General features: G+C 45.1%; 49 protein-coding genes (1 of these 49 running past the window's edge). 32 read left to right on the top strand and 17 right to left on the bottom strand.

Features of this window, described 5'->3' with window-relative positions; all coding sequences use genetic code 11:
• The 13 genes from JNN12_16155 to JNN12_16095 form a co-directional block, all read left to right on the top strand.
• On the top strand, window positions 1-791 hold the 3' end of the coding sequence (locus tag JNN12_16155; GenBank protein MBL7979871.1) for a serine hydrolase. Its footprint begins 1,486 nt before the window's first position; the window shows 791 of its 2,277 coding nt (coding positions 1,487-2,277); its start codon lies beyond the left edge, outside the window; its stop codon occupies window positions 789-791.
• 160 nt (window positions 792-951) lie between these two features.
• Complete coding sequence (locus JNN12_16150) at window positions 952-1,593, top strand: hypothetical protein (protein ID MBL7979870.1); 642 nt, start codon at window positions 952-954, stop codon at window positions 1,591-1,593.
• A 113-nt stretch (window positions 1,594-1,706) separates the two neighbouring features.
• Complete coding sequence (locus JNN12_16145; protein ID MBL7979869.1) at window positions 1,707-2,747, top strand: toll/interleukin-1 receptor domain-containing protein; 1,041 nt, start codon at window positions 1,707-1,709, stop codon at window positions 2,745-2,747.
• Between the two features lie 90 nt (window positions 2,748-2,837).
• Complete coding sequence (locus JNN12_16140; protein MBL7979868.1) at window positions 2,838-3,824, top strand: hypothetical protein; 987 nt, start codon at window positions 2,838-2,840, stop codon at window positions 3,822-3,824.
• A 163-nt stretch (window positions 3,825-3,987) separates the two neighbouring features.
• On the top strand, window positions 3,988-4,506 hold the full coding sequence (locus tag JNN12_16135) for a hypothetical protein (protein MBL7979867.1): 519 nt from the start codon (window positions 3,988-3,990) through the stop codon (window positions 4,504-4,506).
• A complete protein-coding gene (locus JNN12_16130) occupies window positions 4,507-5,247 on the top strand; it encodes a hypothetical protein (protein ID MBL7979866.1) in 741 nt (246 codons plus the stop codon).
• Window positions 5,248-5,450: 203 nt separating this feature from the next.
• Window positions 5,451-7,019: a type I restriction-modification system subunit M gene (locus JNN12_16125; protein ID MBL7979865.1), complete on the top strand. Its 1,569-nt coding sequence runs from the start codon at window positions 5,451-5,453 to the stop codon at window positions 7,017-7,019.
• Window positions 7,001-8,248 carry a restriction endonuclease subunit S gene (locus JNN12_16120; GenBank protein MBL7979864.1) on the top strand — a complete coding sequence of 416 codons (1,248 nt, stop codon included), beginning with the start codon at window positions 7,001-7,003 and terminating at the stop codon, window positions 8,246-8,248. Before JNN12_16125 ends, JNN12_16120 begins: the two co-directional genes overlap by 19 nt.
• Before the next feature lie 2 nt (window positions 8,249-8,250).
• Window positions 8,251-8,613 carry a four helix bundle protein gene (locus tag JNN12_16115; protein MBL7979863.1) on the top strand — a complete coding sequence of 121 codons (363 nt, stop codon included), beginning with the start codon at window positions 8,251-8,253 and terminating at the stop codon, window positions 8,611-8,613.
• A 59-nt stretch (window positions 8,614-8,672) separates the two neighbouring features.
• On the top strand, window positions 8,673-11,774 hold the full coding sequence (locus JNN12_16110) for a type I restriction endonuclease subunit R (protein ID MBL7979862.1): 3,102 nt from the start codon (window positions 8,673-8,675) through the stop codon (window positions 11,772-11,774).
• A 136-nt stretch (window positions 11,775-11,910) separates the two neighbouring features.
• On the top strand, window positions 11,911-12,264 hold the full coding sequence (locus JNN12_16105) for a VOC family protein (GenBank protein ID MBL7979861.1): 354 nt from the start codon (window positions 11,911-11,913) through the stop codon (window positions 12,262-12,264).
• A gap of 181 nt (window positions 12,265-12,445) precedes the next feature.
• Window positions 12,446-13,216, top strand: coding sequence for a hypothetical protein (locus JNN12_16100; protein MBL7979860.1), 771 nt, complete (start codon window positions 12,446-12,448; stop codon window positions 13,214-13,216).
• Window positions 13,217-13,378: 162 nt separating this feature from the next.
• Window positions 13,379-14,359, top strand: a complete 981-nt coding sequence (locus JNN12_16095) for an alpha/beta fold hydrolase (protein ID MBL7979859.1) — start codon at window positions 13,379-13,381, stop codon at window positions 14,357-14,359.
• On the opposite strand, the gene JNN12_16090 is transcribed toward JNN12_16095, so the two are convergent.
• From JNN12_16090 to JNN12_16075, 4 genes are all read right to left on the bottom strand, one after another.
• Entirely contained in the window at window positions 14,349-14,600 is a 252-nt protein-coding gene (locus JNN12_16090) for a hypothetical protein (protein MBL7979858.1), read from the bottom strand. The two genes, JNN12_16095 and JNN12_16090, sit on opposite strands and share 11 nt — an antisense overlap.
• Before the next feature lie 1,363 nt (window positions 14,601-15,963).
• The gene (locus JNN12_16085; GenBank protein MBL7979857.1) at window positions 15,964-19,053 is read right to left on the bottom strand and encodes a T9SS type A sorting domain-containing protein; all 3,090 of its coding nucleotides are present in this window, start codon (window positions 19,051-19,053) and stop codon (window positions 15,964-15,966) included.
• Window positions 19,054-19,475: 422 nt separating this feature from the next.
• Complete coding sequence (locus JNN12_16080; protein MBL7979856.1) at window positions 19,476-20,144, bottom strand: PspC domain-containing protein; 669 nt, start codon at window positions 20,142-20,144, stop codon at window positions 19,476-19,478.
• A gap of 58 nt (window positions 20,145-20,202) precedes the next feature.
• A complete protein-coding gene (locus tag JNN12_16075) occupies window positions 20,203-20,781 on the bottom strand; it encodes a 5-formyltetrahydrofolate cyclo-ligase (GenBank protein ID MBL7979855.1) in 579 nt (192 codons plus the stop codon).
• Window positions 20,782-20,887: 106 nt separating this feature from the next.
• Here JNN12_16075 and JNN12_16070 point away from each other — a divergent pair, with 106 nt between their 5' ends.
• The 5 genes from JNN12_16070 (at window position 20,888) to glgP (ending at window position 26,940) form a co-directional block, all read left to right on the top strand.
• Window positions 20,888-21,580: an HAD family hydrolase gene (locus tag JNN12_16070; GenBank protein ID MBL7979854.1), complete on the top strand. Its 693-nt coding sequence runs from the start codon at window positions 20,888-20,890 to the stop codon at window positions 21,578-21,580.
• Window positions 21,577-22,209 carry a hypothetical protein gene (locus JNN12_16065; GenBank protein ID MBL7979853.1) on the top strand — a complete coding sequence of 211 codons (633 nt, stop codon included), beginning with the start codon at window positions 21,577-21,579 and terminating at the stop codon, window positions 22,207-22,209. The genes JNN12_16070 and JNN12_16065 overlap by 4 nt, the downstream gene beginning before the upstream one ends.
• Window positions 22,210-22,300: 91 nt before the next feature.
• A complete protein-coding gene (locus JNN12_16060) occupies window positions 22,301-23,155 on the top strand; it encodes a hypothetical protein (protein ID MBL7979852.1) in 855 nt (284 codons plus the stop codon).
• 85 nt (window positions 23,156-23,240) lie between these two features.
• The gene (locus JNN12_16055) at window positions 23,241-24,659 is read left to right on the top strand and encodes a hypothetical protein (GenBank protein ID MBL7979851.1); all 1,419 of its coding nucleotides are present in this window, start codon (window positions 23,241-23,243) and stop codon (window positions 24,657-24,659) included.
• Window positions 24,660-24,906: 247 nt separating this feature from the next.
• Window positions 24,907-26,940 carry an alpha-glucan family phosphorylase gene (gene glgP, locus JNN12_16050; GenBank protein ID MBL7979850.1) on the top strand — a complete coding sequence of 678 codons (2,034 nt, stop codon included), beginning with the start codon at window positions 24,907-24,909 and terminating at the stop codon, window positions 26,938-26,940.
• 426 nt (window positions 26,941-27,366) lie between these two features.
• Here the strand turns inward: glgP and JNN12_16045 are convergent, their stop codons facing one another.
• From JNN12_16045 to JNN12_16020, 6 genes are all read right to left on the bottom strand, one after another.
• On the bottom strand, window positions 27,367-27,888 hold the full coding sequence (locus JNN12_16045; protein MBL7979849.1) for a dihydrofolate reductase: 522 nt from the start codon (window positions 27,886-27,888) through the stop codon (window positions 27,367-27,369).
• Window positions 27,885-28,760, bottom strand: coding sequence for a thymidylate synthase (thyA, locus tag JNN12_16040; GenBank protein ID MBL7979848.1), 876 nt, complete (start codon window positions 28,758-28,760; stop codon window positions 27,885-27,887). The genes JNN12_16045 and thyA overlap by 4 nt, the downstream gene beginning before the upstream one ends.
• Window positions 28,761-28,958: 198 nt before the next feature.
• On the bottom strand, window positions 28,959-29,354 hold the full coding sequence (locus JNN12_16035; GenBank protein ID MBL7979847.1) for a rhodanese-like domain-containing protein: 396 nt from the start codon (window positions 29,352-29,354) through the stop codon (window positions 28,959-28,961).
• Window positions 29,355-29,451: 97 nt separating this feature from the next.
• Complete coding sequence (locus JNN12_16030) at window positions 29,452-30,885, bottom strand: MBL fold metallo-hydrolase (protein MBL7979846.1); 1,434 nt, start codon at window positions 30,883-30,885, stop codon at window positions 29,452-29,454.
• A gap of 158 nt (window positions 30,886-31,043) precedes the next feature.
• Window positions 31,044-31,811: a GntR family transcriptional regulator gene (locus JNN12_16025; protein MBL7979845.1), complete on the bottom strand. Its 768-nt coding sequence runs from the start codon at window positions 31,809-31,811 to the stop codon at window positions 31,044-31,046.
• An 85-nt stretch (window positions 31,812-31,896) separates the two neighbouring features.
• Window positions 31,897-32,958: a hypothetical protein gene (locus JNN12_16020; protein MBL7979844.1), complete on the bottom strand. Its 1,062-nt coding sequence runs from the start codon at window positions 32,956-32,958 to the stop codon at window positions 31,897-31,899.
• A 116-nt stretch (window positions 32,959-33,074) separates the two neighbouring features.
• Between JNN12_16020 and JNN12_16015 the strand changes: the two genes are divergently transcribed.
• From JNN12_16015 to JNN12_15980, 8 genes are all read left to right on the top strand, one after another.
• Entirely contained in the window at window positions 33,075-33,290 is a 216-nt protein-coding gene (locus tag JNN12_16015; GenBank protein MBL7979843.1) for a hypothetical protein, read from the top strand.
• Between the two features lie 35 nt (window positions 33,291-33,325).
• Complete coding sequence (locus JNN12_16010; protein ID MBL7979842.1) at window positions 33,326-34,795, top strand: S8 family serine peptidase; 1,470 nt, start codon at window positions 33,326-33,328, stop codon at window positions 34,793-34,795.
• Between the two features lie 358 nt (window positions 34,796-35,153).
• Window positions 35,154-35,969, top strand: coding sequence for a CPBP family intramembrane metalloprotease (locus tag JNN12_16005; GenBank protein MBL7979841.1), 816 nt, complete (start codon window positions 35,154-35,156; stop codon window positions 35,967-35,969).
• Between the two features lie 428 nt (window positions 35,970-36,397).
• Complete coding sequence (locus JNN12_16000) at window positions 36,398-38,269, top strand: hypothetical protein (protein MBL7979840.1); 1,872 nt, start codon at window positions 36,398-36,400, stop codon at window positions 38,267-38,269.
• Between the two features lie 93 nt (window positions 38,270-38,362).
• The gene (locus JNN12_15995; protein ID MBL7979839.1) at window positions 38,363-39,154 is read left to right on the top strand and encodes a hypothetical protein; all 792 of its coding nucleotides are present in this window, start codon (window positions 38,363-38,365) and stop codon (window positions 39,152-39,154) included.
• A gap of 10 nt (window positions 39,155-39,164) precedes the next feature.
• Window positions 39,165-40,322 carry an acyltransferase gene (locus JNN12_15990; protein MBL7979838.1) on the top strand — a complete coding sequence of 386 codons (1,158 nt, stop codon included), beginning with the start codon at window positions 39,165-39,167 and terminating at the stop codon, window positions 40,320-40,322.
• A 10-nt stretch (window positions 40,323-40,332) separates the two neighbouring features.
• On the top strand, window positions 40,333-40,764 hold the full coding sequence (locus JNN12_15985) for a hypothetical protein (GenBank protein ID MBL7979837.1): 432 nt from the start codon (window positions 40,333-40,335) through the stop codon (window positions 40,762-40,764).
• A gap of 13 nt (window positions 40,765-40,777) precedes the next feature.
• A complete protein-coding gene (locus JNN12_15980) occupies window positions 40,778-42,574 on the top strand; it encodes a family 10 glycosylhydrolase (protein ID MBL7979836.1) in 1,797 nt (598 codons plus the stop codon).
• 70 nt (window positions 42,575-42,644) lie between these two features.
• Here JNN12_15980 and JNN12_15975 read toward each other — a convergent pair whose 3' ends face one another.
• Both JNN12_15975 and JNN12_15970 read right to left on the bottom strand, forming a co-directional pair.
• Window positions 42,645-43,211 carry a DinB family protein gene (locus JNN12_15975; protein MBL7979835.1) on the bottom strand — a complete coding sequence of 189 codons (567 nt, stop codon included), beginning with the start codon at window positions 43,209-43,211 and terminating at the stop codon, window positions 42,645-42,647.
• Window positions 43,212-43,223: 12 nt separating this feature from the next.
• Window positions 43,224-43,739 carry a TM2 domain-containing protein gene (locus tag JNN12_15970; GenBank protein ID MBL7979834.1) on the bottom strand — a complete coding sequence of 172 codons (516 nt, stop codon included), beginning with the start codon at window positions 43,737-43,739 and terminating at the stop codon, window positions 43,224-43,226.
• 340 nt (window positions 43,740-44,079) lie between these two features.
• On the opposite strand from JNN12_15970, the gene JNN12_15965 reads away from it, so the two are divergent.
• Window positions 44,080-44,523, top strand: coding sequence for a hypothetical protein (locus JNN12_15965; protein ID MBL7979833.1), 444 nt, complete (start codon window positions 44,080-44,082; stop codon window positions 44,521-44,523).
• A 383-nt stretch (window positions 44,524-44,906) separates the two neighbouring features.
• On the opposite strand, the gene JNN12_15960 is transcribed toward JNN12_15965, so the two are convergent.
• The 4 genes from JNN12_15960 to JNN12_15945 all read right to left on the bottom strand — a co-directional run bounded on the left by JNN12_15960 (window position 44,907) and on the right by JNN12_15945 (window position 49,376).
• Window positions 44,907-45,368, bottom strand: a complete 462-nt coding sequence (locus JNN12_15960; GenBank protein ID MBL7979832.1) for a methyltransferase domain-containing protein — start codon at window positions 45,366-45,368, stop codon at window positions 44,907-44,909.
• A 70-nt stretch (window positions 45,369-45,438) separates the two neighbouring features.
• Window positions 45,439-47,328: a VCBS repeat-containing protein gene (locus JNN12_15955; protein MBL7979831.1), complete on the bottom strand. Its 1,890-nt coding sequence runs from the start codon at window positions 47,326-47,328 to the stop codon at window positions 45,439-45,441.
• Between the two features lie 88 nt (window positions 47,329-47,416).
• Entirely contained in the window at window positions 47,417-48,163 is a 747-nt protein-coding gene (locus JNN12_15950) for a queuosine precursor transporter (protein MBL7979830.1), read from the bottom strand.
• Window positions 48,164-48,422: 259 nt separating this feature from the next.
• Window positions 48,423-49,376 (bottom strand): LytTR family transcriptional regulator, encoded by a 954-nt coding sequence (locus tag JNN12_15945; protein MBL7979829.1) that lies wholly within the window; start codon window positions 49,374-49,376, stop codon window positions 48,423-48,425.
• A gap of 172 nt (window positions 49,377-49,548) precedes the next feature.
• On the opposite strand from JNN12_15945, the gene JNN12_15940 reads away from it, so the two are divergent.
• The 4 genes from JNN12_15940 (at window position 49,549) to JNN12_15925 (ending at window position 53,971) form a co-directional block, all read left to right on the top strand.
• A complete protein-coding gene (locus JNN12_15940; GenBank protein MBL7979828.1) occupies window positions 49,549-50,466 on the top strand; it encodes an EamA family transporter in 918 nt (305 codons plus the stop codon).
• Between the two features lie 62 nt (window positions 50,467-50,528).
• Window positions 50,529-51,050, top strand: a complete 522-nt coding sequence (locus JNN12_15935; protein ID MBL7979827.1) for a histidine phosphatase family protein — start codon at window positions 50,529-50,531, stop codon at window positions 51,048-51,050.
• 2 nt (window positions 51,051-51,052) lie between these two features.
• Window positions 51,053-52,843 carry an Ig-like domain-containing protein gene (locus JNN12_15930; GenBank protein ID MBL7979826.1) on the top strand — a complete coding sequence of 597 codons (1,791 nt, stop codon included), beginning with the start codon at window positions 51,053-51,055 and terminating at the stop codon, window positions 52,841-52,843.
• A 6-nt stretch (window positions 52,844-52,849) separates the two neighbouring features.
• Window positions 52,850-53,971 carry a hypothetical protein gene (locus tag JNN12_15925; protein ID MBL7979825.1) on the top strand — a complete coding sequence of 374 codons (1,122 nt, stop codon included), beginning with the start codon at window positions 52,850-52,852 and terminating at the stop codon, window positions 53,969-53,971.
• A gap of 86 nt (window positions 53,972-54,057) precedes the next feature.
• Here JNN12_15925 and JNN12_15920 read toward each other — a convergent pair whose 3' ends face one another.
• Complete coding sequence (locus JNN12_15920; protein ID MBL7979824.1) at window positions 54,058-54,417, bottom strand: DUF2200 domain-containing protein; 360 nt, start codon at window positions 54,415-54,417, stop codon at window positions 54,058-54,060.
• A 549-nt stretch (window positions 54,418-54,966) separates the two neighbouring features.
• On the opposite strand from JNN12_15920, the gene thrA reads away from it, so the two are divergent.
• Window positions 54,967-57,462, top strand: coding sequence for a bifunctional aspartate kinase/homoserine dehydrogenase I (thrA, locus tag JNN12_15915; protein MBL7979823.1), 2,496 nt, complete (start codon window positions 54,967-54,969; stop codon window positions 57,460-57,462).
• The last annotated feature ends 209 nt before the right edge of the window (window positions 57,463-57,671 follow it).

Below are 57,671 nucleotides of genomic sequence, written 5' to 3'. Positions count from 1 at the left end.
ACAAGTATTTGGCTGAACATATTTTGCAACCCCTCCAAATGACCAACAGTTTTTATACACAACCTATTCCTGAAATAAAAAAACCTTTTGCTGCTGTCGGTTATGATAGCTTGGGAATTGCTCTACCATACAAATACCCAATAATGGTAGAGCAAGCAGCCGCAGGGCTTTGGACAACGCCATCTGATATTTGTAAGTTTATGATTGAGTTACAACAATCTTTAAAAGGCAAATCCAATAAAATTTTAACAAAAGAAAATACTGAATTAATGCTTACTCCATACATTGATGAAAGAACAGCTTTTGGCTTTTTTGTTGATGATTTTAAAGGTCATAAATACTTTAGCCATGAAGCTGGCAATTGGGGTTTTAGTGGTGCATTTTATGGCAGTATGGAAGAAGGCAATGGTGTAGCTATTTTTATTAATTCTGAAAATGACGAAATACTTAGAGAAATTGGCAACTCAGTTATTAATGTTTACAACTGGAAAGGCTTTGATAAGAAGGAAAAAATTAAAGTTATGTCAGTGGAAGATAGTGTTATGAGAAAATATATAGGAATTTATGAAGCTAAAGCGGAAAACAGAAAAGTTGAAATATTATTTGATAATGGTGCTTTGTATTATAAGACTAACAAACAAAAAATAAAAATGTATTTTACCAGCAAAACAGCATTTATAAATATGGAAAGCCCAACTTTAAAATCGTTTGAGTTTGATAAAAATAAATTGGTAAAAGGGCTAAAAATTAAATACAAAGACAAGGAATTTATTTTAGGCAAGAGAGGCTAAAAAGCACTACACACAACAAGGGTTTTGCGTCAGGCGGGCTGAAGTGCAAAATTCAACAGCAGTTTTTCAATCAAACTTTAGTAATAATATCAGCTTTTGTGCTTCGATTTCCCGCCCGAACGCAAAGCCCCAAAACGTTAGCCTCCACCATAAATAAAAAATGAAAGAAGAAAAATTAAATTCTATAGAAGGGATAAAAGACTTAATAGCCTCTGGTGATACTGATCAGGCATTATCGGATTTGCTACGCTTTTTTTATAATGAGGCAATTTTTCCTGAAAGACTTAGCGAGGAAGCATATCTACTATCACATCAATACCATTACTTTTTAAGAAGAACAAGACTTGGACTTGTTGAGGATACTTCTGAAATGAATAAAGTTAACAGTAAGCTTTTATATCTTATTGATGAAATAAAATACTTCTATGAAAATGATAATTCCGATAGGTTATCTAATAGAATATCGGAATTAAGAAGGCGGCAATTTTTAGCGGAATCATTACATGAACTAAAAGTTATAGTGTATGAGGCAAGGAGGTTACTTATCGTATACCCAGATAGGTATGAATTAATTAGACTAATTGAAGAAATTGAAAGAGCAATTAATTATGAAAAGATAAGAGATAAAACCTCTTATCCAACCATGCCATTACCGAAGGCGACTGAAATTAATTCACCGTTACCGGAGGCGACTAAAATTAATTCACCAATTAATTCACCGTTTTCAAAAAGGAGAGTTTTGTGGTTGTTTTTAGTAATCATCATAATAATAGCGCTTCTTCTCTATTTAATGTTAAAATAAACAAAGAAGAAGGCGCGAAGAAAAAAACTGCTATTCAACTATGCGCTGCAACAGCAAGCCTAACTCATTAGCGCACAGGTGGATAATCAACTGGTTAGACTTAATATAATAAAATGAATAAAGAAGAAAACATAATTGAAGAACTTCGAGAGTTGTTAAAATATGGAGAATATCCTGATCTATCTGATTTGCTTGAAAAATCAAGAAGCAGGTTAGATATCTCTTCCACTTATGGTAATATTCTTTTTGCTCCACTTTCGACATTGGAGATATATTCTCCTCCAAAAGAGACTGCAATTTTAAACAACCTCCCTGATGCTAAAAAACTGATTATTTTAAACTCTGTCCTCCAAATTTATCCAAAAAAGGATAATGAACCAGAAGTTGTAGAGATAATTTATCGTGTTGACAAAGCCCTAAAAAATGAAAATCCCATGAATTGGAATAAGGTAATATTCTTAGCTCACGCATCTGAGGACAAGCCATACGTAAGAAAACTATATAAAATTTTGAAAGACAATGGGTTAGAGCCTTGGCTTGATGAAGAAAACCTCATGCCTGGAGTTCGTTGGGATGATAAAATTAAAGAAGCTATTAAAAACTCTCGATTTTTTATGGCTTGCCTTTCAAATCACAGTGTAAGCAAAAATGGTTACATTCAGAAGGAGCTTAGAATGGCTTTGAATGAACTTGAACAAAAAGCATCGGATGTTATCTATTTTATTCCGGCATTGATAGAAGATGTTAGTTTGCCAGACGTAAACGTTGGAACAATCAATTTAAAAGACTACCAAGCTGTTAAGATATTTAATGAAGATGGGATGGATAGATTAATAAATCATTTAAAGCAACAAGCAAACATTATAGAAGAAGTTAAAAGAAAGGAAAATCCGATTTTTGATAACCTGAGAACAACAATTTCAGAAGGACAAGTCGAAACCGCGTTAAGGTTGCTTAGAGAATATGTTGAAGGGCGAGATGATTACATGATGAATGATGTAATAATGATCTTGTCGAGATATAATAACTTCAAAAAGCAGAATATGATGGGGACAATTTCGCACGAACAGTATTCAATGGAAAATAGTAAAATTGTATATTCAATTCTTGAAATGATAAAGGTATTGGAAGTCAAAGAAAAAAATAAAAAATGAGGCTAACTATCCACTGCCTATCATGCCTCCTAAACGTCAGCACATCGGCAGTGGTAACGTTATAGCCAATAAAAAAAGCAATCCAGGACTATGAAAGAGCAAGAGACAGTAGAAATATCATTTTTGAAAGATGCTGATAATACTATTAAAACAGAGATTCTTACGTTTAGGAAATATTTATCCGAATCATCTAATTTTTTTGATAATGAAACTGAGGCTGGAAGTGAATCTAAAAGAAATGAAGAATCATATAAGAAGTTTTTATATAATTCACAGCTACTTACATATTATGCGTTTTTCGAAGCTTGGTTAAAGGAATTATGTGATTGTCATCACAGACTTGGATTTAACAGGATGACAGTTAAAGATTTAGCGGGTAGAAATTATATTGAAAAAAGTAAATTGTATTTTGAGAAAGTTGCAGACTTTCATCTAGGTGATTTAAGAGAAGAATGGCATAGAATACAAACTCTTCAGCAGATAAGAAATCTTATTGCTCATAATAATTCAAGCATTATTAAAAATTCAGATAACCCGATTAACAAGCAACCCCAATATCAATTAATTTGCAATGAGAAGTCTATTAAACTTGATATGTCAACAGGTGATTTTTTCATAAACGAAAACAGATTCTTGCTAGATGTTTTAGATTTAATTCAATTATATCTATCAAAAATTATTCGTATGATTGACAAACCAAGAGTAGTAGTTAAATCAAGTGAATTACCCTATGATATGGGTAACTGGGGAATAGAAAAAGTTCTAACACTTATAAAATCAACAATAAACGGTGTTGAGCAATTTGAGAATTGTAAAACAAGAACTGATGAATATAGATTTAGTGATACAATTGAAAATGGAATTGGTAATTACAAGTCTATGAATTGGAATTTAACAAAGCTTTTATCTTTATTTTCTGGGGCGAAATGGGATGTTGGCGATTGTGAAATTATTAATAAAAATGGGAAAAAAGGGTTAGCTAAATTAAAAGAGAAATACAATGTTAGAGATATTTTTGAAGATAATTTAGATGAAATTAATATCGATACTTCTTTTGAGGAAGAACCACCTTTTTAAACAATACTGGCTATAACAAAGTGTAGCAGTAATAAGGGTTTTAGAAGGTATTTCAAGCATTCTACCTCGCATTAAGTTTCGTGTAGGTTGATAGTGGAAGCCCGTAATCCCTTACTACTGCTACACTCGACCGTTACCTGTAACCTTAAAAGACGACAGACAAATGAAAGAGATTTTAAAAGAAGTATATCAACACTGCCAGGACATGCAAAAAATGGCTGAGACAAAAAATGCCGGGCTTATTGCGTTTAATGGAGCAATTACTTTGGCGACAATTAAATTGCTAACAGATGGCATTCAGAATTGCTATTTTCAATATTACCTATTCTTTGTGTTGTTCTGCTCATTGATTTCAATATTTCTTAATCTATCTGCTATTAGTGCTCAATTAAAGCATAAAGAACAAGAAATTTCAAATCATAAAAGCCAAAACCTATTGTTCTTTGGAACTGCTGCAAATTATACTCCTGAAGACTACTTAAAACAGTTAAAATCAGAATACAATTTAACAGATGAAATCACAAAATATAATATTGACCAAGCCAGACAAGTTGTAATCAATGCACAAATAGCTCTGCGAAAATTTAAATTGTTTAACTCTGCTTTTAAATGGACGATTGCAGGTATTGCGACACCTTTAAGTGTATTAATCTATCTTATATTCTTTGACAACAACAAATAAATGGGACTAAAAGACGATATAAAAAAAGAGGTTAAAAATATTCTCGACACGAAATTTGATGTAGAGGATGTTAGTTACGTACCGGACATCGAAAATTCAAAACTCATTTATGGTAATAAGGGCTTACAGTTTAAAGGTACGGTTTTATATGTGGACATGAGAGGTTCAACTACAATTCTATCAAAGCATAATCGACCAGTAGTTGCAAAAATCCATATGTCTTATTTTCACGCAATCCTGAAAATTGCAGAAATATACGATGGTGAAGTTAGAAGCTTTAATGGTGACAGTGTTCTTGTATTTTTTGAAGGTAATAGCAAATTGACTCTGAATTTTGCGGTCATGGCTGCAATGACAATGACTTACATTATTTCAAGCAATGAGGGTATTAACAATGAACTGCAGAAATATTCAACTGTTGACTTTGGTATCGGTATTGACTTTGGACACATTCTCTGTACTAAAATTGGTCTCGTTAAAAAGCCTAACAATAAAGACCTCATTTGGATAGGACATGCAGTAAACAAATCAACAGTAATCAGTGACAGCAGAAAAAGCCCGTTTCATGTTGGAATTTCAAGTGTAGTATACTCCAACCTTAATGACAATGTGAAGTATCACACACAGAAAAATTATTGGGGACAAGAAGAAAAAATCAACATGTGGACAAAGGGTTATATAACATATGACGGGAAACAAGAAGAATATTATTATACAAACTACTATTTTACAGTTGACTAAAAAGGCTATAGCTAACACGGGTTTTGCGTCAGGCTGGCTGAGGTGCAAAATTGAAACTGAGTACTCCTATCAAACTTTTGTGCAGGTTGACAGTACAGTACTCCGAAATCGCCAACTGCGGCAACACGCAAACCGTTATGTTTAAATCACAAAAAGAATAAAAACAGTAATATTACCAATCAAATAGAGGCATAAATCACACAATGACAAGTACCACTCAAAGAGCAGCACTACAAAACCAAATCTGGAAAATAGCCAACGATGTACGGGGGGCGGTGGACGGATGGGATTTCAAGCAGTTTGTGCTCGGCACCCTTTTCTATCGCTTTATCAGCGAAAATTTTACCAACTACATTGAGGGCGATGATGAGGATGTCAATTATCCAAGCCTGCCAGACAGCGTCATCACACCGGAAATCAAAGATGATGCGGTCAAGACCAAAGGTTATTTCATCTATCCCAGCCAGTTGTTTGTGAATGTGGCCAAAAATGCGAACACCAACCCCAACCTCAACACGGACTTAAAGGCCATTTTCACCGCCATCGAAAGCTCCGCCAACGGCTACCCCTCGGAAGAAGCCATCAAGGGCCTGTTTGCGGATTTTGATACCACCAGCACCCGCCTCGGCAATACCGTGGAAAACAAAAATACCCGACTGGCAGCGGTACTGAAAGGCGTAGAGGGGCTAAAGTTTGAGAATTTTGAAGACAACGAAATTGACCTCTTCGGGGATGCCTACGAGTTTTTGATTTCCAACTATGCCAAGAATGCAGGGAAATCCGGTGGAGAATTTTTCACGCCGCAGCATGTATCCAAGCTCATTGCACAGTTGGCGATGCACGGTCAAAAAACAATCAACAAAATATACGACCCGGCGGCGGGTTCGGGTTCCTTGTTGCTGCAGGCCAAAAAACACTTTGACAACCATATTATTGAAGAAGGCTTCTTTGGGCAGGAAATCAACCATACGACCTACAACCTGGCCCGCATGAACATGTTTCTGCACAATATCAACTACGACAAGTTCCATATTGCCTTGGGGAATACCCTCCTCCATCCGCAATTGCGGGATGAAAAACCCTTTGACGCCATCGTGTCCAATCCGCCCTACTCCGTCAATTGGATTGGCGACGACGACCCGACCCTCATCAACGACGACCGCTTCGCACCTGCGGGGGTGCTGGCGCCCAAGTCCAAGGCCGATTTTGCGTTTGTGCTGCACGCCCTGAGCTACCTCTCCGGCAAGGGCAGGGCGGCCCTCGTGTGCTTCCCCGGCATCTTCTACCGGGGCGGAGCCGAGCAGAAAATCAGGAAGTACCTCGTGGACAGCAACTACGTGGAGACCGTGATTTCCCTCGCCCCGAACCTGTTCTATGGCACCACCATCGCTGTGAACATCCTCGTGCTGTCCAAGCACAAGACCGATTCCCTCACCCAGTTCATTGATGCCAGCGGTGAAGGTTTCTTCAAGAAAGAGACCAACAATAACGTGCTGACCGAGGCGCATATCCAGCAGATTATGGACATCTTCGACAGCAAAGCGGAGGTCGCCCATATCGCCACCAGCATTGACAACCCCAAAATCGCCGAAAACGACTACAACCTCTCCGTAAGCAGCTATGTGGCAGCCAAGGACAACCGGGAGGTGATTGACATCGCCGTGCTGAACCAGGAAATTGCGGCGACGGTGCGTAAAATTGATGCGCTGCGGGCGGATATTGATAACATCATTCATCAAATGGAAAATGGAAAATGGAGAATGGAAAATTGAAAATGGAGAATGGAGAATTGAAAATGGAGAATGGAGAATTGAAAATGAACAGCGGTGTGCTGCCTTTTATGGATAAATTGTTGGACGGGGCGGCGGTGGAGTGGAAGACGCTGGGGGAGGTAACAAAAATTCAGAGAGGAAGAAGGCTTATAAAAAATCAGTTAGAAGAGACTGGTAAATATGCAGTTTTCCAAAATAGTATGACCCCTCTTGGGTACTACCATGAAAGTAATGTTAAAGCAGATACCGCTTTCGTTATTTGTGGAGGTGCAGCTGGTGAGATTGGTTACAGTAGCATTGATTTTTGGGCTGCGGATGATGTTCATTATCTTTTAACACCAGATAATATTGCAAGCAAGTTTGTTTATTATTTTTTGCTAACACAGCAGCATAAAATAATTAGCCAAGTTCGGAGGGCAAGTGTTCCAAGACTTTCTCAAAAGGTAATTGAAAAACTCCTCATCCCCATCCCGCCCCTCCCTGTCCAAAAAGAAATCGTCCGCATATTAGACCGTTTTACGGAGCTTACAGCAGAGCTTACAGCAGAGCTTACAGCAGAGCTTACAGCCCGTAAAAAGCAGTACGAGTATTATCGAGAGGCGTTGTTACGTTTTGAGGAGGGGGAAGTGGCGTGGAAGACGTTGGGGGAGGTCGGGGAAGTTCGTATGTGTAAGCGGATTTTTAAAGAACAGACAACTGATGAAGGTGAAATACCTTTTTACAAAATAGGTACTTTTGGCAAAGAGCCTAATGCTTATATTTCAAGAGAACTTTTTGAAGAATATAAGTTAAAATACAATTACCCAAAAATAGGCGAGGTACTAATTTCTGCGAGTGGAACAATTGGAAGAGCAGTTATTTTTGACGGGAAAGAAGCTTATTTTCAAGATAGTAACATCGTCTGGATTGAAAACGATGAAAGTGAAGTTTTAAACAAATACCTGTTTTATTTTTACCAAATTGCTAAATGGAATATTGCTGAAGGCGGTACAATACAACGTCTTTACAACGATAATTTGAAGAAAACAAAAATTCCAATTCCATTCCCAAATGACACAGAAAAATCCCTCAAAGAACAAACCCGCATTGTCTCCATTCTCGACAAATTCGACACGCTGACCACGTCCATCAGCGAAGGTTTGCCGAAGGAGATAGCGTTGCGGCAGCAGCAGTATGCGTATTATCGGGAAATGTTGCTCAATTTTGATAAATGGAAAGTGGAAAGTTGAAAATGATGGAAAAGAAAAAAAATATAGTGATGGACAAATCGTATACTTTTGCTTTACGAGCTATAAAACTGTATAGACATTTGACAAGCAACCAAAAAGAATATGTCTTGTCAAAACAAGTTCTAAGGAGCGGCACGAGCATAGGGGCTTTGATAAAGGAAGCGGAACACGCACAATCAAAAGCCGATTTTATCAATAAAATGAATATTGCCTTAAAAGAAGCGAACGAAACGGAATATTGGCTAATGCTTTTACATGATAGTGAATATCTGGATGAAAAAAGCTTCATTTCTATAAGCGCAGACATTTCTGAATTAATAAAACTTTTAGCCAGCATCGTAAAAACCTCAAAACAAAACAGATAACGCAAACAACAACTTTCAACTTTCAACTTTCAACTTTCAATTTTCAATTTTCAATTTTCATGTACAACACCATCGCAGAATCCAACAACTTCATCATACTGGAGCATTACACCAAGCATTCAGTACTGAACGAACCAGCGGTTGTTTTTCAATCAGAAGCATCCCTGGAGCGGGAGTTTGTGCAGGATTTGGTGAACCAGGGCTATGAGCACCTGCCCAACCTGACCACCCCGGCGGCCATGCTGGCCAATGCAAGGGTGCAGCTACAGCAGTTGAACGACATGGCGTTTTCGGATGGGGAATGGGCCCGTTTTGTGGAGGAGTACCTGGACAAGCCCAGCGATAACCTCGTGGACAAGTCCAGGAAAATACATGAAAACCATATCCATGATTTTGTCTTCGACGACGGGCATATCCAAAACATCTACCTGGTGGATAAGCAGCAGATAGCCCGGAACAAGGTGCAGTGCATCACGCAGTTTGAGCAAACGGGCACCCATGCCAATCGGTACGATGTCACCATCCTGGTCAATGGCTTGCCCTTGGTGCAAGTGGAACTAAAAAAGCGGGGCGTGGCCATCCGAGAAGCCTTTAATCAGGTGCACCGTTATTCCAAAGAGAGCTTTAACAGCGACAATTCCCTGTTCAAATACGTGCAGTTGTTCGTGATTTCCAATGGCACGGACAGCCGCTATTTCGCCAACACGACCGAGCGCAATAAGAACAGCTTTGACTTTACCATGAACTGGGCAAGGGCGGACAACAGGCTGATCAAAGATTTGAAGGATTTTACGGCTACTTTTTTTCAGAAAAACACGCTGTTGCAGGTCTTGCTGCATTATTCGGTGTTTGATGTGAGCAATACGCTGCTGGTGATGCGGCCGTACCAGATAGCCGCCACCGAGCGGATTTTATGGAAGATAAAAAGCGCCTACGAAGCGAAAAAATGGAACACCATAGAAGGGGGCGGCTATATCTGGCACACCACGGGTTCGGGCAAGACGCTGACCAGCTTCAAGGCGGCGAGGCTTGCCACACAGTTGGATTTTATTGACAAAGTGTTCTTCGTGGTGGACCGCAAGGATTTGGATTACCAGACCATTAGAGAATACCAACGCTTTTCGCCCGACAGCGTGAACGGGTCGGACAGTACGGCGGGGCTGGTAAGGAACCTAGCCAAGGATGACAATAAAATCATCGTCACGACCATCCAGAAGCTGAACAACCTGATGAAGAGCGAAAATGATTTGCCCATTTATCAGAAGCAGGTCGTTTTCATCTTTGACGAAGCCCACCGCTCGCAGTTTGGCGAAGCGCAGAAAAACCTGAAAAAGAAGTTTAAAAAATACTATCAATTTGGGTTTACGGGCACGCCGATTTTTCCTCAAAATGCCTTGGGCGCAGAGACCACCGCCAGTGTATTTGGCCGGGAGCTGCATTCTTATGTGATTACGGACGCCATTCGGGATGAGAAAGTATTGAAATTCAAGGTGGACTATAATGATGTGCGGCCCAAGTTTAAGAGCATTGAAAATGAACTGGATGAAAAGAAACTTACGGCAGCCGAAAACAAGCAAGCGTTCCTTCACCCCATGCGGATAAAGGAAATATCACAGTACATCCTACAGAATTTCAGGCACAAAACCCACCGGGCGCAAGGCGGCAGTAAGGGCTTCAATGCCATGTTTGCCGTGAGCAGTGTGGACGCTGCCAAATGCTATTACGAGGAGCTGAACAAGCTGCAAAAGGACAGCGAAAAGCCGCTAAGGATAGCCACTATCTTTTCTTTCGCTGCCAATGAAGAACAGGATGCCATTGGGGATATAGTGGATGAAACTTTTGAGCCATCGGCCATGGACCAAAGCGCCAAGGAGTTTTTGACGGCAGCCATACAGGATTACAATGCCACATTCGGGAGCAGCTATGGCGTGGATAGCAAGGAGTTTCAAAATTACTACCGAGACCTCGCCAAGCGGGTAAAGAACAAAGAGGTAGATTTATTGATAGTGGTCGGTATGTTTTTGACCGGGTTCGATGCACCTACCATGAATACCCTTTTTGTGGATAAAAACCTGCGGTATCACGGTTTGATGCAGGCCTTCTCCCGCACCAACCGCATCTATGATGCGACCAAGACCTTTGGCAATATTGTCACTTTCAGGAACCTGGAACAGGCTACCATTGATGCCATTACGCTATTTGGCGATAGCAATACCAAAAACGTGGTGCTGGAAAAGAGCTACCAGGAGTATTTGGAAGGCTTTACGGATATTGTCACGGGAAAAGCCCGCAGAGGGTATGTGGAAGTGGTCAATGAGTTGAATGAGAAATTCCCCGACCCGGATGAAATCATCAGGGAGAGCGATAAAAAGGCGTTTGTAAAGCTGTTTGGCGAATACTTGCAGGTAGAGAATATCTTGCAGAACTACGATGAGTTTGCCCATCTGAAAGCACTGCAAAGTATTGATATAAACGACCCCGCAGCGGTGGAAGCATTCAAGGAATCCCACTTCGTGACGGATGAGCAAATCGCCGTGATGCAAGCGATAAAAACCCTGCCTGAACGCACCATACAAGACTACCGCAGCACGTACAACGATATACGGGATTGGTTGCGCCGACAAAAAGATGGCGCAGCGGCAGCAGAATCAACAATTGATTGGGATGATGTGGTATTTGAGGTGGATTTGCTCAAATCGCAGGAAATCAACCTGGATTATATCCTGGAATTGATTTTTGAGCACAATAAGAAAACGAAAGACAAGGCAGGGTTGGTGGAAGAAATGCGCCGCATCATACGAGCAAGTATCGGCAACCGGGCAAAGGAAACGTTGATTGTGGATTATATCAACGAAACCGACCTTGATGCCATTCCCGACAAGGCAAGCGTGATGGAATCCTTCTTTGCTTATGCGCAAGAAAGGCAGAAAAAAGAAGCGACGGAGTTGATTGCGGAAGAAGGCCTGAAAGAAGAAGAGGCGAAGAGATATATTATGACTTCGCTGAAACGCAATTATGCCAGTGAGAACGGGACGGAACTGAATGCACTATTGCCCAAAATGAGTCCTTTGAATCCGCAGTATTTGACCCTAAAACAGCGGGTCTTCCAGCGGATCGCTGCTTTTGTGGAGCGTTATAAGGGGATTGGAGGGGAAGTGTGAATGAATGCCATCACTTACAGGTAGCTTCATATCGTGAAGAATAATAGGTATCTAAACATAACACTATGTATGACGTTAGTGGCAACCGTAAAACAAGACCGCACAATTAGATTGACTTCGTTAAAACATTATTGATATGTTGACAGACATAAATCCAAAATTACCAATGCGAGACAAAATCGCAACAAAAGAATTTTACTTAAACAAATTAAGGTTCAACGAAATTGCCGACTATGGGGACTATTTAATGATAAGAAAAGATAATATTGAAATTCATTTTTTTGAATTCAATGACCTTGATCCAAAAGAAAACTACGGACAAGTTTATATTAGAACGAACGACATTGATAAACTTTACCAAATGCTACTGGACGATAAAATACCAATTCACCCAAATGGAGATTTGGAAACAAAACCTTGGGGACAACGAGAGTTTGCATTACTTGACCCAGACAACAACTTATTAACTTTTGGACAGAGCTTAAAATGAAAACTAAAACTTGCTTGATAAAGAAAAGAACGGCAGCCACTAACACGGGTTTTGCGTCAGGTGGGGTGACTTGCAAACTTGTGGCTTTGTGCTTCTATTCAAGTTCAGTGCCGGTTGACAGTTTTATGCTCCGAAACCCGCCCGAACGCAAAGCACGAAAACGTTAGCACCAATATTAAGAATGACCGAACAGACAACACATATTGACGTAGGACAAAGTAAAATTTTAAACCTTGACGCTGACGACCAAGGAAATTACATTGCGTTTACCGACAACAAAACGGTTGTAACAAACGACCATAATTTAAAAATAGAAATCGACTTACGCTTTCCGATTATTCGCAGACTTGACAACGACACATTTTTCATTGCTAACAGTCGGACAGAGAAAGACAACAACGGTTATATTTTTAAATTCAGCGGACAATTGGTAAAGTCATTTCTAGCTGGTGACGGAATAGAAGATATTATCGTTCAGCAAGACAAAATTGTAATAACTTATTTTGACGAAGGTGTTTTAGGTGATGACGGACCAAACAATGATGGACTTGCTGTCTTTAATTTTTCTGGTGAACAAATTTTCGGATTTAATTCAAGTAAAATTTGGGGTAATATACTTGACTGCTATTGTATTTGTAAGCACGGAACAAATAGAATTTTGTTTTACGCATATACTGACCTAAAAGTATTTGAACTTAATCTTGACACTTTTAAAGTTGAAAGTTTTGAAACACCGAATGACTTTTCAGGAACATCAGCAATTACAAGCACGGCAGACAAAATTATTTTTCATTCAAGCTATGACGACAAAAGAAGTTTTTTCTCTTGGGACAGAAATAAAAAAGAAGTAAAAAGGTTTGGTGACTATTCACCAGGCTTGACAGGAATAAAAAATGGAAAGTTTTTAATTTATGGCGACAGTGGATACACAATTATTGACCCGACAGAATAAAAATACTGGTGCTAACAGGCGTTTGGCAAAAAAGCGGGTTCAGTGCTTAAATGAAGCATTGTGCTTCGTATCAAGTTCAGTGCCGGTTGACAGTTTTATGCTCCGAAACCCGCCCGAACGCAAAGCACGAAAACGTTAGCGTTAATTTTAAATAGACAACAAATGAAATTAAAAACATTCTTATTTCTTCTGCTATTAACGAATTCAACCTTTGGGCAAAAAGCAAAAGTTGAGTTCTTACCTGACTTGCCATATGATAAGTACGAACTAAAAACAGGTAAGGATACTATAAACTTCTACCTTTCTGTATCATCGAAAAAAGGGAATTTACCTTTACTAGTATTTATTCAAGGCTCTGGAATGAACTCTTTATTTACAAAATCTCAAAATGGACAAATTCGACCTGAATATGGACATATGGCATGGTTCGATGTTGCCAAGGAAGAGTACAGAGTATTAATAGTGGACAAGCCAGGCGTAAAATATCTGCAGACTGGAGAATCAAAATTATTTGACAGCAAATTCTCACTTGAAAATTGGAGCAATGCAATAGTCAATGCAATAAACTACATAAGCAAATTTGAAAAAATTGACACTAATAAAATTTTCGTTGTAGGGCATTCAGAAGGAGGTATAGTAGCATCAAGAGTTGCTAATATGATGAAAAACAGAATATCTAAAATAGCGATAATGGCTGGAGAGGGACCATCTCAACTTTATAGCTTATACAAATTCGCAGATGACGGAACATTTTTTAATACGAAAGAACATAACATGCCTACTTCTGAAGAGAGAATTAGGTATTTGACGAATACATGGAAAGATATTTTAGCCGAACCTAAAAGTATTACGAAAAAATTTTGGGGATTTACCTATTTGAGATGGTCAAGTATGCTAAAAACATCTGTAATAGAAGAGCTGACAAACTTTAATGGAAAAATTCTACTATTACAAGGGACATTAGATAAAAATGTTTATCAAGAAACTGCAACCATTGCCTATACAACATTGCTCACAAAAGGCAAGAATGTAAAATTAGAATTAATTGAAAACGCTGACCACTCTTTCAACATTTTGGACAAACCCGAAGTAAATGGCTGGAAAATGGTACTTGAAAAAACAATTCAGTGGTTTAACGAATAAAAACAACCGCTAACATTGTATTGGCGATGGTGGGGCTGATAGTTGTAAGCTCAATATTTGTTCTTCTATCGGGCGTTTGTGCAAATATTGAACTGACGTTTTTCAAATGCCCCACCATCGCCGAGCCGCAAAACGTTATCGCCGACTGGAAAACGAAAAATGAAGACGGAAAGCCCGCCGAGACGATGAAATCAAGCTGCCAAACGAGGCTTCCCTCATCACTTGGAAAGATAAAATCCACACGGGATAGCCCTAAAAACGAAGAAAAACCGGGCGTAAAGGCGCACGAATAAAGAAAAGTCGTAAATTGGCACTGCGGAAGCGGACGGAACCGGGCGGGGCGGAAGAAAGGCGATAAAAACGCACTCCTCAACGTTATAGGCAACCGTAAGACACAACAACGATGACATTGACACAAGAACATTTGGACTTTGAGAAATTCAGCCGACAATTAATCGCACTGACTGTTTTGAAAGTTGAGTATTCTGAAATGATTTACGAACAGACAAATCCAACACCATAGTGTCCGACACAATCCAAAAATCTTGACTCGGTTGACTTCGCTATGTTCTTGCATCCAGACAAAGACAAGTTAATTGAAATTTATTGGGACGGAAAATTTTTCCAATTTAGTATTGGTATTAAAATAAACGAGCCGTCCGACTTTCCTGGAAATATTAAGTGGCACGTTTCAGTTCATGACCACTCCCCCCTACAGTTTTGTAGAATGGCCTAAATTCAATTTGGGCACTACCCCCATCATAAGGCCATTCGTTTGAAACCCCATAAAGACCGGAACAACAAAATCATCAATACCTCCAAACGAAAAAGTTTTCTCCGGCATGGTTTCGATATGCTCCAGTCCGCTGTCCAAAGACCAAAAGCAAACAAACTCCCACAATAATGGACGACGGAAACCTTCTTCAAGAATGATCTAAAATGGCTTATACACTTGTTTTTTTACTAGCTTATAAAGGTGTAGGGGAGTACACAAAAACTAAGAGTATTAACCTGATGGGCGAGTAATTAAAAAATATTATTGCGAATCTGAGGGGCTAGAGAATGTCAGATAAATGCAAAAGCAAAGTACTATATATAGGACAGAACTTTCAGGTTATTGAAAAAAAAACAGATGCGCAGTCTTTTAGATGTAGTTCTGACACAACCCCTTCAATCATGGCATCTGTTTCTGAATACACCGTCTTTGACCGCAATATACAAAGCGGTACTTTGCATGGTAGGTAGTTCCTATGGGTGCTATTTAGCCTTTACCTTGTCGAGTTTGAAGACCTTATTGCGTGCCGATTATTAAGTCTAAGTTGGGGATTTATTTTATTTCCGTTGCCAATGTCTGGGCAATATCGCGGATAGGGCGAGTCGTCGAAAACATTATCCTGCTATCCCAAATGTGCCTGATCACGTTTTTAATCAGCAACATCTGAGGCTATTTGCCCAAAATAAAGCAGTGAACCTATAACTCTTGTCCTAACATATAGGAAAATAATACCCCTACAAAACAACCCCCTTAAGCTAAATGTATAGTGGTATGCCTACCAACTCTAAATAGAAAGCGCATACCATAAGACGTTGTACCATTTTTGATGTTATTTAACCAAACTTACCCGCCGTACCGCCGAGAAGTTTTGTCCCAAAACCTGTACTAAATACAGACCACTTGCCAAGCCATTGCCGTCGAGGGTGATGAATTGGGTTTCATTGGCCTGAACAGTTCCTTGGTATAGGGTGGCTACTTGTTTCCCTAATGCATTAAACACCTTTACGGTAACTCGTTGTGTAGTAGCGGTGGCAAAGTGGAACTTTGTTTGGGGATTAAAGGGATTGGGGTAAGCCTCACTGAGTAGGAACTTATTTGCCAAAGTTGCATCAAGGCTTGTTTCGTCTGTATAAAAGACCCGTCCATCGGCACTTAATTGCTTGATTCGGAAACGGTGGCGTCCGGGTAATAGATTGGGGATTATCTCTCTGTATGCGTTTTCCGGCGCGTCCTTGTTTTTGGGCGTAATGGTTTGTACCTCTTTAAACGGTGCATTTATCCCAAACGCATGTTCAATAACAAAGGCATCAATATTGGATTGGTTAAAGGCTTGCCATTCCAGTACGGCAACCCCTTGTTCCTGAAATGCCGTAAATCCTGCCACCTGAATGGGCAAGGCCGTTAATCCCATTCCCTGAAACATGCCATTTCCAAATGTAGCCACAAATAAGTTGGCATCTTTTACGCGAGGAACGACCATGCTTACGGGCATTATTCCGATACCCGCCTCCCGTGTCCATGTTGTGGTTCCACTCACTATTGTTGCCAGATACAACCCCGTACTGGTTCCGAGCGCATACAATGTAGCACCTTGATAAGGCATGATCGCGCCCCAGAGTACGGCTGGTCCATTCCCGCTTCCATCTGCATTTTGCTCGATGTTTCCACTCACATTCGTCCAAGAGGGTGTGGCAGAAAGGGCGTTTGTGGTATAATAAACGCTGATCACGCTATAATTTGCATAAGTCACCATGACTTTGTTGGCATCGGTAGGATCTACACTAATGGAGGAGGTGTATTTATTAGCACCTGCCATGCCAGCCCCAGAAATTTCAACGGGTACGCTTGCACCTGTTGCGGCATCTGCATTGTCTAAGCGGTAAATTCGCCCACCAATGGTTCCATAGAAAAGGTGGTTAGCGGGCAAAGTGGAGGCCTCTACAATAGAAATGGATTGCCCACTCACATCTGTACCTGATAGCTGTGTCCAATTGGTCGCTAAAGTACTATTACTTCCTTCGATGATTGCTGGGTCTTCCAAGTTGCTATTCCGCCAGACCGTTGTACCACCTGCCAAATACATGCGGGCAGTATTCGTGGGGTCTAAGATGAAGGGGTTAATAAATTGGTACCCTGAACCACCTGTTGGATCTACGCGCCGAACCCCTTGTAGCCCACCACTACTATTGACTCGGAAACGATAAATAGTTCCATTTTGCCATGAGAAGTAGTAGTACCCCTTATTATCAGAAATGGCTGTAAAAGAGCCGTCTCCGCTAAGTTGTTCCGTCCAATTGGCAGAGGAAGAACTATCGTTTACCCACCAAGACCCATTGTCTTGCATGCCTCCCACCAAGACATTGTCGTTGGCCATGTTTTGCACAACCGCCGCTGTGTAGAACTGAGTGGTATTGTACCCATTGTTTTGGTTATCCCAAGTAACGGTGCTTGCGGTTATGTCGTTCGTAAAACTGATTCCCCCGTCGTGTCCCGAAACTGCCACCGTACTGCTACCTGGGCGGAAAGTCAAGGCGTGTTGGTCGGCATGTTGGTCTATATGGCCTGTCGTACCATTCCAGTTGTCGCCAGAATTACTATACCCACCAATTTGGACAGAAGCCGTTGCAGTCGTCGAGGGTGGCGCAAAGGTTAATCGGTATAAACTGGTTCCGCCAATATAAATTTGATTCTCGTTTGTCGGATTAACTTTAATGAGTAAGTCGTAACTACCTTGGGAATTAAAAACCCCATTACTAAAACTTCCATAGTTTGGGATATTGCTTGTTAAGTCTGTCCAGGTATTGGTGGAGAGCTGATATTTAAAAAGCATATGCCCGTTCGTACCTGCACTAGGGGTTTCTGCTATAAAATAAACGATATCCTCGTTTGAAGGCGCAACAGCAATTTCAATTCTGCGGTAGCTACCCGTCAATGCGACCGGAGTAATATCCGTGAAAGAACCTGCGTCGCCACTGGTAGAGGTAAAGATACCTTTTGTTGTAGCACTACCCGAACTGTTCCCAAAGGTGGCATAGACCCGCCCCGTACTGGTAACCGCAACATCGGTATAACGAGAAGAGGAAGCAAATGACCCTAATACTATTGACCATGAAGTTCCGCCATTTGTGGAACGAACAATTAAATCGGAGGCACATGCGGCATAAATCTCATCTTGGGAGGTATTAGAGGGGTCTATGGCCAACTCCCAAACATAATCAAAGCGCGAGTTCCAAGATTGCGGACTGGGGGCTGAGCCACCAACATTGGCACTGAGTTGCGTCCATGAAACCCCACTATTGGTGGACTTCCAAATCCCTTCTCCAAGCAGACCAAAATACCCATTTGCTCCATGAGAGGTATTAAGTTCACCTGCCGCAAAATACCACGTTGCTTGTTTTCCGCTTCGGGTATCTTGTGCTAGTGCTGTGACATTATGAAGTTCATAGAAGCCCGCCAAAGGGTTGAGGGTGCTACGTGTCCAAGTATTGCCACCATTGGTTGTTCGCCACACGCCTCCTGTTGGACTACCTGCAATCAGGGTGTTGTAGGTATTGTCACTTACATCATATAGGATCGCACGGGTACGCCCGCCTATGTTATAGGGGCCACGCGAAGTCCACGAGAGTACATCGGTACTCGTTTTGTTCAGAAGGCCGCCTTCGCGCCGGAGTGGTAAGTTTTGGATAAATTGTAACTCTCTGGCGCGGATCCCCTCGGGAATTCTTCCGAGTTTGGGATCTTGAAAGCGAATCCGATCAAACTCTGCCCGGCCTGCACCATCTTCTCCTATTTCCAATTGTTCCGCATCGGGCAAGGTAGGAGGGTTGTGGGGGCGTAACACAAAAAATGAAATGACAATTACCCCCGTTAAGGCAAACAATAACCATCTCATCGCAATGGTAGGACTTTGCTTTTGCATAAGTATAATGGATATAGTAGGTTAAGAAAGAACAGGTGGCGGGTGTAATCCAATATTTCAAAATAGCTGCTCAGCCTTTGAAAATCAATTGAGAGGAGGTTATGGCCTCAGACTATTCCGGGGCTGTACATGATCAACCTTTTAGAAACCACATATCCATACATGCTTATACAGAAACGTATAGTGCCCTTGTAAGTGCTATGATTAAAGAGAATGGATTCAACAAACAAAGGATTTGGATAAAACCAGTGGTGAGGAAATATACAAATCATTAACAACAAATCATACAACAAAAAACACAATTTTGTTTGTTTAGGATTACATGAAGTGGAGGTTGTCGGGCAATGCGCAAAGTACGCCTACCATCAAAAAACGCCCCTTCGAGGTGAAGCGGCGTTTTAGAAAAGCAGTGGAAAAGCAGATTAATCGCGAGTGATACGGATCCGGTCGTTGTCGCGGGGTTTCTCGCTATCACGCATCTGATTTTGCCATTCGTTTACCTTATTGACAGGCACCACGGGTTCATTTTTCAAAACAGCGGCCATAATCCAATACAACACAAAAGGAGGGAAAAACTGGAAGATGAAAAGAGAGGCCACAAAACCAATCCGTACCAATGTGGGGTCTAAATTAAAATACTCGGCAATACCACCACACACACCCGCAATTTTTTTGTTGGTGAGCGATTTAAACAACGTCCTTTTACCATCACGTGTGGAGGCCGCTAAGGTTTGGCCTTTTTGCTTTCCAATGGATTTCGCGAGGTTCTTATTCTTTTTAGGACGCCAAGAAAGCACCCCAAAACCAAATAAAACAATCAAAAGCCCAGCAATGAGAGTCATGGAATTAACCAACGCCGTCAGGCTGAAACCCACAAGGTTGATCCCAAAGAATTGCAACATATAGGCAATTCCAACTGCAATGGTGGAAATACCTGCAATGGTGGGTAGGTTCAATACAGACTCCTTTTGTTCTTTGGTCTCAGAACCAGAGAGAACGGAAGCAATGTCGTGATCGGTGACCGATTCCAGGCTATTCAGTTCATCGTAGCGGGCGTCGTCCACGCGGGGGGTATTAAAACGGGTGCTCATATTTGGGTAGGGTTATGTAACCGATTGCGGTACGATCCGAAAGGGTGCAAGTTGCAAGTTACGAAATTCTGAACGCACCTTCTTCCGAAATTATCAAATTTACCGGGCAGTCATGTATTTCGCTGGGCAAAATGTCTTTGATGGTTGCATGATAGGTTGCTAAAACGATGGGAACAGATAAGGGTTTCAGAAATCGGTCATAAAATCCTTTGCCATACCCAAGACGAGTGCCTTTTTGATCGGCAGCGAGGCCCGGTACCAGCACAGCATCAATCTCTTGGTTAGAAACAGGCTGGGGGTGAAGGGGTTCCGGAATTCCCCATCTATTGGGCCTCAGTTCTTCTTTTGGATTAAACAAAACGGCCTGCATGTGGCCTTGCATCATATGGGTGATGTAGGGTAAAAGCAGTGTTTTGCCTTCCTGATGCCAGTGAGGAAACAAAGGCCGGAGGTCCACTTCGTGGCGTTGTACATCGGGGTAATAGACCATAATGGTTCCGGCTCTTTGGAATTCTGGCACGTCTTTCAGATATGCTACGATTTTGGAGGAAAAGACGGCATAAGTGGCCTCAGAGAGGGCTGCCCGATATGCAATCGCCTGTTTACGGAAAGCCGTTTTATCCTTAGATTCCATCATATGAAGCTCCACAATAGCCCAAAAGGTTTTTTGTTGTATGTTACCATTTTAGACGTTACACAGCAAGTGGGCCATACACTTTATCTTTTAATTCAGCCAAATGTTTATGCCACTACCAATTCAGGTTATCGCTTTTGATGCAGATGACACCCTTTGGGTGAACGAACCACATTATCAACACGTAGAACAACAATTCTGCGGCTTATTGGAAGACTTTTTGCCGCGACATACCGTGTCTCAGGAACTTTTCCGGACCGAGATGGACAATCTGAGTTTGTATGGATATGGTGCAAAAGCATTTATGCTCTCCATGATCGAAACCGCCATTCGGATCACCGAAGGCAGGGTGGGAGCCTATTCCATCCAGCGCATCATTGACTTGGGACGCGAGATGCTCCACGAACCGATCGAACTATTGCCCGATGTACAAACAGTTTTAGAGGCTCTACAAGTGCAATTTCGCTTGGTGGTGGCCACCAAGGGCGATTTATTGGACCAAGAACGAAAGTTGGAAAAATCTGGCTTGGCCTCGTATTTCCATCACATCGAGATTATGTCCGACAAAAAAGAACGCGATTATCGCAAATTATTACACCATTTAGAGGTTCCACCAGAGGCTTTCCTAATGATTGGAAATTCACTTCGGTCGGATGTCCTGCCCGCGTTGAATTTGGGTGGCTGGGGCTTCCATGTACCGTATCACACCACATGGGAGCACGAAAAAATAGATGTAAAGATTGAGAATGAACGATTCCGCACCCTCGAAACCCTTAAAGATATCCTTCCTATTCTGTTATGAGTAAAATCCAAGTTGACCTTGAAAACTGGAAACGGCGCGATCATTTCCGGTTTTTCAGTGGTTTTTCTGAACCTTTTTTTGGCGTAACGGTCCGGGTGAATGTCACCAAAGCATGGCAAGCAGCCAAAGAAAGTGGACATTCTTTTTTTCTTACGTATTTGCACCAAAGCCTAAAAGCGGCTAACCAAACCGAGGCATTCCGCTACCGGATAGAAAAGGAAGCCGTGTTCCTATACGACCTCATTCATGCCTCACCCACCATCAATCGGACGGACGGAACCTTTGGATTTGCATACATGGATTATCATCCTGATTTCACGACCTTCGCAACCAAGGCCACCGAGGAAATCCAACGGGTGCGTACCTCTTCTGGTTTGGAATTGGTGGCAGGCGATGCGAACATCCTGCACCTTTCTACCTTGCCCACGTTGAATTTTACAGGACTCTCTCATGCCCGCCATTTTGGGGTACAAGACTCGATTCCCAAAATCACGTTTGGGCAAATGACAGGGCCAACCCACCAAAAAGAAATGCCCATTTCCATTCACCTGCATCATGGCTTGGCAGATGCGTATGATACAGGGCTTTTTGTGGCTACCTTCCAAGACTTGCTTAATACAACGGATTAGCCGACATGTATTTGACCCAATAAGTTTTTATATTGCTGCTACATAATTAGGGACCAGCCCACCGCCAATACCATGCTGAACCCCTTGGATAATGCAAAAAACACTCATTTTAGCCCATCGTGGCCTTGTCACCGCATATCAAGAAAACAGCCTTCCCGCCATTAAGGCCGCCGCCGAAAGCCCATATTGCGACGGAACGGAATTTGATGTTTTCCTGACCAAAGACCAAAAAGTGGTGCTTTTCCACGACGAAAACCTGAAGCGCCTGACGGGGGTGGACAGTAATATCTATGACATGACTTGGCCTGAACTTCAGAATGTAGCGTTGATGGACGAAATAGAAGTGGATGGAGGGCTCCGAAAATACGCCCGAACCGAAAAGATTTGTCTCCTAACCGATGTTTTGGAAGAATTGCGCGGGAAAGATGTATTCCTGGACATTGAGCTAAAGGCATATAATGTCTCATGGGGAAAACGCAAAATAGGACGCGAGGTTGCCCGCATTGTTCGTCAGTTTGGTATGGAAGAACAATGCGTCCTGACATCTTTTAACTTCTTTATGACCCTTGATGCCGAGCGGGCACATCCCCGCATCCACACCGCTTTTGCCTACGACGACAATATCCCGCTCCCCGGAAAATGGCTAAATCGGATTTTGGAAAGTAACTTATTAGGGAAGTTGGTTCGTTCCAGCATGGTTATTGCAGAGCATACCCTATTAGACGATGATACCATTACCCAATTTGTCGCCCGTCATATGCGAACAGGAACTTTCACCCTGTTCCCGCTTGTACCGCAAGAATTACCCGCCTATTTGGTTGCAGAGCATGCCGATATTCTCAGGCGATTGGTCAAACAGGGAGTTGGTTGGGTAGAAACCGATCACCCCGAACTGGCGCATGGCGTACTACATGGGAAGCCATTGTCATCAATAAACGTTAAATAGCCTACCAAGGCCACTTCTTCTGAATTTTTGTATGTCAGTTTTCCGTTCATCCATACTCGGTCTAATAATTGGAATAGGGGCAAACATGTCCCTATTTCCCTATATCCAAGCCCAACCCGCTACTTTCTCGCAGGATGTATGGTATCATATTTTTGTCCGAAGTTTTCATGATAGCAACAACGACCGCCATGGAGACCTCAAAGGCATTACCCAAAAACTGGATTACCTACAAGAACTTGGTATTACAGGCATCATGCTCTCGCCCATCCAAGACGCAGATTGTTATCACAACTATTTTGCGAATGACTTTTACCGAATTGATCCGCGCTTGGGAACCATGGACGACTTCTTGGCGCTCCGTAAAGAAACCAGAAAACGAAATATACGCCTAATCTTAGACATGGAGATGCAGTATGTCACTGATAAACATCCTTGGTTTAAGGACTCATACCAAAATCCGGCTTCTCCCTACACCCCTCTGTTACGATACCACGATGCAGGGAACACACAACCCGAAGGCGGGGTTTGGGGGCTACGTTCGTATAAAGACTGGCAAGGAAAAGACATTGGGATGATTTCGGTGGATATGACCAACTCCGAAACCCTGCAAGAGATGATCCGGCTCTTCAGCTATTGGAGCGACCCAAACCAAGATGGTCATCCAAATGACGGGGTAGATGGTTTCCGGATAGACCATATGATGGACGATTTAGACAACAAAGGCCTCATAAAAAACTTATACCCTGTATTCTGGAAACCTCTTATTGAGCAGATCAAGCAGCGCTATCCTAAAGTGTTTTTTATTGGTGAACAGGCCAATTGGGGCTTCGATGCACCGATGTTTTCGGTGGCTGGTGTCGATGCACAATTTGGTTTTGTACAGTGGTATGCCTTCCAGACAGCTAAAGGCCACCGCATCCGGGGGGCCATAGATTCTACGCGATTAGCAACACCTGAAAAACATTTTCATCTTACCTTTGTGGAAAACCACGACACCAACCGAACGTCGCTCTCCTTCCAGACGGCTTCGGCCCTTACCTTGTTAACCGGTGGTGTCCCTGTTTTGTACTATGGCCAAGAGCTTGGGATGAAAGGTACAAAAGGCGACTGGGGACACGATGGCAACGACATCCCAATGAGACAAGCTTTCCGGTGGCAAAAAGACCGCGAAGCAGCCGGATCGGCCATCTGGTATAAAGCCGATGCACCATGGTGGACGCCCAGCCTTCCATCTGATGATGACTTGGCCTCGCAATATTCCAATCCGGACTCGGCATGGCGTTTCTATCAAAAATGGATTGCTTTTCGGAAACAACACCCCGTACTTTTTTCCGGAACGTTACATTGGCTGCCCGTATCCGATGACACCTTGCTCGCCTTCGAACGACGTGAAAAGGGGAAGCATATCCGCATATGGGTGAATCTTTCCGATCGGCATCGCACGGTTTTTCAGAACAAGCGCCGTATTTCATTGGCTCCATTCGAGATCAAGGTCATGCACTAATTTTCCGGTAGCGGTTTTTTGGTTCAATACGTTCCTGCTTTGAAGATTTACCGTGAAGACCTACAAACCTCATAGCATGTAAGCGCTTACCTTTGTACCTTTTCCGTATAAAGCACAAAAAAACGTAACCCTATATCTTGGTATCCGGTTGTACCCTCACCCACCAATTCCATCTGCCAGTACCCCAATATAGCGGTTTCGCAATGCCCTCTATACCCCCTAAACAGACTTCAAACCTTAGAACAAAATGAGCACAACCCGCACCAAACTCCACGACATGGTGCAAAACATTTGGTGGAGTTGGAATCCTGTTGCATTGGATTTATTCGAAGAATTGAATCCAGCTGTTTTCCACGCTTCTGGTAATAACCCTGTTATTGCTTTGCGCGAGGCCAAAGGCATTGTCTTGAATGACCCCGATTTCTCCAAACGGGTGGATGCTGCCTATGATGCTTTTCAGGCATACATGGCTACGCCACTCAATGCCGAGTATCCGAAAATGGCCTATTTTTGTATGGAATATGGCCTACACGAAAGCCTCTCGTTATATTCTGGTGGGCTGGGTATTTTGGCGGGCGATCATTGTAAGGCCGCTTCGGACCTACGCTTGCCTTTTACGGCTATTGGTCTTTTCCTTCGCGAAGGCTATTTCAAACAGTCTTTTACCAACGATGGTTGGCAAGAACACCAATACCCCGTTGTTAATCCGGCCGACATGCCCGTTTCGCTGGTCAAAGATGATGCGGGCGCTCCGGTGATTGTAACAGTACAAGTGGGCGATCGCCCGCTGAACCTTCAAGCATGGAAGATGCAAATCGGGCATACGGTGATGTATCTCTTAGATTCAGATATGGAGTCCAATCCCGAGTATTTACGCGCCCTTACCCACCGCCTCTACTCTGGTGGAAGCGATACCCGCATCATGCAGGAAATCGTACTGGGGATCGGTGGTATTCGCTTGTTGCGCACCTTAGGCGTTGAAGTAGAGACCTATCATATGAACGAAGGGCACTGCTCGTTCCTGACCTTAGAACTCTTGGACGAAGCCCTGAAAAACGGCCTTTCCATGAAAGAAGCCGAGGCTGCTGTTCGTTCGGAGACCGTTTTTACCACGCATACGCCCGTAGAAGCTGGCCACGACCGCTTTGATCCATCGCTGACACTGTATATGTTGCGCACCGTTCGCGAATCGCTGGGTCTTTCCGAACGAGACTTTTTGGGGCTTGGTCGGGTGGATGCTTCCGATCCTTACGCCTTGTTCAATATGACCATCTTAGGATTCCGATTCTCGCGCAAACAAAATGGGGTCTCGGCCCTGAATGGCGAGCTTTCCCGAAGAATGTTTAAAGACATGTGGCAAGTGGAAGATGCCGCTAAGGTGCCGATTACCCATATAACCAATGGTATTCACCTTGGCACTTGGGCAGCACGTCCGGCGCAAGAGTTTTTATCTAAGCATTTGGGCGATTGGCAAAACCGGGCTGCCGATCCTGGACTTTGGGCGGCCATAGACCAGATTCCGGACGAACTCCTTTGGAAATACCGTTCTTCGTTGCGCAAACGGTTGGTAGAATTTATTCAGCAACGCGCACCACAGCAAACCATTCCAATGGAGCCGAACTTCGATCCAGATGTACTGACCATTGGGTTCTCGCGTCGCTTTGCCACCTACAAACGCGCAACCTTGCTGTTTATGAACGAAGAACGCCTATTGGAGATTTTTCGTAAAACCGATCGGCCCATCCAAGTGGTGTATGCAGGGAAGGCGCACCCACAAGATGAGGGCGGCAAGCAACTTATCCAGCGCGTCTTTTGGTACACGCAACACACCGAACTTCGCGGAAAAGTGGTGTTGATGGAAAACTATAATATGGAAATCGGGCGCTATTTGGTCTCAGGCGCCGATATTTGGCTCAATAACCCACGTCGTCCGATGGAAGCCAGTGGAACATCGGGGCAAAAAGTGGCCATTCACGGCGGCCTTAATCTCTCGATCCTCGATGGATGGTGGCCAGAAGGCTACAAAGGCAACAATGGCTGGGCAATTGGAACCGATGCCTCTGCCGACATCAAAGACCCGAAGATTCAAGACCCGGAAGACGCAAATTTCCTCTACGACACCCTTGAAAATGAAGTCATTCCCGCCTTTTACAACCGTGACGAAAGCGGCATCCCTATCGCATGGGTTGCGCGAATGCGAGAAGCCATGAAAACACTCGTGTACCAATTCTCTGCCGAGCGTCAGGTAAGAGACTACATCGAACAGATTTACAAAGGGTGATATTCAATACGTATAACACACCGGATTTCCCCATCGGTTATCAATCAGTGGGGATTTTTTATCTCTTCTTGTTCATCATGACCACAGACACACATTCTCTAAGAACTCTACAAAATGCCCGAAAGCATGAAATCCACTTTGCCGAGTTCTTGCTATTGCACTGACGTTTTAATTTGTGTCATTGTATTTTTGGGCGCTGGCGTACCTTTTTTTGAGCTTGCTTCTGGCCGATTCTGTCGTGCCTGTTTTACTACTTTTACCAGCGCTCACGATCTTGCTATAACGATAAAAAATTGGCAAGATTGACTAACATATAGAAATTAAACCTGAATGCTGTAGGAGTTGCATAATAAATCATTGTACATCGCATCAGAAGTGAAGCCTTTGCTTAAAGAAGCCTTAGGGACGTTTTTTTGGGAGAAGGTCTTATCGGGTGCTATTTACTCCCCTCTTATACGTTGCAAAGGTAAATCCATCATGTTTTTCTTCATGCTCTAAAACATAAAGATTACCGATCAAGTGCCTAAATTCTGGAAAAAACACATTGGCTTCAGGCGATTGATGAACGTGGGTGATTTCCCAACGGTCGCACGTGGTCAGCAATTCCATATAAAGGCTTCTGCCTCCTGATACAAATATCCTTTTGTGGTCTTTGAAAGCATCCAAGGCGGCTTCTGTTGTCGGGAAAACATGTACCTCCTCAAAGTCATAGTGCAAATCCGGCAGGTGCGAAACCACAAGGTGAGGGCGGCCTTGTAGCGGGTGGCCAAATTGATGCACCAACGAATCAAACGTAATGCGTCCCATCAATAATGGATGCCCCAACGTCATGGCCTTGAATCGGCGCAGGTCAGCGGGGATGTGCCACGGCAAGTCTAAGTCTCGGCCAATCGCCAAGTTATCCGCAACCGCAGCAATTAAGATCAATTCAGGACGGGCTTTGTTCATACGGCCACCTCAAATTTTATCGCAGGGTGCGGGTTGTAGTTAATCAATTTAAAGTCGTCGAACCTTAGTGCCAACAACGGTTTTTTTGCAATTATTAATTCTGGCAAGGGGTGCGGGGCACGTTTAAATTGTTCCTTTAATCCATCAATATGATTCACATAAATGTGGGCATCAATCAACGTATGTACAAATTCACCTACCACTAAACCAACTTCCTGTGCGATAGCCTGTGTGAGTAGGGCATAACAGGCCAGATTAAATGGGACGCCCAACGCAATATCGGCACTGCGTTGGGTAAGGTGGCAATTAAGGGTACTGGGGCGTCCTGCCTCATCTGGCTGAACATTCAGTGTCCACGTATAATGGCACGGCGGCAACTTGGAAACACAGGCATTGGCCGGATGCCATGCCGAAACTACCAGTCGGCGGGAAAACGGATTCCGTCGCAGCTCATCAAGGATAAAACCTATTTGGTCAAATGACCATGATCCATCCGCTTCTTGTTGAACATTTTCGTGTCCAAATTGCGAAAAAACTTCGCCACCTAATGCCACAGATTTTTCCGGAATAGGATACCGACGCCAATAGCGCCCATAAGCCGTCTCTAACTGACCATCCCCATTTGCCCACGCATCCCATATTTTGGTGTGTTCGCGTAGTTCCCGAATATGATCCGCACCGGACAAATACCATAGCGTTTCCCGCAACATGGAGCTAAAGAAGATTTTCTTGGTTGTCAGTAGCGGGTACCCCTCAGAGAGATTCACGCGGTAACTTAGCCCAAAACAGGAAATAGTATCCATCCCGGTTCGGTTCGGTTTACGTTTGCCCTTTGAAAGGACTGTTTCTACAAGGTCTAAATAGGTTTGCACAGGTCAAAAGGATGGTTTAATTATTACGCCAGATTGGATGCACCAGTATATGGAAGGTCTGGAAAATACTGCTTGGGAAGGGAGAGATGGGCGAATTTTCGAGTGGGAAGGTGCTCTATAAGGAAAGGCCATCAATAAAAAAAGCCAAACCTGTTCTAAGTTTGGCTGATCCATCGGCGGAAAGAGTCAGGATTAAGGTTATTCGATGGGCATACCAGCACTTCCCCATGCTTGGATGCCGCCGCTGAGGTTGGTCACCGTCTTAAAGCCCAAGCCGCTCATAATTTCGGCGGCGCGTGCACTCCGGCTGCCCACTGCGCAATAGATGAGCACTGGCTTTTCTTTGTCCAAGAGTTGAACTCGGTTCTCAAAACCTGGCTCCATGATGTCTATATTGCGAGACTTTGCCAAGTGGCCCATTCCAAACTCTTGTGCTGTACGGACATCCACAATTTGTACACCTGGTTGTTTGGCGGCTTCTGCAAAAGCGGCCACATCGGCTTCTACCATACCAGTGGTTGCGCTCCCCGAAGTGGTTTCTGGCTTATTACAAGCGGCTACTAAAAACAGGAAGAGAAGAATAAAGTTGCGCATCCTATTGTTTTTTACAATCTTAGAAAATTAATGCCCGCTCCGTTGTATGAAACAAAGCCGAAGCGGGCATCCCTGTTACCATTAATATAATCAAAATTTATGCTGGCACGACGTCTTGTGCGAGGCGCAAGCCATTTTCTACGGCATCGTCAATGTAGATGACTTCGTAGCCGTGTCGTTTGAGGTAAGACACCGCCGAGGCTGCACGCGCACCGGACTTACAGTGAACCGCAATAGTCCGATCTTGTGGAACTTCCGAGAGCCGAGGGATAAGTCGCGTGTAGGCCAAGTTGTGGGCATCTGGCAAGTGACCTTCCACAAACTCGCTGGAATACCGAACATCCAATACAAAGGCATTTGTTTCATCCAATATTGCCGGAAGTTGGTCGAATTTAATGCGTTGGATACTCTCTGTAGGCTGGAGTTCATCCACATATTGTCCCCATACTTCGGGGGTGATATAGCCTACCACTTCATCCAAGCCCACCCGAACCAAGTCGCGAACCGCTTCATCTACATGATTTTCGGCGATGAGCAAGGCCATTTTTTGTCCTGCTTCTACTAATGACCCTGCAACAGTGTTGAATGTTTTATTAAACGGCGCATAAATTGCACCCGAAGCATGAGACGCTGCAAAGGCATCGCGATCGAAGCGTGTGTCTATCATCACATTTTCGGGATCGGCCAAAAATGCCTTGAGATCAGACACCGAGAACGCTTTAGGAGATGGCATTTGGCCTAAAATATTCCAGCCCTCTTTGTTCATTTTTTTCATCCGGGCAAAATACAAAGGCGGCTCAGGCTGGCCATCCAAGATAAAGTCCACAAACTCTTGTTCGCTTTTAGCAGCAAAAGATACCGAGGCGTTATAACGTTTTTCATAGCCAACCGTCGTATCTGGAATTGCGCCGAGCGCTTTTCCACATGCGGATCCGGCTCCGTGACCTGGCCAAATCTTCAGGTAATCCGGCATGTCGAAGAAGCCTTGCAAGGTATTATACAAGACCCGTGCCGAGCTATCCATTGCGCCAATGACACCCGCCGCGCTTTCCAACAGATCTGGACGCCCTACATCACCCACGAAAATATAATCTCCGGTCGCCATGCCCATAGGTTCCGTGGCACCTCCACCAATATCGGTCACCAAAAAGCAAACATGTTCCGGTGTATGGCCGGGTGTTTTAACCACTTTAATTTCAATATTGCCTACCCGAAAAACATCACCATCTTTTACAAATACCGCGTCGTAGGCACTTTCTTTGGCCCATTCATACTTCCAATTGGCATCTCCCTCGTCCGATACATACACTTTTACGCCCTGAGAAGCCAGTTCGCGCATACCAGAAGCAAAATCGGCGTGGATGTGGGTTTCCGCCGCTGCCACCAATTTAAGTCCTTCGGCTGCCGCTGCTTTGTGATAAGTATCCACATCGCGCTCGGGATCAATAATGAGGGCTTCGCCCGTGCGTTGACACCCAATTAGAAAGGCATTTTGTGCCAGTTTGGTGTCGGTGATCATCTTAAAGAACATGGTCGTTAAGGTTTTAATGAGTACATAATTCTTGGGATACGGGCTGTAGCAGATGATGGCTGATATACTTGACATCAATTGTAACAACTTGTAATAACAAGATACAATAACAGATTCGTAAAGTCAAACTTTTTTTGTGAAGGAATGACAAAGTAGTACTACTGCTTAAACAAGGGCTGAAACTCCTGCACGGCAAGGCCGCTTTGTACCCGCTCTAACAGCATACAGTAGGCCACCTCTTGGTTGTTGTAGAAGCGATCTTGTACATAAACAGGTTTTTCACCATGTGTGAAAACGGTTCGACGAATGTAAAGCACCGGATGGCTTTCTGGGATATTGAGGTGGCGGGCCACAGCAGGCGGGGTAAAAATCGCTTCGATCTGGTAACGGCCCGAAACCACTTCTATTCCATATTGCTCTTCTAATATCTGAAAAAGTGTTCGGGTTTCGAGGGTTTTTTGATCCAAAAATTGGCCATACATGAGGGGTAGCCAAGTGGTATCAAAAGCGATTGGACGGTTATCACCCAGCCGTATGCGATCCAGCCGAACAAGGTCATTGGCGATGTCTTGCTGAAGGGTCTGGCTGATTTCGGCAGGAGGCTTTTCGCGTCCAAAGTGAAGCACGCGGCTCGAAGCCCGCATACCAGCGGCTGCCATGTCCTCGGCAAAATCGGTGACACGCATCAGTGGTTGTCTAACTGGATGCGGCTTGACAAACGAACCAACCCCTTGGCGGCGGTAAATAAGGGATTCGTTTTCCAAGGTGCGTAGGGCATGACGAACCGTAACACGGCTTACATCAAACCTTTTGCATATTTCACTTTCCGAAGGTAATTGGGCATTGGCCGCAAATGATCCGAGGCTGATCTGGTTGCGGAGCCAATCCGCCACTTGTTCGTGCCGTGCCTGAGGGAGAACTTCCATCTGTTGTGTGGAGGGGGTAAGATTAAAAATGCTTGTTATTACAAGTACGAACGTTTGTATTAAAAAAGGGTTCCCAATGCTTTAATCATGTGAAAAGCCAGTCGGCCGGATTGGTCGGAGCATTTTGCCGGATCTGGTCTAATGAACACCTCAATAACTCGCCCATACGGGTACAACGCCGGAAAACATCGCTGCCGTAATGCTTGCCCAATTGCTCCCCCAGCAGCGCAACATTTTCTGGATGAGAAATCACATCTAAGGTCATTACATCTAATAAATATTCCAGCCTTGTTCGCGAAACGGTCATACGCTGGCTAATGAGTGCCCGCTCTTCGCGTTGATACTGAAGCGCCGATTTGGTATCCAATAAGTCTAATCCTAATTTAACTAAAGGTAGATTCTGGGTGTAGAACTGTGGTAGGTAAACATTTTTCTTCCAATGATACGATTGCTGGTCAAAGTCTATGGCCCGCATCCGATAGTGCCATTTTTCAAAGTCTTTGGTCATATCCACAACAAAATTACCGGAGTGCATATCCCCCAATAACCGCACAAAGCAGCGTTCATTAAACTTGACAAACTCTTTTGCCAGCCTCACTTGGTCGAAGCGGCTGGGTGGGATGTTCTCACGCATAAAGGCATCTGCCGGAATCCCAATAATATGCTCTTCAATCACCGTTGTGCCATGAATAAAATAATTTAGCCGATTCGGCGACAAGATATGTTCCAGTTCAAGTCCATAAATCCGGTTGGCATCTGTGCGTTTTACGTAATAATAGTCTATATTGTCATTCATCCGATTGATCACGCGAATTCGGAAAGGCATGGTGTTTCCGTATAGGCATAAGTCCACGCGGTCAATGTCTAAGTGCTCAATAATATTTCGGTCGCGGTGGCCATACAAGATAGCATATGTTATACGAAGGCTATCATATATTTCAGTCATTTCATTTGGCGCATAATACACCGTGGACCATAAGGTATCTTTGCCCGTTTCATCGCATTGGGCAATCGAGTTATCGAAACGTAAGAGGTCATCATACCGAATACCTTCGCGGAAAATGCGTCCGTATTTAACCAGATAGTCATGAAAATTCTTCTGGATCGGATAAACCGCTTTTTTCTTGCTAATCAGGTTTTTTTTCATGAAGCAGGATAGCGAGGTGAGACATACTGGCGTGCAATCCGAAACCAATTTAAACTTCAAACGTAAAGAAGTGACGTTACCCCAAAAAAAACCTCAACTTTTAACCAAATACCACCATGAACATCACCGGAACCATTTCGTATCAAGACTTTGAAGGCGGATTTTGGGGCATTATCGGCGATAACGACCAAAAATACTATCCAGTAGAGGGAATTCCAGCAAATTTGCAAACCAATGGCTTACGTGTTGAAGCAGAAATTGAACCTACCAATGTGGTCACGTTCGTCATGTGGGGACAGCCCATAATTCTACTCATGATCCGTCGTATCTAATTTTTTTAGTAGCCCTCAATCTTTCAGATAGCTATATGAACTTAACCGATCAAACCTCGTTGCTGGCCATTATTGCAGGCTTGGGCATTGCTTGGGAAGGCAGTAAAGCAACCGGAAAAAATCCACTCTTGATATTGTCTGCTGGGATATTGCTGATTTTTGTGACAGCGAAGCACTTATTTGGGGATGTTGCCCTTATGCTGGCCGTTCCTGCATTATTGAAAGACCTTGGTTTGGGTTTGTTGGCAGGTGGTGCAATGTTGGTTTGGCGCAAGGCGACCAGTCGTTCTTTTGTATTAGGTGGCTTGGCCCTTTTAGGTATGGCGGGGACGGGCTACGGAGTCTGGTATCTTTTTCAAAATACGGAGCAAATATTGGTGGAACTGGGGCCGGATGACCGTATTACCGAAATCATGCCGCTTTTGGTACGTTATGGTGTTTCTTATGAACGTGCATTTCCGGAGGTTTCTTTAGATGAAGATGAGAATTTGGCACAGTACTACCTCCTAACTGGAACGGCTTCCGTGATGGACAAGGTATTGTCCGGGTTGCGGTCCGATCCAGAAAATGTGGACAGCGCCGAGTGGAACAATGTGGTATCGTTGGAGCCTGAAACACCATTAGAAGCCATGCCCAATGGTGGTATTCAGTCTAATGACCCCAAAGCGGGGGAACAATGGGCACTTAAAGCGATCTATGCAAACGAAGCCTTCGTCCTGCTTAAATCTGCCCAACCCAAGCGTAAAGCCATTGTTGCTATTTTAGATACGGGCGTGGATAGTGGCCACGAAGACCTGAAAAGCGTCTTTACCAAATCTCCGGGGGATAAAGATTTGCATGGACACGGCACACACTGTGCTGGAATAGCAGGGGCCACAACAAACAATGGTGTTGGCATCGCCTCACTCAACTGGGAAGGGCGATTCATCGAAATCCGTGGGTACCATGCCTTGAATGGCGGCGGTGCAGGCACCAATGAATCTATTGCCCAAGCGATGATCAGCGCAGTTGAAGAGGGGGCAGACATCCTTTCCATGTCGCTAGGAGGTTATTCGCCTTCTGCGCCAAAGGTAATTCGGGATGCCGTGCAGTTTGCCCTTAAACGCCAAGTAGTGGTGATTGCCGCTGCAGGAAACTCCAATGACTCGGCAAAAAACCACAGTCCAGCCAATATCAATGGTGTTATTACGGTGTCTGCGGTAGATGCAGAAAAGAAAAAAGCAGGCTTTTCGAACACAAACCATGGGCTAAAACGCCCCATTGCCGCGCCGGGTGTAGATATTCTCTCTACGAAGCCGGGCGGTATGTATATGGCCCACTCTGGAACCTCTATGGCAACACCTTTGGTGGCAGGCTTGGCGGGCGTCCTGCGTTCTTTCCGGCCAGAACTTAAACCGGATGAGTTGTATCAAATACTATTTCGTACGGGGCAAAATGTCCCTGATACAGGAAAAGTGGGCCGTGTAATTAATGCCGAAGCTGCAATTCGAGTGGTATTGCCCTAAATATTCATTGATCTTTGTTTGCAGAGAGGTATGATACAATCAATGCGGTGGATTATGCCTCTCTTTCAATTTTATATAGGTCTCTATGATGGTAGCCTATGTCTTGGCAATGTGAGGCCCTATAGGGCATGTTTTAAGATGATACAAGCTTTTAAAGATACAATTGAATTCGAAAAAATGGGGGAAACATTATCATTGTATATGTAGCGCCGATAAGTGGCGACGGTGCATTCAGAAATACGATCACACACATGACTGGCCTGAAAAATGAAATATGGGCACGTGAATGGGAGCACTTGGGCGAGCATATCCCATACCGAAATATTATTGGGATTATTGACTCTAAGCATTCAAAAAAATGAAACCACTGATAACATATTTCGGGCTTGCGTATTTAATTAGTTGGGCAATTTGGCTTCCGTTGTATGGACATACTTTGGGGCTGACCAATTTACCTACTTTACCTTATCATCACGGACTTGGTGGACTTGGGCCCTTAATTGCATCATTCTTAACGACATGGATATACGAAAGAAACCAAGGAGTAAAACGTTTATTTCAACAATGTTTACAAGTAAGACCGCTGATTTATCTGACAATTGCGTTATTAAGCCCGTTCCTACTCGCCTATATAGCGACAATCATAAATTACTTCGTTTATAAATCACCAATCAATTTATCGGGATTTTTAGTTTCAAAAGAGTTCCCTCAGCTCAACTTATTGACGTTTTTTATTTACAACTTAATATTCTTCGGATTTGGGGAAGAAGTGGGTTGGCGCGGTTTTGCATTGCCAAGGTTCCAGTATAAATTTAACGCATTAACTGCAAGTATTATCTTGACCTTATTTTGGGCTATGTGGCATTTGCCGCTTTTCTTTTACCGACCAGGTTATACTTCAATGGACTTTGCAGGAGCATTTGGTTGGATATTTAGCCTGCTAACCGGAAGTATATTATTAACTTGGCTTTACAACTCATCCAGAGCAAGTATTTTAATTTGTGCTGTTTTTCACTCCACCATAGACATCGTATTTACAGCAGACCTTGCGGATAAAAACGTCTTGAATTATTACATAGGTTTATTAATAACGGTTTGGGGTATATTGACCGTCCTTGTCTTTAAACCCCAAAATTTAGCGCTAAACGAACGAGAAAAAAACATCAGTCTTTAAGATGAGTTTTGTGTTAAATTTGATGATGATTTTACATGTTCAACGTGTTATTGCCCTTCGGAAATTTCAAAGCACCCTATCCATAGCCAGTTCGCTAACTTGCTTGGCTTAATCAGGCCGTTGTGTGGACTCAACCTCTTAGACCTACAGCTCAATGCCTCATACCTTCGGTCAGATCGGATAATCAAGAAATCTTCATCCGAGCTTTAGCGGCTTATACCCACAAGTATGTCTTAATAGGCGCTAAGGCACTAAATTAAAAAAATTCCACCGAGCTTTTCTGCACACCACTCATTCAGGTCGGCACCTCAGGGATAACTTGTTTGGTTTATAGATCAGAACCTTTTGACGTCGTACACATTTTCCTTACAGAAGCCAAGGTGGGGGCGTTGTATATTAGATACAATTTAGACTCAATCCAAATTGCGATGAAATACCTGTTCTCCATAGTGCTGTTGCTGTTGGTGGCCAGTTGCAGTACGCCGAAAGACGAAACCCTACGGGCGCGGGAAGTCAAGCAGCGGGCTTTGGCCGATGTCGGCTTGCTAAAATCCGACCTTTCGGAATTATATCGTTTGATTACGGCAACGAATGCCGATACCGCGAAGATTCAATCGGCATTTAAGTCGGCACGGCTGCATTATAAAGCGGTGGAGTATTTGGCCGAGTATTTGATTCCACGTGTGGCCAAGCGCATGAACGGACCTGCACTCCAAAAAGTGGAAGTAGAGGCGGAAGAAATCACCACAACCAACCCTAACGGGTTTCAGGTGGTGGAAGAGCAGCTTTTTCCAGCGTATGCGCCAGAAGACGTTGTGGCTTTATCTAACGAAGTGGCCTATTTGCGCCAACTCACCGACCAATTGGAGGCCAACTTACGGGTGAGCGAATTAAAAGACCGTCAGGTCTTCGAGGCTATGCGACTACAAGTAGTGCGCATTTTATCGCTCGGCATTTCGGGTTTCGATTCGCCCGTAGCCTTTTATTCGCTCCCGGAATCAGTGGCTAGTTTGGCGCGGATGAAAGAGGCTTTAAGGTCTTATATGAGCGATGCTGATTTGAAGTTGGCAGCCAATGCCTTAGAGGCGGCCATTGATTTTATAAAAAAAAGTCCACCGGACTTTGGCGAATTTGACCGTGCAACATTTATTCGCGAACACCTCACCCCGTTAAGCCATGCGCTTTTGGTTGCCCAGCAGCAACTCCATATCCCCCTTTCCACCTATCGGGCACCGCTCAAGCCAGATTTTACCACTGTTTTTTCTGAAAAAGCCTTTGACTTGGCTGCTTTTGCGCCAACTGATGCACAAAAACCAACACCATTAGAAGCGCACTTAGGCAAGATTTTGTTCTATGATCCCTTTTTGGCTGGGGATGGCGGGCGCAGTTGCGCCTCTTGCCACTTAAACAACCGCGCTTTTACCGATGGACTACCGCTTGCGACTTCCACCGATGGCATACAAGATGGCATGCGTAACACGCCTACAATCCTAAATGCCGGGCTATCTCGCTCTACCGCCTACGACCTGACCGCCTTTACTTTGGAAGACCGTGTGGAAAAAGTTCTTCGGAATCCAAAAGAATTACATACCACCCCCGAGGCTGTAGGGCAGAAACTCAGGACGATCCCCGAATATGTGGCGCTTTTCGAAAAGGCGTTCCCGCTTCAAGATCTCACCGATGCGAAGATGGGGCGAATGGCAGTACGGGCCATTGCTTCCTATATGCGCACCCAGACCAGCCTTAACAGTCCCATAGACCGTTATTTGCGCGGCGAGCATGTTACGGTTTCTCCACAAGTCATCCAAGGATTTAACCTGTTTATGGGTAAGGCCAAATGCGGTACATGTCATTTTGCCCCACTCTATAATGGAACCGTACCTCCGGCATACGTCGAGGCAGAGTCTGAGGTCTTGGGCGTACCGTCCAAGCCCGTTACATCGGGCGCGAAGGTAAGTCCCGATATAGGTAAATTTGCACTACTACAGATGGACGTTCATCGCCATGCGTTCAAAACCACCACGGTGCGCAATGCTGCCCTTACCGCACCGTACATGCACAATGGGGTTTATAACACGCTGGATGAGGTTTTGGATTTTTACAACCGAGGCGGCGGTGCAGGCATCGGAATTTTGCTGCCCAACCAAACCCTACCGCCTGAACCCTTGAATCTGACCAGAGCAGAGCTGGTCGCATTACGCAGTTTTATTGAATCTTTGAATGACACCTCGCCCATAACACCACCCGTCAGCGATTTTCCACGTATCCCCGTAGGAAACCGATTTGAACGTAAACGTTAAACGCAGACATTTCGCCAAAATGCCACGATCTTTTGTTGTAGTTTTGGGGTGCGGATTTCGTACCCCATTTTTCATCCCGCCCCCCGTTAGTACATGAACCTGTTTCAAGTTGAGTGGCCCGCTTTGCCAACTTCGTATGCCCCCGAATCCTTCGAGGTAGCTGTCTTTTCATGTTATATTGGGATGCGCAAAGGCCACGAGACCATTTTTCGGTATTCCGATGCGCATTTTATGACGCGCAACGTTTTGGAATCCATGTGGGCCAAGATCAATAGCCTACATTTTCTGGATGAACTAACAGAAATATTGCCTAAAATCGCCGAGCCGATTCCATCATTTTTGCACCGGCATATCCATCAGCCGGAACCTTTGTCCGCGTTCTTAGACCAGATAGATAACTGGATGGTGGAACAATTGTCGGACGACATGGGGCAAGGGCCTGGTTTTTTGGACGAAGTGTATGCCCCTGCAACGGATTGGCTAGTGGCACGTACCTTTAGCCCGGACGACATCGAAGACAGTCCTTCTGTCTATTTTTTCCGGTATCAAGACGACCTCAAAATCACATGGTTGGCCGAAGCGATCCAAGAGGAAGACGATATTTTTCCGGTCTGGCATACCATCGGTGGGGTTTATACCCTTTCTTTTCTTGCCTTTATGGAAGAAGTCCGACAACTGATCAAGGAAGTCTATCAAACCGTTTTGAACCGTCTGCATCAAGTCGTTGTTTTGTGGCCGGATATGGTTGATGTTGTACCCTATATGGCCCAACTCGACGCGCACAAGGAAAATTGGCTACTACAGATTCGTCAAACAAGCGAATACCATGAACCTCCGCTTCCTTCCACGGATTGGCGACGTATCCGGCAGTTGCTAAACCTATAGCTCCAATGGCATGAACATCGCATCCCCGCAGCCCCATCGTCACATCCCAGCCTTAGATGGCTTTCGGGGCCTTGCTGTATTGCTGGTCATGTTCGATCATTTTACCGACATGGGCGGATTGCTCAAGGGCGACTCGGCTTTTTTGCGGCTTCTGAACAGCGGATACATCGGTGTGGACATGTTTTTCATGTTATCCGGTTTTCTGATTACGGGTATTTTATTGGATACGAAAGGTAGTCAGAACTATTTTTCTGCGTTTTATGCCCGCAGAACACTCCGCATCTTTCCACTCTATTATTTTGTACTGGCTGTAGCATATGGTACAGCCCCGTTCTTGACACCCCAAAACAACTTAGACTTCTCTGGCCCCAACTCGCCCCTCTGGTACTGGTTGTATGTCTCTAATTTTGGAACCATTGTAAAAGGGGATTGGCTGCTTTCGCCTTATTGGCTGAACTTGGGTCACCTTTGGTCGCTTTCGATCGAGGAGCAATTTTATCTTTTGTGGCCGTTGGTGGTTTTTGTCTTTCCGCAGAAACACCTCAAAACCGCCTGTTTAGCCTTAGCCGCAATGGCAGTTGCCCTACGCCTGTATTTCCTGAAAACCGAAGGGGATTATTCGTTGATGGCGTATTTATTCACTTTTGCACGGCTCAATACACTGGCTATTGGTTCTTGGATTGCAATTGCGTTGCGTGAGCCAACTGTCTGGGAAGAGGTCCGCAAATACCGTTGGGTTGTGTTTTGGGTGGGCGGCACCCTATATATTGCCGTTCGTACGTACTGGATTAATGGGCGGCATTATGAAGATGTGTTTGCCATGATTTTCTTTTGTTCGCTGTTGGTTTTGGCCATTCAGGAAAAAGGCGCACAGCCTTGGAAGACATTTCTTCGGTCTCGCCCACTCGTGTTTTTTGGTAAATACAGCTATGCACTCTATATTTACCATCACTTGCTAAAGCCCATTTTTTGGCTCAAACTATATAACGGCTTCTTGGTGCCACTTTTGGGCAGTGGTTGGGCGGGTGTGCTGGCATATGTGGTGATTGTCACACTAGTTACCATCGCCCTTGCCCTCCTAAGTTGGCACTTGCTGGAATGGCCTCTGCAACGGCTGAAAAAACATTTTCCGTACCGATACGACGCAACCCAAACAATCCAACAATAAATTGCCCATCATGGCCCGAACTGCTCAATCTGCCGGAACCCGTTACCTGATGTTCAGCCTTTCTTTTGCATTGGCTGCATATTTTGCATACAAAGGGGAATGGGACAAAACAGGCCTTTTTTTATTGACCATGGCGCTGCTCCTTTGGGCGTACCTACGACACGGAAGTGTATGGCTGGCTTTTTGGTACTTTCAGCGTGGAAATTTTGAACGAACGGACGCCATGCTCAAAACCCTTTCACCAGAACGTTTGGATGTGGTGAACCAAAGTTATTATTATTGGCTGAAAGGGCTTATGGAAGCCCGAATAAATGCCCTGATGGCGGCTAAAAACTTTTTTGACCAAGTACAGCCAGAACGCTTGATCAACGAAAACCACCGAAAGAACTTCCGTTCGCATGTGGCACAAATTCAAACACGATTGTCCCCTCATCCTTCTTAAATCTATTACGACAATGAAAAAACTGTTGTTACTGCTTTTCTTCCTTCCCCTCACAACCTACTCGCAAGCCAGTCTGAAGTACGAAATGCGGGGTGCTTGGGTGGCCACCGTATTGGGTTTGGATTGGCCTACCGCTGGAGCCTCGCCAGCAAACCAACAGGCGGCACTCCGAACCATGTTCGATAACCTGAAAGCTGCCGGGGTGAATGCGGTGTTTTTTCAAGTCCGGTCAGAGTCGGATGCCATGTATAAATCGGAATTAGAACCGTGGTCCATCTACCTCACCGGACAACAAGGCAAAGCCCCCTCGCCAGAGTGGGATCCGTTGGAGTTTGCCATCACCGAGGCCCACAAACGTGGTATGGAACTCCACGCTTGGTTCAATCCGTACCGTGTTATTCGGGACAACGCCGGAACCTATGCGAAGGCGGCGAACCACATCTCGGTCACAAAACCTGAATGGATGCTAAAAGTGGGGAATGTCACCATTCTGGATCCCGGCATACCGGATGCCCGCAATTATATCATTCAGGTGGCAATGGATATTGTCAATCGTTACGATGTGGATGGCATCCACTACGATGACTATTTTTATCCCTATAGTGGAATGAACAACGAGGATTTAAATACATTCACTACTTATGGTTCCGGATTTCGAGCCATAGACGAGTGGCGGCGCTACAACATCAATGAGTTCGTAAAAAAACTGGGTGAGCAGGTACGGGTAGCCAAGCCTTGGGTAAAATATGGGGTAAGTCCATTTGGCATCTGGAAAAGTGGTGTGCCGTCGGGGATTACTGGCCTTTCGGCCTATAGCACCATCTTTGCAGATGCCGTAACGTGGATGGAACTGAAATGGATAGATTATTTGTCCCCACAATTGTATTGGGCGTTTGGTGGTGGCCAAGATTATGCCAAACTGGCCCCTTGGTGGAAAAGTGTGATGAACGGGGTTCACCTCTATCCGGGCTTAGGCGCTTATCGGGCCGATTCTGGGACTGCTGGTTCGGGAACGGTTTATAAGGCCAACGAAGTACCCCGTCAATTACGGTTTAACCGTGCCAATGGCATCCCCGGTAGCCTCTTGTTCCGTGCGAACAACATAGACGGAACGCGCCCTACACAAGGGTTAGCGGATTCGCTCCGTCTCAAAATCAATAAATTACCTGCACTTACACCTGTAATGGACTTTAAGGCAAAGGTAATACCGCCTGCTCCGGTAAACCTAACCTATTTTTGGGACAACGAGACCATTCAACTGTTTTGGGCAAAACCTACGCCTGTTGCTGGACAACAAGACGTGTATCGTTTTGCCATATATCGCGCTCAATCGGCGGCGGAACCGGATATGCAAACCGTTATCTCCGATCCAAAAAATCTCCTTATGGTTACGCCTTCACTTACGTTTCGCGACAAGCCCACTAAATCCGCTACCCCTTATTGGTACTTTGTGACGGCTATCGGTGGCAATTCGGTGGAAAGCACCCAAAAAACCATGATTGCCGCAATCGAGGGCAAGGCGGTCTCTAATACTCATGAAGTGCCCACTACTTTTCGGATGAGTGACGTCTATCCGAACCCGTTTAGCAACGAAGTTTCTCTTTCACTTACCTTAGACCGCGCAAGCCGGGTGCGCATTACCTTGGTAAATACCTTAGGCCAAACGGTGGCCGTGATCGCTGATACGGTGATGGATGCGGGAACCCAAAACGTGGGATGGGAAGCCGGACATTTGTCCAATGGTGTTTATCTATTGGTGACAGAAGCCGAGGGCCACCGCGAAATAAAAAAAGTGGTCCGCAATCGTTGATTTTGAAACTTGAACTCACGGATCATTAACCTGTTATTCTCCCCGATTCTTTTACTAAGGATCGGGGTTTTTATGCTCCTGGGAATCCTGCAAACTCGGAAACGCGGGTGGCCTGAAGTAAATGGCGTTGCTCGTGACGGACCAAAAGTGCCACACAGGACGACAATGGATAGGTTATGATGGCAAGCAATGGAGAGGTTACCACCACATGGGTATCCGCATGTTTTAGGCCAGCCAATGCCGCTACAAATTCTTGTTGATGTACCTCGAAGCGGGCCACAATATCACCCGATACCTTGCTGGGCGGTGTGGTTGCTTGTATCGGTGTTTTCATCTTCCGCTTCAGGTCTGGGCCCAAAGCGTCCACCATAAAATTTCCCAGCCACATGCTCATGGGATTGATTTTGGCCCACCAAGAGGGCTTGTAAGTACCATTTTCGAGTGCAGCAAACAAGGGGAAATACAAACGATTACCTTGGATCAGGTGTTCCAAACACTGTGCTACACTCCATTTATCTGGCGTTGGCCGCCAGTTGAGTTGGGTGGGGGTTAGATGGCCAAAAAGTCGCTTGGCCTCAAACGTCACTTCGTTACAGAGGGCAATATGGTTATCTAAGGTAAAGGAAGAATCGGACATGGCGTCGTGGGATTAGCGTGAAGCGGTGAGGGCCTGCTTAATGGCCGCTATATCGCTCTGAGAAACCATGTTCTCTTGTTTCAATTGGATGAACGACGCCAAGAGATCGTGTGGATCGTCTATGATCGCATCGTTTAGGTCATTGATCACTTTTTGTTTTTCGGCGTGGTATTCTGCTTCGCTGATCATCTCATTTGTCCAAAGATGGTACAATTTCCGGAAGCGGTCTGCAAAGGCATCCGGCGACATTTTCCGGGTATTTCTGGGTGGGAGAGCCTGTGCAATTTGTGTCTCCAATGCCGCTTGCTCGCGTTTGGCAATGCGGTTATTGAGCCGCTTAGCATCCGTGCGTGCCATAAAAATCCCTGCAATCCACATCATAAGTCCTGGTAAAATAAGCACCCCCCCCAGTACCGTCAGAAAAAACCACATCAGGCCAAATCCAACACGCCCAACATAGATATGTCCGGCTCCAGGAAAAATAAAGGAGAGCAATGCCGCCAGTGTGGGGTCTTTTTTTACTTCCATGATTTAGTCATGTTTTATCGTGAGGGGTAAACTTCGAAGCGCAATACGCAAGATACAGCAAACAAGATGCAGAACAGAATAGAAAACGTACACCCAAACCCTAGGATTCTTACAAACCTCACCCTACGCGAACCATACCCCAATTTTGAGGAGCCGACCTGCAGAAATGGGTGTGATTCACCAAACAACAACCCTACAGAAAGACGGGTATAAACATGACACCTGCTATCAAAGATATGAGTGACCATCAAAGAACAAATTTTCCTCAAAGGAAATAATTACCTTGCACCCGATCAAGTTTATGGTTAGATTTGTTTTATCACCTAAAATTCTACGCTTTATGAAAAAGTTACTCCTATTACTCTTCCTTCTCCCTACCTTTGCTATCGCCCAACGTGGTAGTGATGGTGCCCCCGTAGCTGATGGAAAAAAATTAGGTATTGGCTTAGACTCTTACGGCCTTTCGGCCATCTACGACATCAACCGCAACGTATCGGTCCATGCCACTCTCGGTTCGGGTTGGTGGGGAACCGATGTCACCGCTGCTGGCTGGTATCGTCTGGGGAACCACAAACGGTCAGACTCTTATGTGTATGCGAAAGCCTTTATCGGGGATGACAGCGGGGTTGGTGTAGGTGCAGGACTGGAGTGGAGTTGGGGCAAATTACTTCAGTCGGAAGCAGCCTTACTCAAGCGTCTCTATGGAAACTGGGATATTGGTGTGGCAACTTCAGGACGAGGACTTGAAACATCTGGCGGAATCCGTATTCGTTTTGGTCGTTAAACCCACCAGCCAAGTCCACAAAATCATACGGACATTCCAACTTAAGATTGAAGTGGCTATATTTTATTTGTCTCAAGGATTTTCCCGTTGCGCAAAGACCAACCAGAGTTTGCAACAGTCAAGTATTTTTGTCCATCCGAAAAGCAGTAAAACACCCTATAAGCCAGAGACTTAGGGGCATTGTCTGGTTGATTTCAGTACAGATAATGAAGACATCCTTTTTTTCAACTCGACGACGGCTTCATCTATGGAAACCTTGTGCTGCACAGGCGGGCCAACGAGTACTTCTGCCTTAAAAAAGTCTATGATCACCAAGTCACCCATTCGGCTTCGTCCCTTTTTTTACTTTGACAAAATATTCAGGACGGTTCTCGATGTGGTGATTAGGTATTCACGATCAGCACCATATCTGCTTCTTGTGCGCGAAGTCCAGAATCATCGAAACGGATTTTTCTTAACGCAATATTTTTTAGTTTTTCCTTCTCTATCCGGGTATTCAGTAGGCTTTGAAATTCCTCGCTTACTTCCGCCGCAATTACCTTTGCTCCTTTTGCAGCCAATTTTACGGAAAAATACCCACTTCCCGCGCCAATATCCATAATGGTTTTACCCCTGATATTGCCCAGATATCGCATTACTTTTTCGGGTTGTTGATAGGCATCTCTTTCCGGAGACTCAAAACTTTGTGCCCATTCCTGAACAGAGGAATGGTGCATGTGCTCATTGGCCGAATTAGTATGAGGCGCATCTTTTGGTTTGTGAGATCCATGTTCTTGCGCCCAAATGAGTGACTGGCTAACGAACCCAACCCAGATTAAGGTCAGAAAGCCAATTTTCTTTTTCATCTTGTATTGGTTCAAGGGAGTGGATGGATGAGTGCGTAAAAAGCGTACTCAATACCTTCGGGTTCCGTTTTTATCGTACCATTACTTTCTGTACTGTTCGCTGATCGCCGTAGCGGGCCTCTATCAAATACATTCCGGCTGGCAGTCGTCGGCCTGTTGCATCGGCGGCATCCCACGCAAGTTGGAGCTTTCCGCTCGCAACGGTAGTATCTGTCAATAAGCGTACTTGTTTGCCCAGCAGGTCCAAAACCCGAACTTGTAGCTTACCGGACGTCGGAATCATCAATTCTAGGGTAGTGTGATCATCAAACGGATTTGGATAGGAAGCGGTAATCTCAAAGGCTTCGGTGGGCAAGGTTTCTTCCTCTACCTCCACCGAGCCTTCATTTTGTGCGCCCGTGATAGAGAAAGTAGCTTCGTCGGCAAAAGCGGAACCCGCCAACCCACTGTCCATCGCCTGTACACTCCAATAATAAGTACCATTTTTCAGCCCTTTTATCGTAAGGCTTCGCCGATGGCCTGTATTGCCGGGGGCTGTCAGCCGACGGAGACCCGTATTTAGGTTTGCCATTGCCGAAAGGATTTGTTGTCCACCTGTCATTGTGCCAATGCGTGCATTATACATCAGTCCCTTTTCGGGGGTCAGCAGGTCTAATGAAGGATCCCAAGACAGCGTAACAGTATTGCCACTTACTTCGGCTTTCAGGTTTTTGGGAGCAGTAGGAAGTAGGTTTAAGTTAGGCGTATCGTTACGAAAATAGGAGGCTGCCCCTGCCACACCATTATACCCTTGAATCATCACATCCGAATCGGCATCACCATCAATATCTCCAATGCCCACTGCGGCAAGCATGGCACCAATCAGGTTCACTGCCGGACGGAACGCCCCGCCACCTAGGTTCTGCATTACACGCGCACGCGGACTCGTGATCGCGGTATCGCCACCAACCACTAAAACGTCTAAATCTCCATCGTTGTCAAAATCCGTCCATACGGTTTTACCCGAGAACGCACCCGGAAAGTTAACGGCCATTTCCGTGAGGGAGCCTGCATCATTTCGGTATAGCTTCGTGATCCCTGTAAGCAAGCCAGGACCATATTTTCCACCCGAAATCACCAAGTCGTCATCACCATCCTGATCAAAATCACCCCAGTCTAAAGAACTAAACACAAGAGGTGCTAGATGAAGCCCCATATCCGTAAACCGACCATCGGTATTTCGATAGACACGGGTATGGGAAGACGTAGCAGTGGCACCAGAAACGGTAAGATCCAGGTCTCCGTCGTTATCCATATCATTCCAGGCTACATCACAAAATGCAACGCCTTCTAAACCCGCACCAATGTCCTTAAAAGTAGGGGTTCCTGTCGGAAACGTGGGCCAGTCGTTCCGGAAAATTTTGGTGCTATAAATCCCTTCTGCCGAGGCCCCACATTGTGCCAGATCCAATCTACCGTCATTATCGAAATCACCGAAGGCAAGGTCTCCGCTATAAAGCGGATCTATAAAGGTGCCCAGTTTGCGGATGCCAGACGCCAATAAATTAGTAAAAACCCCAGCTGTCGTGGTATAAGGTGCTTGTGTATTGGTTGCACCAGAAGCCGCAAAGTCTAAATCTCCGTCGTTGTCCACATCCCCAAGTGCGATCGCGCCAAACACCATTTTAGGCATATCGGAGCCAGGCCGAAGGTCTTGCAACAACTGGGTAATGGTAATTCCGGAAAGATCTACCGTAATCTGAACACCTTGATTCCGGAAAATCGTTCCATCTGGTATATTTGACCAAAAGCCTGTCGTAACATAATCCATCCGACCATCATTGTTCATGTCGCCCGTTGCAAGGGTGCCATTTTGAATAATGGGCATTTGGTGATTAATAAACTGGTACGTAAAAGGTTGCGCATGAATAGCAGAACCAAAGGCCCAAAGCACAACACAAAAAATAATAAGGTGTTTCATAAATCGTGGAATAGGGAAAACATACAATGAATATACCACAAAATACACCTTGAACGGTTCCTCTGTTTATTTGACTTCCCAAAAATCATCATGCGATCTCTTCGTACTCGGCTTGTTCGAGCAATTCGTGCGCCATTTCGCGTCCCAGATAGTGGTCTATGACCCAATGTACGGCATAAATAATGGGTGTAATCAGAATGGCAATAACAAACTTATACCCATAATTAAACAAGGTGATAGCAAGAATGGTTTGGAACGTAAATCCGGGTTGTCCGCTAAAGGCGATGGTTAACACTAAAAACGTATCCAAGAACTGCGAACCAAATGTGGAACCCGTTGCTCGTAGCCACAAGTGTTTTCCATCTGTGAGCTTGCGCAACCAGAAAAAGAGGCTAATATCCACCAATTGGCCAATCAGGTACGCGGTCAAACTCCCCAAAATCACCCGTCCGGCCATGCCAAATACGGCATTAAACTGGTCTGCTTTGGCTGGCGAGATAGGATCGGTGGGCATCTGAATGGCAAGGGAAATCAGAATGAACTCAAATACAATCATCCCCATCCCCACCAGCGTCACAAAACGAATCCCTTTCCGTCCAAAATACTCGTTGATGATATCGGTCATGATGAAGGTGATTGGAAAGGCCAACACACCAGCCGTCATCGTAACCCGATCAAAGGTCTGTCCTAAAATTTGAATGCTAAAGGGTAAATGAAAGGCCGTAAAAAACTTGCCCGCAGTGGCTTCTGCCACAATAAGCGCCGTAAGAAAAACGGAGGCACAAATCACATAGAGTTTTTGTGGCCGACTGAGGGTGTATTGGACTTGCGACATGGCGTTTTGTATTCGGATTTTGTAAAAAACACGGTTCGAGAGCGCCAATTTACAATGAGATGGCCCAAATAAATCGTAGAATACGATTAAGGCCGATCAAAAAGCGTCTAACGGATTCGGAACCTCAGGAAAAAACGTCTTTGCAGGACGTTTTTAATGAAACCTGCACCAATAAGTACTGGCACTCAAAACACCTCCACTCCATCTTCCCTGTTACGAAAGTGACCAGATTCAAACAAAACGTCCTTTACCCTAGCAATCAGTTCCCGGAATATCCCGCCTTGGTCATCCGTTCGGCCAGTTTGGGCTGAAAGCGCCGCGAAACGGGAATTGGGGTTGGAATATCTTTCAATTTCAACCGATACCCTTGCGCATTTCCAAGTACTTCCTCCACTTCTTCCAAATTCACAATATAGGCACGGTGACACCGGAAAAAGGCACACGCCTCTCCTAACTCCACTTCAACTTTCTTGAGCGTGCTTCGGAATAGGTATTGAGACAATATACCGTGTTCGTTCATATAGTGTACCTGCACATAATTATCGGCAGCCACCATATAACGCAAGCAGGTGGAGGCAATCTCGAAAGATTCTTTCATATTTTCGGAATTCAACACCACTACGTTCTGTGGTTTGCAAGGCATGTCAAGTGTTTGTGTTATGGGCACGGAGAAGAGTGGCTCGTCCCTTTCATGTGATTGTTGCACTACTGCTGGATGAGGCTCTGCCAAGTGTGCCGACCATTTCTGTGCCTGACGGATGTGTGCCTGTAGGGTACGGAGGTATAGCCACATCAAAAAAAGACCTGCTGGAATGACAGTGATGGCGCCCAATTTAAGGCTTCCTATGGCAATAAAGTACCAGGTAGGGGAAGCGATTCCGACAAAATAGGCGTAAGCCGTTAGTGCTACCACTACCGCGCTAAAAGACCAGATTGTATAGAGCAGCGCCGAAGACACTTTCCAGTTTCGCTCGTCAAGACCATGACTAAGCCACATCCGAAGCCCAATCCCATTTAAGGAAACGACGACGAAACTGATCATACTTGCCTCCAATGCACGATAGAAATGCAACGATGAATGAAATATATCTACTCCAAAAGGCTTAAAAACACCCATAAAAACCAATATATAGAGTAAAAACCCGGCATTCATCCATAGTTGATCCCGAATTCTGCTAACAATAGGAAAAGGCTTGTTTAGAAAAGACCACATAAGAAAAGGCTATCGCAAATGAGAAAATAAAGATACAATGTTTTAGGTGTTGATATTGAGGCCTGAATGAAATCAAATAAGATTCATGAAGATTTATTCGTAAACAAAATTCCATCTACACGTGCTCCTTACCTTATGTTTTTATTCAAATCATATACGCTCGCACCCGCTTATGACCTCCCGTAAGGTTTTAATCTTATTGGCTTTTTCTGCTATTTATTTTATTTGGGGTTCAACCTTTTTGGCCGTACATGTGGCCTTAAAGGAAATCCCGCCATTTATTTTGTCGGGCGGTCGGTATTTCCTAAGTGGGGTATTGATATTGCTTTGGGCATCTATCAAGGGGCTGTCCCGTCCTACGCTCAGACAGACCAGAAATGCGGCGCTTGTTGGAATTTTGTTGCTTGCAGGCGGGAACGGACTGCTTGCATGGAGTATGCAACGGGTTCCATCCGGTATGGCTTCGTTAATTGTCACGGCAGGTCCGATGTGGTTGGTACTGATTCAATGGTATTGGAAGCGCACTGAAAAGCCCTCTCTTCAAACATGGGGCGGGTTATTGATTGGTATGGTGGGTATGGCGGTTCTGATCGGGCCGGATTCCCTGTACCACCTCCCACAAGTGAGACCAATAGATATTGCCATGATGTTGGTCGCCAGTTTGTTCTGGAACTTTGGTGCAGTGTATTCTACAGACGCCGATATGCCTGCCAATCCATTTATGATGACAGGGATCGAAATGCTCGTTGGCGGACTTGCTCAATTTATGATTGCGCTGTTTACAGGTGATTGGCTACGCTTCTATCCGACTACGGTTTCCACCGAATCTTGGATGTGGCTTGCCTATCTCGTAGTTTTCGGATCGGTCATAGGTTTTACTTCTTATGCTTGGCTGATTCGCAATGTTAACCCGGTGAAAGTGGCCACACACACATTTGTTAACCCTATTGTGGCTGTGTGTTTAGGCTGGTTGGTGGCAGGAGAACCCTTTACGCCTTATATGGTCACCTCGGCCATACTGATGGTGGGTGCCGTGGCCCTCCTGACAATAGAAAAATTGCGGAAAGCCCCCAAACTGAACCCCGCTTGATTGTACGGATTGCGCTTTTTCATCCGTAAATTGAACCCTTAACCCTTTAATCTGTAAATAACATGCAACGTTTTTTATATTTCATTGTATTCTGCATAAGTTGTTTGGGCACCATCCATGCCCAGACGTGTACCAACCCCACTAACGTCATTTTGGTGCGTCATGCCGAGAAAGCGCTGGATCAGGGGAATGACCCCTCATTGACCGAAGTCGGGAAAGCAAGGGCCAGCCAATTGGTAGATCGCTTGGCGGATGCCAATATTTCCGCACTTTATGCCACACAATTTAAACGAACACAAGAAACCCTGCTCCCCTTAGGTCAACGGTACGCTTTACCTGTAGTTGTTTTGGAGGTTGCTCAGAGCAATTGGGATGTCTTCCCCGAAACCTTAAAAAACCATATTCTGGCAAACCATTGCGGCAAAACCGTGGTGGTAGCGCATCACTCTAATACCATTCCACACATCATTAACGCATGGGCAGGAACAAATATGAAAGACCTTGAGGATACCGATTATGGGAATTTGTTTCTCCTCACGCTTCAGCCTCATCGAAAGGCCACCCTGATTCGTGCCCGCTTCTAAGTATGCAACCCCTTTCAATCTGGTTTACCTATTTTATCTTTGGTCTTGCCCTTGGTTTGGGCGGATGTGCCACTCCCATCGCTCCGACGGGTGGGAAACCACGTACCATTCCGCCCAAACTCATCTCATCGCAACCCGCAAACCAGGCTGTTCGGGTAAATACCACAAGCATTAAGCTACTATTTAGCGATTACTTGGATCTGGCTAATTTTCCCAAAGCCCTCAGCATTACACCGTCTTTCCGACAGCCCCTGCGGGTGCGGTGGCAAGGGCGAGAAGCAGAAGTCATTTTTCCAGAGCCACTCCGCACAGGAACCACCTATGTGCTCCAGTTAGGAACCGATTTGCGGGATTGGAATGGGATAGCCCTCAAAGAGCCGATTGTGATTGCTTTTTCTACGGGCGAAAAACTCAACAAGGCCGAGTTGAGTGGCTTGGTTTTGGAGCCAAAGCAAGGAAACCCCATGCCAAATACCGATATTTTTGCATGGCTGGGTACAGATAAACCCGATTTTTCTCGTGACCCCGACTACCACACCCAATCCGGTAGTGATGGTCAGTTTACGTTCCGTTACTTGCCGGAGTCTCCGGTTTTTGTAATTGCAACACAAGACCGCAACCGCAACCGCCGTCTTGATCCGAACGAGCCGATAGGTCTTCCACCTTTCCGGGTATTACGCGCCGAAATTCCCGACACCACAACCAGTGGCCCCCAAAAACCTCTGGTACGCTACAATCCATTGCCCCCTTTTAACCCCTTGTCCGCTGACACCACTAAGGGGCGTCGGTCTGCCCCCATTACCGTATCCAAACCTCTACGTTGGTTTTTGGCCAAGCCCGATACCACCGCACCCGTATTCCGCACCATCCGTGTGCTTTCGGCCAAGCGTTTGGCCCTTACCTTCTCGGAACCTGTCGTTTTTTCAGATGCTAAATGGCATAAATGGCACCTTGCGGACTCGGTGCGGAATATACCAGTAGGCATACGTACATCGTATCAATTGCCCACAACCCCCAGGGTGGTCTATGTTGTTGCAGACTCCATGCTGGCGCATCGCCATCGTCTTACATTTTCGGGTCTCGCAGACAGCACAGGCAACCACCTCCGAGAGACTTCGTTGGGCTTTTCGGGCATTGCACGAGCCGATACACTACGCATGAGGTTCATTGGATTTGGTCCAGAACCACCTGTCAAACTAATACGGAATGTAGCCTTACTATGGGCCGATGCGTGGCCAACCTTGCAGTTTAGCCTCCCACCAGACACCGCTTTTTTGGCCCGCTATGTGTCCGTTACCGATACACTTGGGACCGAAAAACCATATACCTGGCGCACCGACAACGGAACCACCATACGCATTTTGCCCGAATCCTTTGAGCTTGGTGTACCCGTCCGCATCACCGTAGATCCACACTTCCAGCAAAGAAAACAGCCGTTTGTTCGTACTTTTGAGCGACTCCGAAGCGACGAACGCGGCAGCATTGTCGGACAAATTCAGGATGTCGGCGCCTCGTCTGTTTGGGTTGAACTGATTCCTGTCCCCCCTTCTCGGTTAGACGTGGCTTTTTATCGTACCCAAACAGATCCCAGTGGTCGGTATGTGTTTAAAAACCTGCCAGAGGGTAGCTATCGTTTGAGGGCCTTTCGGGATGTGAACCGAAATGGAAGATGGGACGCAGGCAGTTTGGAGCCTTTTACGCCTGCTGAACGCATCGTCTGGAGCAAAGAACCCATTACGCTTCGCACACGTTGGGAAAATGAGGTACCTCCCATGATTTTTGAAGAGGAATAAAGACCTATGTTGCCCGCCCTCGAAAAAACAGACGCTCTGCTCACCGCTTCTCGGTTGCGGCTTCGCCTAAAATCTCCATTCTTTGCCACACTGGCGCTTTTTGCGGAATATCGTATAGACGATTCTTTAGAAACCGCTGGAACGGATGGGAAAGATATTCTTATCAATCCCACCTATGCCGCATCTCTTACTAATGAAGCGTTAGACGGGCTATTGCTCCACGAGGTCTTGCACGCTGCCCTCCGGCATACCATACGGTTAGGGGAACGCGATGGGTATTTGTGGAATATTGCCGCCGATGTGGTGGTAAATGGCATTATTGCCCGTCATGGCGGTTTTACCCTCCCTGAAGGGGCCATTCGGATGGAAAAATGGGAAGCCTTTTCGGTGGAGGAGGTCTATGATTTACTCATGAAGCGTACCAAGAAAACCACCTTGCCCATGCCGGATTTGCGGTACCACCGTGCCATTGAAATGGGAGGCCAGGGTGCCGACGAACTGGAAGTACATTGGCAACATGCGCTTGAACAAGCCAATGCCGTGGTGATAATGGGGCGCGGAAACAACGGACTGGGCATCCACCGAGAATTTAGAAAATTTGCGGCACCGCCCTTAGATTGGCGAACCCACCTCAGCCGCTTTTTAATCCGTACTCCACACGACTTTGAGGGATTTGATCGGCGGTTTGTGGGGAAAGGCTTGTATCTAGATAGTTTAGATGGGCAGGGCCTGCGCATCTTTGTTGTGATAGATACTTCCGGATCGGTTACGAATGGAGATTTAGGCCGCTTTTTGGCTGAAGTGCAAGGGATATTGGGAACATACCCACACATCGTTGCCGACCTATATTATTTGGATGCAACCCTTTATGGCCCCGTTTTCCTTGAGGATTTCACCACCGTTCCGCCTCCCGTGGGCGCTGGCGGAACGTCCTTTGTTCCGTTTTTCGACCACATAGCCCGTTTGGACGAGGCCCAACAACAAAATGCCGTTGTGGTTTTTCTTACGGACGGCGAGGGCCTTTTCCCCGAAATACCACCATTATTACCGGTCCTCTGGGTCGTTACAACTGGTGGACGGCCCAGCGAACGCTTCCCCTTTGGTGAAGTATTGCGAATGACAGGATAAATCCCACCGAATGGAGAATCTATGATAGATTTATCTGCTCCTAAAATACCAATAGTTACGTTCCTTTAATGGATTTATATTTCATTTTATCGTAAAATTTTTTCCATTTTGCGTCCTTTTGCCAATTCATCTACTAATTTATCTAAAAACCTTGCTTTTTGGGTTAATGGATTATCAATTTCTTCAATCCGATAACCACAAATAGCTCCTTTAATAAGAGGGGCGTTAGGATTTAATATGGCCTGTTGGAAAAATGTTTCAAACGTTACCCTTTTATCTACAAGTTCTTTAATTTTCAATTCGTTAAACCCGGTCAACCATTCTATTACTTGGTGTAGTTCTTCCCTTGTTCTGCCTTTCTTCTCGACCTTAGCCACGTAATGAGGATAAACTGATGCAAATATCATTTGCGCTATTCGTTGATTATGTTCGTCTGTTGGTTTCATTTTATTTATTCCGTTTCGAATTAAATCAATATCACGTTCTTTAGACTAATGGTTGTCCGAATGCGGTTATTTGGTTTTATTTACCAAGTATGAGCATCATCTATGGTTTAGCCTAAAACAAACTACAGAAAACAAGATTAAAAGTCAAAGCCTATGTTCCTGACTAAAAACGAGTGGGCTGATCAGGCCCCAACCGAAGAATCCGGAGGTTCAATCAAAGCATCGCTGGAGGGGTACGCCGCTTTGTACACGCAGCCAACAAGCCAGCAGCTATGCTCCAGATCATCCTCTACAGAAACCTTTTCTCTTTTAGGCTTGGACTACAATAAAACCAAAGGTAACGTGCTTGTTTTTAATAATTACATATTTTATTTTACAATAATTGGCTATAACAAAATAATATTCTAAAAATATTATATATCATAGAATATTATTCTTTCGCAAAAAAATAGCGAAGTTTCGCTTCTAATAAATAAAATCACATCTGAAAGCGGTTTGCATCCCGTAGTTTCTATGCCTAAAAAAATGGTCAACCAAGGCAAGAACGCAATGATCAAGGCAAATCCATACTTCGTGTACAAATTTGGCGGAACTTCTGTCTCCGACGCCGAGCGAATCCGAGAAGTGGTTCGTTTGGTGGTGACCCCCAATGAGGGCCGCAAGGTAGTGGTGGCTTCTGCATTGGGCAAACTCAAAGGCGATCCCAACCCCAAAGTCACCGACCAACTCTTGATGTGTATAGCCCTCGCACAAGACCGCGATACGGGCTATAACACCGTTTTGGAGCAATTACAAAGCCGACACGAAGCCATTTTGCAAACGTTGGTATCTGATACCGCCGATCAAAATGCTATCCGGACGCATTTAAGCACCCTTTGGCATTACTTGGGTGAACTTTTGGATGGGGTTTATCTCCTTCGCGAATGTTCTTCCCGGACTTGGGCAGCGATTGTGGCCATGGGCGAACGCCTCTCCGTGCCCATTATTGCGGGTGCTTTTCGTGCTGCTGGCCACAAAGCCATCGCCATAGAAGCCACTCAACTCATTCGGACGGGTCCCCAATTCTTAGAAGCAGAAGTGGACTTTAGGATGTCTGGTGAACTGATTCGAAAAAATCTGTGGCCATTGGGTGATGAAATTATTCCCATTGTCACGGGATTTATTGGTGCTACCGAAGACGGCGTCCTCACCACATTGGGCCGTTCTGGCTCGGACTATTCCGCCACCATTCTCGCCTATGCCTTAGATGCAAAAGAGGTGGTCATTTGGTCGGATGTGGATGGAGTACTTACTGCCGACCCACGCATTGTACCAGATGCCTTCCCTTTGGCTAACCTCACTTATCAGGAAGCCAGTGAACTCGCCTATTTTGGTGCCAATGTTTTACACCCCCGAACGATGCTACCCCTCATTGAGAAAAGCATCCCCCTACGGTCCAAAAACACCATGAATCCGGATCATCCCGGAACCCTCATCTCCACCGATACCCAAGACACACCCAGTAAGGTGAAGGGCGTTACTTCCATCCGTGATATGGCTTTGTTGATGGTAGAAGGCTCTGGGCTAGCTGGCGTACCGGGGATTACTGCCCGTGGGTTTGTATCTCTGGCCGATGCAGGCATCAATGTGGTAATGGTTTCACAGGCCTCTTCCGAGCAAAGTGTCTGTTTTGCCGTGCGGCAGACAGATGCCAAAATCGCCCACCAGCGGCTTTTGGATGCCTTTGCGCGAGAGTTGGACCGGGGCGAAGTGGCCGAAGTGAGCCGACGTGATGGGTGTGCCGTTGTGGCTATTGTGGGAGACAATATGCGGAACTCGCCCGGTATTGCCGGAAAGATGATGCAAGCCCTCGGAAAATGCGGGATCAACATCTTATCTATTGCCCAAGGCGCTTCCGAACGGAATATCTCGGTCGCCGTCTTAGATACCGATGCTGTACCTGCGGTGCAGGTCTTGCACGAGACGTTTGCAATGAACCGCCGCCGTGTCCATCTCTTCCAAATCGGTACCGGAGTGGTGGGGCAAACCATGTTACGACTCTTGAAAAAACAAGATGAATACCTGCGAAATATGCTTAGGCTCAATTTCCGAATTGTGGGGGTGGCCAACTCACGACAGATGTTCTTTGACCCCAAGGGCGTTGTCCACGACGTCGTGGACGAGCGGTTAGACATGGGAGATCCTTCCGATTTAGACAAAATCATCACGCACTTTAAGGAAAATCGCCTCGAACATGCAGTCGTGATAGACATTACTGCCAGTGAAAAAGTGGCGCGAATGTATCCCAAATTCTTGGCTGCCGGAATTGCCGTCGTTACGCCCAATAAACGCGCCAATACCTTAGAACAATCGTTCTACGACGAAATCTATCGTGTATATAGCCAAAATCCAGTGCCTTATTTTTATGAAACCACGGTTGGTGCGGGCCTGCCCATTATTTCTACCCTCCGCGACTTGGTGGAAACGGGCGACCAAATCAACCGCATAGAGGGCGTGCTTTCCGGAACATTGGCCTATATCTTTAACCGAATGTCCGAAGGGGTGACGTTTTCCAAAGCTCTTTTTGAAGCCCGTGACCTCGGCTATACGGAACCAGACCCTCGCGACGACCTGATGGGCGAAGATGTGGCGCGCAAAATTGTGATCCTTGCACGGGAAGCTGGATTCCGGCTCAACCTCGAAGATGTGACGCAAGAGTCCCTAGTACCCAAAGCCTATCGCGGGCTTTCGGTGGAGGAGTTTATGGAGAAAGTGCCAGAATTAGATGCCGAGTGGCAAGCCCGCATGGCCGAGTGGCACGCACAAGGGCTGCGTCCGCAATATGTGGGTGTGATCAATGGCGATGGTTCTTGCTCGGTAGGAATTCAGGCAGTGGACGTGGATTCACCGCTGCACTATTTGCGTGGAACCGATAATATTGTATCCTTTAATACACAACGATACTTTAATACGCCGATGGTGGTGCGTGGACCCGGTGCTGGCCCGGAACTTACCTCTTCCATCATATTGGCCGATACCATCAAAACCGCAGAAACCTTCCGCTAATCGCAGAAACTTTTGGCTTTGACTTATCCCCTATACGTGCTCATATAGGGGATTTTTTAATAAGCTAAGTCTAAGTACATGACAAAAAAGCTTTTCCGCCATGTTGCCTATCTTGTGGGTTCTGACATCTACAAGATTATGGCAACAAAAGCGAAAAAGCTGGCTCAATATAGTGAGCTACAAGATTTTTTTAGTAAAGAACTTCGGCT

Source organism: Bacteroidetes Order II. bacterium, from assembly GCA_016788705.1.
Classification (GTDB): domain Bacteria; phylum Bacteroidota; class Rhodothermia; order Rhodothermales; family UBA2364; genus UBA2364.
Note: the sequence above shows the minus strand (reverse complement) of the source record. Positions and strands in the feature narration are given on the sequence as shown.

Excerpts from the sequence above, each read along its gene's own strand:
- JNN12_16045 (MBL7979849.1), bottom strand. The coding sequence starts at position 27,888 with ATGAACAAAGCCCGTCCTGAATTGATCTTAATTGCTGCGGTTGCGGAT.
- JNN12_16015 (MBL7979843.1), top strand. The coding sequence starts at position 33,075 with ATGAACATCACCGGAACCATTTCGTATCAAGACTTTGAAGGCGGATTT.
- JNN12_16115 (MBL7979863.1), top strand. The coding sequence starts at position 8,251 with ATGATGGAAAAGAAAAAAAATATAGTGATGGACAAATCGTATACTTTT.
- JNN12_16075 (MBL7979855.1), bottom strand. The coding sequence starts at position 20,781 with ATGATGGAATCTAAGGATAAAACGGCTTTCCGTAAACAGGCGATTGCA.
- JNN12_15995 (MBL7979839.1), top strand. The coding sequence starts at position 38,363 with ATGAACCTGTTTCAAGTTGAGTGGCCCGCTTTGCCAACTTCGTATGCC.
- JNN12_16135 (MBL7979867.1), top strand. The coding sequence starts at position 3,988 with ATGAAAGAGATTTTAAAAGAAGTATATCAACACTGCCAGGACATGCAA.
- JNN12_16070 (MBL7979854.1), top strand. The coding sequence starts at position 20,888 with ATGCCACTACCAATTCAGGTTATCGCTTTTGATGCAGATGACACCCTT.
- JNN12_15925 (MBL7979825.1), top strand. The coding sequence starts at position 52,850 with ATGTTGCCCGCCCTCGAAAAAACAGACGCTCTGCTCACCGCTTCTCGG.
- JNN12_15940 (MBL7979828.1), top strand. The coding sequence starts at position 49,549 with ATGACCTCCCGTAAGGTTTTAATCTTATTGGCTTTTTCTGCTATTTAT.
- glgP (MBL7979850.1), top strand. The coding sequence starts at position 24,907 with ATGAGCACAACCCGCACCAAACTCCACGACATGGTGCAAAACATTTGG.
- JNN12_15990 (MBL7979838.1), top strand. The coding sequence starts at position 39,165 with ATGAACATCGCATCCCCGCAGCCCCATCGTCACATCCCAGCCTTAGAT.
- JNN12_16110 (MBL7979862.1), top strand. The coding sequence starts at position 8,673 with ATGTACAACACCATCGCAGAATCCAACAACTTCATCATACTGGAGCAT.
- JNN12_16105 (MBL7979861.1), top strand. The coding sequence starts at position 11,911 with ATGTTGACAGACATAAATCCAAAATTACCAATGCGAGACAAAATCGCA.
- JNN12_15965 (MBL7979833.1), top strand. The coding sequence starts at position 44,080 with ATGAAAAAGTTACTCCTATTACTCTTCCTTCTCCCTACCTTTGCTATC.
- JNN12_15920 (MBL7979824.1), bottom strand. The coding sequence starts at position 54,417 with ATGAAACCAACAGACGAACATAATCAACGAATAGCGCAAATGATATTT.
- JNN12_15950 (MBL7979830.1), bottom strand. The coding sequence starts at position 48,163 with ATGTCGCAAGTCCAATACACCCTCAGTCGGCCACAAAAACTCTATGTG.
- JNN12_16080 (MBL7979856.1), bottom strand. The coding sequence starts at position 20,144 with ATGAGCACCCGTTTTAATACCCCCCGCGTGGACGACGCCCGCTACGAT.
- JNN12_16145 (MBL7979869.1), top strand. The coding sequence starts at position 1,707 with ATGAATAAAGAAGAAAACATAATTGAAGAACTTCGAGAGTTGTTAAAA.
- JNN12_16010 (MBL7979842.1), top strand. The coding sequence starts at position 33,326 with ATGAACTTAACCGATCAAACCTCGTTGCTGGCCATTATTGCAGGCTTG.
- JNN12_16000 (MBL7979840.1), top strand. The coding sequence starts at position 36,398 with ATGAAATACCTGTTCTCCATAGTGCTGTTGCTGTTGGTGGCCAGTTGC.
- JNN12_16060 (MBL7979852.1), top strand. The coding sequence starts at position 22,301 with ATGCAAAAAACACTCATTTTAGCCCATCGTGGCCTTGTCACCGCATAT.
- JNN12_16120 (MBL7979864.1), top strand. The coding sequence starts at position 7,001 with ATGGAGAATGGAAAATTGAAAATGGAGAATGGAGAATTGAAAATGGAG.
- JNN12_16055 (MBL7979851.1), top strand. The coding sequence starts at position 23,241 with ATGTCCCTATTTCCCTATATCCAAGCCCAACCCGCTACTTTCTCGCAG.
- JNN12_16125 (MBL7979865.1), top strand. The coding sequence starts at position 5,451 with ATGACAAGTACCACTCAAAGAGCAGCACTACAAAACCAAATCTGGAAA.
- JNN12_16140 (MBL7979868.1), top strand. The coding sequence starts at position 2,838 with ATGAAAGAGCAAGAGACAGTAGAAATATCATTTTTGAAAGATGCTGAT.
- JNN12_16095 (MBL7979859.1), top strand. The coding sequence starts at position 13,379 with ATGAAATTAAAAACATTCTTATTTCTTCTGCTATTAACGAATTCAACC.
- JNN12_16030 (MBL7979846.1), bottom strand. The coding sequence starts at position 30,885 with ATGTTCTTTAAGATGATCACCGACACCAAACTGGCACAAAATGCCTTT.
- JNN12_15955 (MBL7979831.1), bottom strand. The coding sequence starts at position 47,328 with ATGAAACACCTTATTATTTTTTGTGTTGTGCTTTGGGCCTTTGGTTCT.
- JNN12_16020 (MBL7979844.1), bottom strand. The coding sequence starts at position 32,958 with ATGAAAAAAAACCTGATTAGCAAGAAAAAAGCGGTTTATCCGATCCAG.
- JNN12_15970 (MBL7979834.1), bottom strand. The coding sequence starts at position 43,739 with ATGGAAGTAAAAAAAGACCCCACACTGGCGGCATTGCTCTCCTTTATT.
- JNN12_16100 (MBL7979860.1), top strand. The coding sequence starts at position 12,446 with ATGACCGAACAGACAACACATATTGACGTAGGACAAAGTAAAATTTTA.
- JNN12_16005 (MBL7979841.1), top strand. The coding sequence starts at position 35,154 with ATGAAACCACTGATAACATATTTCGGGCTTGCGTATTTAATTAGTTGG.
- JNN12_15960 (MBL7979832.1), bottom strand. The coding sequence starts at position 45,368 with ATGAAAAAGAAAATTGGCTTTCTGACCTTAATCTGGGTTGGGTTCGTT.
- JNN12_15975 (MBL7979835.1), bottom strand. The coding sequence starts at position 43,211 with ATGTCCGATTCTTCCTTTACCTTAGATAACCATATTGCCCTCTGTAAC.
- JNN12_16085 (MBL7979857.1), bottom strand. The coding sequence starts at position 19,053 with ATGCAAAAGCAAAGTCCTACCATTGCGATGAGATGGTTATTGTTTGCC.
- JNN12_16150 (MBL7979870.1), top strand. The coding sequence starts at position 952 with ATGAAAGAAGAAAAATTAAATTCTATAGAAGGGATAAAAGACTTAATA.
- JNN12_15980 (MBL7979836.1), top strand. The coding sequence starts at position 40,778 with ATGAAAAAACTGTTGTTACTGCTTTTCTTCCTTCCCCTCACAACCTAC.
- JNN12_15945 (MBL7979829.1), bottom strand. The coding sequence starts at position 49,376 with ATGTGGTCTTTTCTAAACAAGCCTTTTCCTATTGTTAGCAGAATTCGG.
- JNN12_15935 (MBL7979827.1), top strand. The coding sequence starts at position 50,529 with ATGCAACGTTTTTTATATTTCATTGTATTCTGCATAAGTTGTTTGGGC.
- JNN12_16025 (MBL7979845.1), bottom strand. The coding sequence starts at position 31,811 with ATGGAAGTTCTCCCTCAGGCACGGCACGAACAAGTGGCGGATTGGCTC.
- thrA (MBL7979823.1), top strand. The coding sequence starts at position 54,967 with ATGATCAAGGCAAATCCATACTTCGTGTACAAATTTGGCGGAACTTCT.
- JNN12_15985 (MBL7979837.1), top strand. The coding sequence starts at position 40,333 with ATGGCCCGAACTGCTCAATCTGCCGGAACCCGTTACCTGATGTTCAGC.
- JNN12_16035 (MBL7979847.1), bottom strand. The coding sequence starts at position 29,354 with ATGCGCAACTTTATTCTTCTCTTCCTGTTTTTAGTAGCCGCTTGTAAT.
- JNN12_16130 (MBL7979866.1), top strand. The coding sequence starts at position 4,507 with ATGGGACTAAAAGACGATATAAAAAAAGAGGTTAAAAATATTCTCGAC.
- JNN12_16065 (MBL7979853.1), top strand. The coding sequence starts at position 21,577 with ATGAGTAAAATCCAAGTTGACCTTGAAAACTGGAAACGGCGCGATCAT.
- JNN12_15930 (MBL7979826.1), top strand. The coding sequence starts at position 51,053 with ATGCAACCCCTTTCAATCTGGTTTACCTATTTTATCTTTGGTCTTGCC.